General features: G+C 70.6%; 57 protein-coding genes and 6 pseudogenes (2 of these 63 running past the window's edge). 22 read left to right on the forward strand and 41 right to left on the reverse strand.

Going from position 1 to position 55,248, the window contains the following annotated elements; all coding sequences use genetic code 11:
• The 12 genes from QQK49_RS21280 to QQK49_RS21335 form a co-directional block, all read right to left on the reverse strand.
• Positions 1 to 230 carry the start of a cytochrome c biogenesis ResB family protein gene (locus tag QQK49_RS21280; RefSeq protein WP_284305751.1) on the reverse strand. It extends 694 nt beyond the left edge of the window, so 230 of the gene's 924 nt are visible here — the first part of the coding sequence; it begins with the start codon at positions 228 to 230; its stop codon lies beyond the left edge, outside the window.
• Positions 173 to 844, reverse strand: coding sequence for a cytochrome c biogenesis ResB family protein (locus tag QQK49_RS21285; protein ID WP_284305752.1), 672 nt, complete (start codon positions 842 to 844; stop codon positions 173 to 175). The genes QQK49_RS21280 and QQK49_RS21285 overlap by 58 nt, the downstream gene beginning before the upstream one ends.
• A gap of 11 nt (positions 845 to 855) precedes the next feature.
• Positions 856 to 1,092: a sulfite exporter TauE/SafE family protein gene (locus tag QQK49_RS23575; protein ID WP_284305753.1), complete on the reverse strand. Its 237-nt coding sequence runs from the start codon at positions 1,090 to 1,092 to the stop codon at positions 856 to 858.
• A complete protein-coding gene (locus tag QQK49_RS21295) occupies positions 1,089 to 1,595 on the reverse strand; it encodes a cytochrome c biogenesis CcdA family protein (RefSeq protein ID WP_284305754.1) in 507 nt (168 codons plus the stop codon). Before QQK49_RS21295 ends, QQK49_RS23575 begins: the two co-directional genes overlap by 4 nt.
• A 3-nt stretch (positions 1,596 to 1,598) precedes the next feature.
• Positions 1,599 to 2,504 (reverse strand): tetratricopeptide repeat protein, encoded by a 906-nt coding sequence (locus QQK49_RS21300; RefSeq protein ID WP_284305755.1) that lies wholly within the window; start codon positions 2,502 to 2,504, stop codon positions 1,599 to 1,601.
• Positions 2,505 to 2,917: 413 nt separating this feature from the next.
• A complete protein-coding gene (locus QQK49_RS21305) occupies positions 2,918 to 4,390 on the reverse strand; it encodes an ammonia-forming cytochrome c nitrite reductase subunit c552 (RefSeq protein ID WP_284305756.1) in 1,473 nt (490 codons plus the stop codon).
• 4 nt (positions 4,391 to 4,394) lie between these two features.
• The gene (gene nrfH, locus QQK49_RS21310; protein ID WP_284305757.1) at positions 4,395 to 4,895 is read right to left on the reverse strand and encodes a cytochrome c nitrite reductase small subunit; all 501 of its coding nucleotides are present in this window, start codon (positions 4,893 to 4,895) and stop codon (positions 4,395 to 4,397) included.
• Positions 4,896 to 5,229: 334 nt separating this feature from the next.
• Positions 5,230 to 5,922 (reverse strand): response regulator, encoded by a 693-nt coding sequence (locus QQK49_RS21315; protein WP_284305758.1) that lies wholly within the window; start codon positions 5,920 to 5,922, stop codon positions 5,230 to 5,232.
• Positions 5,919 to 6,221: a sensor histidine kinase gene (locus tag QQK49_RS21320; RefSeq protein WP_284305759.1), complete on the reverse strand. Its 303-nt coding sequence runs from the start codon at positions 6,219 to 6,221 to the stop codon at positions 5,919 to 5,921. Before QQK49_RS21320 ends, QQK49_RS21315 begins: the two co-directional genes overlap by 4 nt.
• Positions 6,218 to 7,246 carry a sensor histidine kinase gene (locus tag QQK49_RS21325; RefSeq protein WP_284305760.1) on the reverse strand — a complete coding sequence of 343 codons (1,029 nt, stop codon included), beginning with the start codon at positions 7,244 to 7,246 and terminating at the stop codon, positions 6,218 to 6,220. The genes QQK49_RS21320 and QQK49_RS21325 overlap by 4 nt, the downstream gene beginning before the upstream one ends.
• Positions 7,247 to 7,431: 185 nt before the next feature.
• Complete coding sequence (locus tag QQK49_RS21330) at positions 7,432 to 9,024, reverse strand: FAD/NAD(P)-binding protein (RefSeq protein WP_284305761.1); 1,593 nt, start codon at positions 9,022 to 9,024, stop codon at positions 7,432 to 7,434.
• Between the two features lie 37 nt (positions 9,025 to 9,061).
• Positions 9,062 to 11,566, reverse strand: coding sequence for a glycogen/starch/alpha-glucan phosphorylase (locus QQK49_RS21335; protein ID WP_284305974.1), 2,505 nt, complete (start codon positions 11,564 to 11,566; stop codon positions 9,062 to 9,064).
• 383 nt (positions 11,567 to 11,949) lie between these two features.
• Between QQK49_RS21335 and QQK49_RS21340 the strand changes: the two genes are divergently transcribed.
• Both QQK49_RS21340 and QQK49_RS21345 read left to right on the forward strand, forming a co-directional pair.
• Positions 11,950 to 12,633, forward strand: coding sequence for a CueP family metal-binding protein (locus QQK49_RS21340; RefSeq protein WP_284305762.1), 684 nt, complete (start codon positions 11,950 to 11,952; stop codon positions 12,631 to 12,633).
• 78 nt (positions 12,634 to 12,711) lie between these two features.
• Entirely contained in the window at positions 12,712 to 13,290 is a 579-nt protein-coding gene (locus QQK49_RS21345; protein WP_284305763.1) for an NUDIX hydrolase, read from the forward strand.
• On the opposite strand, the gene QQK49_RS21350 is transcribed toward QQK49_RS21345, so the two are convergent.
• Together QQK49_RS21350 and QQK49_RS23580 are read right to left on the reverse strand one after the other, a co-directional pair.
• On the reverse strand, positions 13,248 to 13,550 hold the full coding sequence (locus tag QQK49_RS21350) for an NUDIX hydrolase (protein ID WP_284305764.1): 303 nt from the start codon (positions 13,548 to 13,550) through the stop codon (positions 13,248 to 13,250). The genes QQK49_RS21345 and QQK49_RS21350 overlap by 43 nt on opposite strands.
• Positions 13,523 to 13,711, reverse strand: a complete 189-nt coding sequence (locus tag QQK49_RS23580) for an NUDIX hydrolase (protein ID WP_284305765.1) — start codon at positions 13,709 to 13,711, stop codon at positions 13,523 to 13,525. Before QQK49_RS23580 ends, QQK49_RS21350 begins: the two co-directional genes overlap by 28 nt.
• Positions 13,712 to 13,955: 244 nt before the next feature.
• Between QQK49_RS23580 and QQK49_RS21360 the strand changes: the two genes are divergently transcribed.
• Positions 13,956 to 14,477, forward strand: a complete 522-nt coding sequence (locus tag QQK49_RS21360) for a hypothetical protein (RefSeq protein WP_284305766.1) — start codon at positions 13,956 to 13,958, stop codon at positions 14,475 to 14,477.
• 132 nt (positions 14,478 to 14,609) lie between these two features.
• Here the strand turns inward: QQK49_RS21360 and QQK49_RS21365 are convergent.
• The 5 genes and pseudogenes from QQK49_RS21365 to QQK49_RS21385 all read right to left on the reverse strand — a co-directional run bounded on the left by QQK49_RS21365 (position 14,610) and on the right by QQK49_RS21385 (position 18,310).
• Positions 14,610 to 16,285 (reverse strand): annotated as a pseudogene (locus QQK49_RS21365) (FAD-binding dehydrogenase).
• A gap of 10 nt (positions 16,286 to 16,295) precedes the next feature.
• Entirely contained in the window at positions 16,296 to 16,646 is a 351-nt protein-coding gene (locus tag QQK49_RS21370; RefSeq protein WP_284305767.1) for a DUF2218 domain-containing protein, read from the reverse strand.
• A gap of 64 nt (positions 16,647 to 16,710) precedes the next feature.
• Positions 16,711 to 17,277, reverse strand: a complete 567-nt coding sequence (locus QQK49_RS21375; RefSeq protein ID WP_284305768.1) for a hypothetical protein — start codon at positions 17,275 to 17,277, stop codon at positions 16,711 to 16,713.
• A complete protein-coding gene (locus QQK49_RS21380; RefSeq protein WP_284305769.1) occupies positions 17,190 to 17,660 on the reverse strand; it encodes a COX15/CtaA family protein in 471 nt (156 codons plus the stop codon). Before QQK49_RS21380 ends, QQK49_RS21375 begins: the two co-directional genes overlap by 88 nt.
• A gap of 86 nt (positions 17,661 to 17,746) precedes the next feature.
• Positions 17,747 to 18,310: a manganese efflux pump MntP gene (locus tag QQK49_RS21385; protein ID WP_284305770.1), complete on the reverse strand. Its 564-nt coding sequence runs from the start codon at positions 18,308 to 18,310 to the stop codon at positions 17,747 to 17,749.
• Positions 18,311 to 18,568: 258 nt separating this feature from the next.
• Between QQK49_RS21385 and QQK49_RS21390 the strand changes: the two genes are divergently transcribed.
• The gene (locus QQK49_RS21390; RefSeq protein WP_284305771.1) at positions 18,569 to 19,447 is read left to right on the forward strand and encodes an alpha/beta fold hydrolase; all 879 of its coding nucleotides are present in this window, start codon (positions 18,569 to 18,571) and stop codon (positions 19,445 to 19,447) included.
• A 34-nt stretch (positions 19,448 to 19,481) separates the two neighbouring features.
• Positions 19,482 to 20,440, forward strand: a pseudogene (locus QQK49_RS21395) (isoaspartyl peptidase/L-asparaginase family protein).
• A gap of 48 nt (positions 20,441 to 20,488) precedes the next feature.
• Here QQK49_RS21395 and QQK49_RS21400 read toward each other — a convergent pair.
• The 3 genes from QQK49_RS21400 to pta all read right to left on the reverse strand — a co-directional run bounded on the left by QQK49_RS21400 (position 20,489) and on the right by pta (position 25,353).
• Positions 20,489 to 21,730: a hypothetical protein gene (locus QQK49_RS21400; RefSeq protein WP_284305772.1), complete on the reverse strand. Its 1,242-nt coding sequence runs from the start codon at positions 21,728 to 21,730 to the stop codon at positions 20,489 to 20,491.
• Positions 21,731 to 22,062: 332 nt separating this feature from the next.
• Positions 22,063 to 23,253 (reverse strand): acetate/propionate family kinase, encoded by a 1,191-nt coding sequence (locus QQK49_RS21405; protein ID WP_284305773.1) that lies wholly within the window; start codon positions 23,251 to 23,253, stop codon positions 22,063 to 22,065.
• A 3-nt stretch (positions 23,254 to 23,256) separates the two neighbouring features.
• A complete protein-coding gene (gene pta / locus QQK49_RS21410; protein ID WP_284305774.1) occupies positions 23,257 to 25,353 on the reverse strand; it encodes a phosphate acetyltransferase in 2,097 nt (698 codons plus the stop codon).
• Positions 25,354 to 25,469: 116 nt separating this feature from the next.
• Here pta and QQK49_RS21415 point away from each other — a divergent pair, with 116 nt between their 5' ends.
• The 4 genes from QQK49_RS21415 to QQK49_RS21430 all read left to right on the forward strand — a co-directional run bounded on the left by QQK49_RS21415 (position 25,470) and on the right by QQK49_RS21430 (position 29,572).
• Positions 25,470 to 27,047, forward strand: a complete 1,578-nt coding sequence (locus QQK49_RS21415) for a methyl-accepting chemotaxis protein (protein WP_284305775.1) — start codon at positions 25,470 to 25,472, stop codon at positions 27,045 to 27,047.
• Positions 27,048 to 27,256: 209 nt separating this feature from the next.
• Positions 27,257 to 28,264, forward strand: a complete 1,008-nt coding sequence (locus tag QQK49_RS21420; RefSeq protein ID WP_284305776.1) for an alpha/beta hydrolase — start codon at positions 27,257 to 27,259, stop codon at positions 28,262 to 28,264.
• 169 nt (positions 28,265 to 28,433) lie between these two features.
• Positions 28,434 to 28,631, forward strand: a complete 198-nt coding sequence (locus QQK49_RS21425; protein WP_284305777.1) for a hypothetical protein — start codon at positions 28,434 to 28,436, stop codon at positions 28,629 to 28,631.
• 65 nt (positions 28,632 to 28,696) lie between these two features.
• Positions 28,697 to 29,572 (forward strand): VanZ family protein, encoded by an 876-nt coding sequence (locus tag QQK49_RS21430; RefSeq protein ID WP_284305778.1) that lies wholly within the window; start codon positions 28,697 to 28,699, stop codon positions 29,570 to 29,572.
• Between the two features lie 112 nt (positions 29,573 to 29,684).
• Here QQK49_RS21430 and QQK49_RS21435 read toward each other — a convergent pair whose 3' ends face one another.
• The 4 genes from QQK49_RS21435 to QQK49_RS23485 form a co-directional block, all read right to left on the reverse strand.
• A complete protein-coding gene (locus tag QQK49_RS21435; protein ID WP_284302012.1) occupies positions 29,685 to 31,544 on the reverse strand; it encodes a calcineurin-like phosphoesterase family protein in 1,860 nt (619 codons plus the stop codon).
• Positions 31,545 to 32,256: 712 nt separating this feature from the next.
• Positions 32,257 to 33,843, reverse strand: a complete 1,587-nt coding sequence (locus tag QQK49_RS21440; protein WP_284305779.1) for an HNH endonuclease signature motif containing protein — start codon at positions 33,841 to 33,843, stop codon at positions 32,257 to 32,259.
• A gap of 256 nt (positions 33,844 to 34,099) precedes the next feature.
• A complete protein-coding gene (locus tag QQK49_RS21445) occupies positions 34,100 to 34,426 on the reverse strand; it encodes a phosphotransferase-like protein (protein ID WP_431310563.1) in 327 nt (108 codons plus the stop codon).
• On the reverse strand, positions 34,317 to 34,670 hold the full coding sequence (locus QQK49_RS23485; RefSeq protein ID WP_431310499.1) for a phosphotransferase-like protein: 354 nt from the start codon (positions 34,668 to 34,670) through the stop codon (positions 34,317 to 34,319). The genes QQK49_RS21445 and QQK49_RS23485 overlap by 110 nt, the downstream gene beginning before the upstream one ends.
• Positions 34,671 to 34,983: 313 nt before the next feature.
• Between QQK49_RS23485 and QQK49_RS21450 the strand changes: the two genes are divergently transcribed.
• From QQK49_RS21450 to QQK49_RS21460, 4 genes and pseudogenes are all read left to right on the forward strand, one after another.
• Positions 34,984 to 36,027, forward strand: a complete 1,044-nt coding sequence (locus tag QQK49_RS21450) for a S66 family peptidase (RefSeq protein WP_284302016.1) — start codon at positions 34,984 to 34,986, stop codon at positions 36,025 to 36,027.
• Between the two features lie 103 nt (positions 36,028 to 36,130).
• Positions 36,131 to 36,292 carry a hypothetical protein gene (locus QQK49_RS21455; protein ID WP_284302017.1) on the forward strand — a complete coding sequence of 54 codons (162 nt, stop codon included), beginning with the start codon at positions 36,131 to 36,133 and terminating at the stop codon, positions 36,290 to 36,292.
• Positions 36,274 to 36,336: pseudogene (locus QQK49_RS23490) on the forward strand (hypothetical protein); the annotation flags it as partial. The gene QQK49_RS21455 and the pseudogene QQK49_RS23490, both read left to right, overlap by 19 nt.
• A 218-nt stretch (positions 36,337 to 36,554) precedes the next feature.
• A complete protein-coding gene (locus QQK49_RS21460; protein WP_284305780.1) occupies positions 36,555 to 37,262 on the forward strand; it encodes a patatin-like phospholipase family protein in 708 nt (235 codons plus the stop codon).
• A gap of 16 nt (positions 37,263 to 37,278) precedes the next feature.
• Here the strand turns inward: QQK49_RS21460 and QQK49_RS21465 are convergent, their stop codons facing one another.
• From QQK49_RS21465 to QQK49_RS23495, 3 genes and pseudogenes are all read right to left on the reverse strand, one after another.
• Positions 37,279 to 38,766 carry a DUF1846 domain-containing protein gene (locus QQK49_RS21465; protein ID WP_284302018.1) on the reverse strand — a complete coding sequence of 496 codons (1,488 nt, stop codon included), beginning with the start codon at positions 38,764 to 38,766 and terminating at the stop codon, positions 37,279 to 37,281.
• A gap of 62 nt (positions 38,767 to 38,828) precedes the next feature.
• Positions 38,829 to 39,068: a hypothetical protein gene (locus tag QQK49_RS21470; protein WP_284305781.1), complete on the reverse strand. Its 240-nt coding sequence runs from the start codon at positions 39,066 to 39,068 to the stop codon at positions 38,829 to 38,831.
• Positions 39,047 to 40,132, reverse strand: a pseudogene (locus QQK49_RS23495) (MFS transporter); the annotation flags it as partial. The gene QQK49_RS21470 and the pseudogene QQK49_RS23495, both read right to left, overlap by 22 nt.
• On the opposite strand from QQK49_RS23495, the gene QQK49_RS21480 reads away from it, so the two are divergent.
• Complete coding sequence (locus tag QQK49_RS21480; RefSeq protein WP_284302020.1) at positions 40,074 to 40,529, forward strand: YdeI/OmpD-associated family protein; 456 nt, start codon at positions 40,074 to 40,076, stop codon at positions 40,527 to 40,529. The pseudogene QQK49_RS23495 and the gene QQK49_RS21480 overlap by 59 nt on opposite strands.
• Positions 40,530 to 40,590: 61 nt before the next feature.
• On the opposite strand, the gene QQK49_RS21485 is transcribed toward QQK49_RS21480, so the two are convergent.
• On the reverse strand, positions 40,591 to 41,415 hold the full coding sequence (locus QQK49_RS21485) for a peptidyl-tRNA hydrolase (protein ID WP_284302021.1): 825 nt from the start codon (positions 41,413 to 41,415) through the stop codon (positions 40,591 to 40,593).
• A gap of 179 nt (positions 41,416 to 41,594) precedes the next feature.
• Between QQK49_RS21485 and QQK49_RS21490 the strand changes: the two genes are divergently transcribed.
• Positions 41,595 to 42,452, forward strand: coding sequence for a serine hydrolase domain-containing protein (locus tag QQK49_RS21490; protein ID WP_284302024.1), 858 nt, complete (start codon positions 41,595 to 41,597; stop codon positions 42,450 to 42,452).
• A 9-nt stretch (positions 42,453 to 42,461) separates the two neighbouring features.
• Here the strand turns inward: QQK49_RS21490 and QQK49_RS21495 are convergent, their stop codons facing one another.
• The 3 genes from QQK49_RS21495 to QQK49_RS23585 form a co-directional block, all read right to left on the reverse strand.
• Complete coding sequence (locus QQK49_RS21495; protein ID WP_284302025.1) at positions 42,462 to 42,725, reverse strand: metal-sensitive transcriptional regulator; 264 nt, start codon at positions 42,723 to 42,725, stop codon at positions 42,462 to 42,464.
• Positions 42,726 to 42,751: 26 nt separating this feature from the next.
• Positions 42,752 to 43,741 (reverse strand): alpha/beta fold hydrolase, encoded by a 990-nt coding sequence (locus QQK49_RS21500; RefSeq protein ID WP_284305783.1) that lies wholly within the window; start codon positions 43,739 to 43,741, stop codon positions 42,752 to 42,754.
• 242 nt (positions 43,742 to 43,983) lie between these two features.
• Positions 43,984 to 44,199 (reverse strand): hypothetical protein, encoded by a 216-nt coding sequence (locus QQK49_RS23585; RefSeq protein WP_488803204.1) that lies wholly within the window; start codon positions 44,197 to 44,199, stop codon positions 43,984 to 43,986.
• 62 nt (positions 44,200 to 44,261) lie between these two features.
• Between QQK49_RS23585 and QQK49_RS23040 the strand changes: the two are divergent.
• The 3 genes and pseudogenes from QQK49_RS23040 to QQK49_RS21510 form a co-directional block, all read left to right on the forward strand.
• A pseudogene (locus QQK49_RS23040) lies at positions 44,262 to 45,002 on the forward strand (NAD(P)/FAD-dependent oxidoreductase); the annotation flags it as partial.
• A 169-nt stretch (positions 45,003 to 45,171) separates the two neighbouring features.
• Complete coding sequence (locus QQK49_RS23045) at positions 45,172 to 45,849, forward strand: rhodanese-like domain-containing protein (RefSeq protein ID WP_348536242.1); 678 nt, start codon at positions 45,172 to 45,174, stop codon at positions 45,847 to 45,849.
• Positions 45,850 to 45,983: 134 nt separating this feature from the next.
• Entirely contained in the window at positions 45,984 to 46,649 is a 666-nt protein-coding gene (locus QQK49_RS21510) for a class I SAM-dependent methyltransferase (RefSeq protein WP_284302034.1), read from the forward strand.
• Between the two features lie 116 nt (positions 46,650 to 46,765).
• On the opposite strand, the gene QQK49_RS21515 is transcribed toward QQK49_RS21510, so the two are convergent.
• The 8 genes and pseudogenes from QQK49_RS21515 to QQK49_RS21555 form a co-directional block, all read right to left on the reverse strand.
• A complete protein-coding gene (locus tag QQK49_RS21515) occupies positions 46,766 to 47,041 on the reverse strand; it encodes a type II toxin-antitoxin system RelE family toxin (RefSeq protein WP_284302036.1) in 276 nt (91 codons plus the stop codon).
• Entirely contained in the window at positions 47,038 to 47,517 is a 480-nt protein-coding gene (locus QQK49_RS21520) for a type II toxin-antitoxin system Phd/YefM family antitoxin (RefSeq protein ID WP_431310500.1), read from the reverse strand. Before QQK49_RS21520 ends, QQK49_RS21515 begins: the two co-directional genes overlap by 4 nt.
• 155 nt (positions 47,518 to 47,672) lie before the next feature.
• Positions 47,673 to 49,156 (reverse strand): annotated as a pseudogene (locus tag QQK49_RS21530) (tripartite tricarboxylate transporter permease).
• A gap of 19 nt (positions 49,157 to 49,175) precedes the next feature.
• A complete protein-coding gene (locus QQK49_RS23500; RefSeq protein ID WP_284302038.1) occupies positions 49,176 to 49,400 on the reverse strand; it encodes a tripartite tricarboxylate transporter TctB family protein in 225 nt (74 codons plus the stop codon).
• 349 nt (positions 49,401 to 49,749) lie between these two features.
• On the reverse strand, positions 49,750 to 50,763 hold the full coding sequence (locus QQK49_RS21540; RefSeq protein WP_284302040.1) for a tripartite tricarboxylate transporter substrate binding protein: 1,014 nt from the start codon (positions 50,761 to 50,763) through the stop codon (positions 49,750 to 49,752).
• A 94-nt stretch (positions 50,764 to 50,857) separates the two neighbouring features.
• Positions 50,858 to 51,220 carry a DUF952 domain-containing protein gene (locus QQK49_RS21545; protein WP_284302044.1) on the reverse strand — a complete coding sequence of 121 codons (363 nt, stop codon included), beginning with the start codon at positions 51,218 to 51,220 and terminating at the stop codon, positions 50,858 to 50,860.
• Positions 51,221 to 51,342: 122 nt separating this feature from the next.
• Positions 51,343 to 52,470, reverse strand: coding sequence for a methyltransferase domain-containing protein (locus QQK49_RS21550; RefSeq protein ID WP_284302047.1), 1,128 nt, complete (start codon positions 52,468 to 52,470; stop codon positions 51,343 to 51,345).
• Positions 52,471 to 52,507: 37 nt separating this feature from the next.
• Positions 52,508 to 53,014 (reverse strand): DUF4188 domain-containing protein, encoded by a 507-nt coding sequence (locus tag QQK49_RS21555; protein ID WP_284302050.1) that lies wholly within the window; start codon positions 53,012 to 53,014, stop codon positions 52,508 to 52,510.
• Positions 53,015 to 53,090: 76 nt separating this feature from the next.
• Between QQK49_RS21555 and QQK49_RS21560 the strand changes: the two genes are divergently transcribed.
• The 4 genes in view from QQK49_RS21560 to QQK49_RS21575 are tightly spaced (at most 58 nt apart) and all read left to right on the forward strand, a layout consistent with a single transcriptional unit that may run on beyond the window.
• Entirely contained in the window at positions 53,091 to 53,720 is a 630-nt protein-coding gene (locus QQK49_RS21560; protein WP_284302053.1) for a MerR family transcriptional regulator, read from the forward strand.
• 58 nt (positions 53,721 to 53,778) lie between these two features.
• On the forward strand, positions 53,779 to 54,099 hold the full coding sequence (locus QQK49_RS21565) for a hypothetical protein (RefSeq protein ID WP_284302056.1): 321 nt from the start codon (positions 53,779 to 53,781) through the stop codon (positions 54,097 to 54,099).
• Entirely contained in the window at positions 54,096 to 54,944 is an 849-nt protein-coding gene (locus QQK49_RS21570; RefSeq protein WP_284302059.1) for a sensor histidine kinase, read from the forward strand. The genes QQK49_RS21565 and QQK49_RS21570 overlap by 4 nt, the downstream gene beginning before the upstream one ends.
• A gap of 1 nt (position 54,945) precedes the next feature.
• On the forward strand, positions 54,946 to 55,248 hold the beginning of the coding sequence (locus QQK49_RS21575; protein ID WP_284302062.1) for a response regulator. 411 nt of this gene lie beyond the right edge of the window; the window shows 303 of its 714 coding nt (coding positions 1-303); the start codon lies at positions 54,946 to 54,948; the stop codon falls past the right edge of the window.

Below are 55,248 nucleotides of genomic sequence, written 5' to 3' on the forward strand. Positions count from 1 at the left end.
TCGCCGTCGTACAGGACGACGTCGGCGACGTAGTCCATGGCCTGGCCGGTCGCGTGGTAGGTGTCGCGGAACGACAGGGCCTCGATCGAGAGGTTCGTGCCGTGGCCGACGGGGACGCGGGTGCCGACCGTCACCGGCAGGTTCATCGAGAACCCGGTGCCGGCGGTGACCATCACGCCGATGAGCAGGATGACGAACGAGGTGTGGGCCAGCACGGTGCCGAACGGCATCCACCGGAAGCGGTCGGCGTAGAGGCTGAAGCCGTCCCCTTGGGGTCGTCCAGCACGCGGAACCGGCGACGCGCGAGGATCCGGCGCAGGTCGACGACCGCCTCCTGCGGGGAGTGCGAGACCTCGACGACCTCGTGCACCTTGGCGTGCTCGAAGAAGCCGTCGGTGACGTGCAGGTGCGGGCGGGTGGCGTTCTGCCACAGCAGCGGCATCCGGTGCAGGGTGCAGGCGATGATGCTGAGCGCCAGCAGCACCGTGACGATCTTGAACCACAGCGAGGTGAACATCGAGAAGAACCCGAGGGCCTCGAAGATCGGGGTCCAGCCACCGAAGCGCGGGCGCATCCCGGCCAGCCACTCGGCGTAGGACTGCGGGTCGTTGCGCACGTCCTGGGCGACCTGCGGAAGCAGCACCCCGATGAGCGTGAAGACCGTCATGGCGAGGATGAGGAACAGCCCGAACTTCTTGTTGTGGAAGAGGGCGAACCCGCGGTGGAAGAACGCCTCGACGGGCGTGTCCTCGCGTCGACGCCGCACGGGCGGGTCGTTCGGGCGCTGCGGGGGCTCCTCGCCCGCCGGTCCCCCGGTGGTCTCCCGGATCGTGGTGTCGGTCATGGCTACTCGATTCAGAGGAAGGTGGGGGACAGGCCGGCAAGCGTGGTGAACACGCCGGTGATCATGAGGAAGCCGGTCACGATGAGCAGGCCACCGGAGGCGAGCGCCACCGCGGTCTCGTGGCGGCGGAGCCACCGCAGGCGGGTGGTGAGCTCGGTGGCGCCGGCCGCGACGAGCACGAACGGGATGCCGAGTCCGAGGGAGAAGGCGATGAGGAGCGCGGTGCCCTCCCACACGGTTCCGCTCACCGACGCGAGGCCGATGACGGCGCCGAGGATCGGGCCGATGCAGGGGTCCAGCCGGCGCCGAACGCGACGCCGAGCAGGGCCGAACGCTTGTAGCTGGGGGTGAGCGAGGCGGTGTCGATCCCGCTCGGTCCGGCCTGCATCACCGTGCCGGCCGACACCCCGACCGTCCGCAGCAGCGCGGAGATCTGGATGAGACCGGCCACGTGCAGGCCCATGACGATGAGCACCGCGCCGCCGGCGATCCGCAGGAACTCACGGAAGTCGCCCAGGACGTACCCGATGAACCCGATGGAGGCCCACAGCGTGACGAACACGAGGGAGAACCCCGCGACGAACATCAGCGACTGCGCCACGGCCGCGCGGCGGGCGGCCGCGCTCCTCGCGGTCGCGTCCGGGGTGGCCCCCACGAGGTAGCTGAGGTACACGGGCACGATCGGGAGGAAGCACGGTGAGGCGAAGGCCACGATCCCCGCGGCGAGGGCGAGAGGGAAGGTGGCCCCCATGACTCAGCCCTGCGTCGCCGTGGCCGTGGGCACGGCCGTCGGCGAGGTCGAGCCGGATCCCCCGGCGGAGGACTTGGCGGAGGACTTGAACGAGTCGATGTGGTTGGAGACCGTCTTGGCGACGTCGGAGTTCGGGTCGAGTTCGACGACCTTCTTCCAGGCGGCCTCGGCCTTCTCGATCTGCGGCGGGTCCTGGGTGAAGTACAGGAAACCGAGGTCGTAGTAGGCCTCGACGCTCTTGGGGTCCTGCGCGAGGACGGTGTTCCACTCCTTCTCGGCCTGGGCGAAGTCACCCTTGTTGAAGTGGGCGACACCGAGCGCGAGGCGGGCGTCGGTGTTCTTGGGCTCGATGCCCACGATCTTGGCCTGCGTCTGGGAGGCCTTCTCGTAGTGCGCGGCCCGCGAGTACTCGTTGGCCAGTTCCTTCATGGCCTTGGTGTCCTTGGGGTTCGCCTCGATCTTCTTGGTGAGCTCGTCGACCTTGGCCTGGTCCAGCGGCGGGGCGCTCTGGGTGCCGCCGGCCGCGTGCATCGCGTCGGCGGGGGCCGAGGCGGTCGGGTTGGGTCCGGCGACGGCCTGGTCACCGTCGGCCGGCATGTTGTAGACGAGGACACCGATCGCGGTGGCGGCGGCGAGCAGGCCCAGCGGCACCAGCGGGGAGCGGCGGCGGCGCGTCGTCGCCCGCCCGCCCTGCGGCCGGACCGTCACGGTGCCGGTGGAGGCGGGGGTCGCCGGGGGCGTGGGGTGGATGTGCTTGGCGTCGGCCTGGCCGCGGGCCCAGCCGGCGAGCTCCGGAGGAGCGTCGGCGAGGAACTCCTCGAGGCGCGCGCGGGTCTGTTCGACCTCGACCTCGTCGGCGTCCGCGTTCAGTCCGAGCCAGGCTCGGGTTGCCTTGGGTTCGCGCGTCATCGTGAGTCCCTGTCGTCCTTCGGTGGGGGGTGATCCGTTACGTCAACGATCCCGCCGCAGGCCCGGGCCGGTCTATCCGCCTCACGACACGTTTCGGGTAGGGGCCCAGGACTTTAGGTATAGGTGCGATCCATCTCGCACGGTACAGACCGTGTTAATACGGGCCTATCCGACCCACGGGTAGGCGCCCGGCTCCCCGGCACAGATCGACCGATCTGGCGGGGGCAGAAACACGGGTCCCCCTCCCGCGCTCGCCGAAACCGCCGGTTATAGGTGGCGGTTTCGGCGGGATGGATGCCGGGCACGTGTCGGCGGAACGGTGGACGAGGCAGGCACGCGAAGAGGGAGGAGGCCCGGGGCCTCCTCCCCTCTCGGGTCGGGCGATGCGATCGGCGGGTCACCCCGCCGGGGTGTCAGTTCGTCGCGGTCGGGTTCGGCGTGCTCTCCGCCGCGGCCGGTCCTTCGGCCGGCGTGTCGGGGGTGATGACGCCGCGGAGCGCCAGCTGGCCCTTGCGTGCGGCCTCGTTCGCGTCGTTGAGGACGCGCAGCGCCTCACCGGGGGCGTGGAAGCCGTTGGAGTTCTCCGACACGATCCAGTCGATGTAGAAGCTCGCCTTGCGCTGGTAGTTACGCGCGACCTCGATGTTCTCGGGGCTGGCGGACTTCTCCTTGACGGCCTTCTCGAGGTCGGTGATGAGCTCGTCCAGAGCCTGGCTCGCCTGGTTGCGGGTGTGCAGGTGGCGGTCCTGGATCTGACCGACGCGGTCCTTCAGCTCCTGCTCGGTCGTGTTGTGGCACGTCTGGCAGGAGTTGTTGACGTTGAGCATCGGGCTGCGCACCTGGTGGTTGCTGACCTTCATGCCGCCCTCACGCTCGTACGGCATGTGGCAGTCGGCGCAGCTGACACCGGCGCGGGAGTGGACGCCCTGGCTGTACAGCTCGAACTCGGGGTGCTGGGCCTTGAGCATCTTGGCGCCGGTGAGCTCGTGGGTCCAGTCGTTCCAGCCGGTCTCGTTCCAGTAGCGCTCCTCGTCACGGACCGAGAGGCCGTACTTCCACGGGTAGGTGAGGGTCTTGCCCTCGCCCGGGAAGGCGTACTCGACGTGGCACTGGGCGCAGACGTACGTGCGCATCTCCTGCGCCGTGGCGTCCTCGTTGACGTCGAAGTCCTGGACGCCGACCGAGGCCTTGTACTGCTTGATGCCCTCGACGAACGCGGGCCGCGTGATCCGCAGTTCCATGCTCTTGGGGTCGTGGCAGTCGAGGCAGCTGATCGGGTGCTCCGCCAGCTTGGTCGCGTCGGTGTAGGACATCTTGTTGAGCTCCGCGAAGCCCTTGTTGACGTCACCCTTGCCCAGGTCGGCGTAGATCGTCGGCATGGAGGCGTGGCAGTTGAGGCACGCGCCCGGCTGCTTGAACTCGGTGACCCGGCGCGTGGTGCGCTGGTCGAGCAGCATGTAGGCGTGGCCGCGCTTCTCGCGGTAGTCCACCGAGAAGGCGTAGCCCTTCCACATCTGGACCAGACGCGGGTCGACCTCGATCTTCTGCTCGGTGACGACCGTGCGCGGGTCCTGCGCGCTGGGCTCGTGAGGCAGTGCCTCGGAGCCACCGTGCTGGGTCGTCTCCATCTGCTCCGTGCTCTTGTACGAGTCGTACTGCAGCGGGAAGTTCTGACCCCAGATGGCGGGGTCGACCGTGCGCTCGTCGATGTCGGCGACACGGAAGAACTGCTCCTCTCCTTCCTGCTGCCGCTCCATGATGTTGATCAGGAGGAGTGCGACACCGACCGTGACCAGTGCCGCGAGGAGGATCGTCAACCCGATGAGGGTCTTCGTCCTCTTGGACGGGTCTGCCGAGCGTGGGCGCTCGGTCGTTGAACTGCTCATCTCATCACCTCTTATGCCCGACTTCGCTGTGACACCTGATGCAGGAGATCTGGGAGTCCTTGCTGTGCCTGGTGGCCTGGATGCCGCTGGTCAGTTCCCCGTGGCAGTAGAGGCACGCGTCCTCGGTGATCTGCTTGTTGTGAGGCCTGATCTGGATCTTGAGCGGGTAGTCCTGGGTCGTGAACTTGAACGAGTGCCAGAAGCCGTTCTCGGCCTTGTTGATGTACTTGGCCACGAAGTTGTCGTGCGGCGCGTGACAGTCGTTGCAGCCGGCGACGTTCGTGTGACTTCCCTTGAGCCAGCCTTCGTACTGCTCGTCCATCGCGTGACACTGGGCGCACGTCTTCGGGTCGTTGCCGAAGTACGCGAACCCGTTGGCGTAGCCGAACGTGAAGACTCCCAGACCCAGCAGCGACCCCAGCAACACGGCCAGGGTCGAGTAGACGAGTCCCTTCATGCCGACCGTGCGGGCGAGGGTCCTCCACCACCCGGTTCTTCTGCTCATGCTTTCCACCTCCGGACGCACTCACGGACAGGCGGTGTCGACCCTTCGTGAGCACGCGCGACGTCCATGTCTCGATTCTCGGGTTGTTCTCAGACTTCTCCCACCCCTCGACCGGTAGAAATCGGATACAGAGAGGGGCCGGGGTGCCTACCCGCAGCTATGCCCTACGCGCGCAACCCGGCCCGATCGGGTAGACCCGCAGGTCACGACGGGATGCGCCGGCGGATGCCGGGGTGGCGTGAGGGTGCAGCGGTGACGGGCACGACGAGCCGAGCGCAGCCCTTCCGGTCTCGACGAGAGGGGGTGCGGCGCGCGTGGGTGAGGCGGGGGATCCTCAGCGTGGGGGAGTGCCGAGGCCCTGACGCACGATGTACGCGGCGGCCTGGATGCGGTTCTCCATGCCGAGCTTCTGCAGGGCGTTGTGCACGTGGTTCTTGACCGTGCCCTCGGTGATCGACAGCCGCCCGCCGATCTCCTTGTTGGACATGCCGTGGGCCACGAGGCGCAGGATCTCCAGTTCGCGCGCCGACAGCAGCACGTCGGGGCGCGACGGTTCGGGTGAGCGGGGTTTCTGCCCGCCCTGGCGCAGTTCGGCGAGCAACCGGCCCACCAGCGAGGGGGCGACAGGGGTCTCGTTGCGCATGACCGAACGGATCATGTCGAAGAGCTGCTCGGGACGCATGTCCTTGAGCAGGTAGCCGTGCACGCCCAGGCGGACGGCGCCGAGCAGGTGGTCGTCCTCCTCGCTCACCGTGAGCATGACGATCTTGACGTGCGGGAGTTGCTCACGCATGAGTCCGGCGGCCTCCACGCCGTCCATCACCGGCATCTCGACGTCCATGACGATGACGTCGGGTTGCAGCGTGTGCGCCTGCTCGAGCGCCTCGAGGCCGTTGGCGGCCTCACCGACGACGGTCATGTCGGCCTGCCGGTCGAGCACCGAGGCGATGGCGCCGCGGAACAGTCCCTGGTCGTCGACGAGGAGGACGCGGATGGGCGTCGTCGTGCGCGTGGTCGGGTTGCTCATGCCTGCACCGGGGTCGACACGGCGTGGACGCCGCGGCCGGCGGGGACTCCGAGGACGATCCGGGTGCCGTGGCCGGGGCTGGAGTCGATGGTCAGCCAGCCGTCGAGGAGTTGGGTGCGTTCGGTCATGGTGGCCAGGCCGTAGCGCTCCTCGGTGAGGTCGGCGGCGTCGAACCCGCGGCCGTCGTCCTCGACGACGAACAGCACCGAGCCGGGTTCGGACTCGATGCGGACCCGCGCCGAGCGGGCGCCGGAGTGTTTACGCACGTTGGTCAGGGCCTCCTGGACGACGCGGATCACCTGGATCTCGTGGTGGGGCGGCAGGTCCAACCCCTCCAGGGGGTGACGAGCGCGGTCGCGATGCCGGACTGCCGGCTGAACTTCTCCACATAGCTGTCGAGGGACTGCAGCAGGGTGCGGTCGGCCCGGCCCGCCTCGCGCAGACCGAGGATGGCCTCGCGGACGTCGCCGTAGGCGTCGTGACAGGTGGCGGCGAGGTCGGCCAGTTCGTGATGGACCTCGGGGCTGGACTCGACGTCGGGGTGGGTGCCGATGGCCGTGAGGCGGAAGTGCGCGGCGCCGAGCGCCTGGGCGAGGCTGTCGTGCATCTCGCGCGCGATGCGGTCGCGTTCGGCGAGGGCCGCGTCGTGGCACTCCTGCTGGAGATGCGACATATACCGGGCTCGTTGCAGGGCGCTGCCGATGGCCCGGCCGATGCCCGCGTACGCCGCAGGTGTCAACGCGGAGGTGGCGGGGTCGATGCCCTCGAGGGTGAGCGACCCGATGGCCTCGGGACCCGAGAGCAGCGGCACGGTCTCCGGGGCAGAACCCCCGCCGGAGCGCACCGGCGATTCCAGGTACCAGGTGTCGGCGGTGCGCCGCGGGTCCGTCGGGTGGGCCGCCGCGATGCGCGCCGACGCCGCGCCGGTGGTCTGCAGGATCGCCTCGAGGGACTCGTGGGCGACGGCATCCGCCGTGTAGGCCCCGCGGGCGGCGACGACCACGGCGTCGATGGCCGCGAGGTCGCGGTTCTGCTGCAGCAGGGCGCGGTAGCTGCGATCGATGAACGAGAACATGACCAGGGAGAACGCGAGTGTCCCGGCGACGAGGACCCCGTCGAGCAGGAGGTGGCCGTTCGTCGGCGACACCGTGCGCACGATCGTGCCGCGCGCGAGCAGGACCAGCAGGAGAAATGCGGCGGGGACGACGAGGGCGATGACGCGCAGTCGGCGGAGTCGTTCCTCGCCGGCGGTGTCGGCGGGACGGGGAAGCGCGCCGGAGGGGTCGATGCGACGATCCTCGGACACGGCGACGGATGCTCTCACGCTCCTCCTTCCGCCGGTTCGCCCACCGGTGTCGGTCGGGCTCGGTTGGTCGGACTCGGGTCGGCGACGGCTGTGCCTCGCGTGTATCGAAGTCTAGAGAGTTTTCCCGGACATAACGAGAAGAAGTCGCAAGGTCGGGACGATGGTCCGTACCGACAGGTACCGCCGGGGTAGGGGTGGGCGGCTCATCGGTCGCGGTCCGCGGGGGTGGGTGGGCCGCCGGGTCGTTCGCGGGCCACGAGGTCGAGCAGTTCGGCCCACGCCTCGATCTTGGTGCGGGTGCGGCCGAATCCCTCGCCCAACCCGGCCTCGGCGCTCTCGATGCGCTGCCAGTCCTCGAACGAGGTCGGGTACAGGCCGCGTTCGGCGAGGTGGGCGTCGAGGTCGAGCAGCGCTGCGGTGTGCGGTTCGTGCTCGCGGGTCGCGAGGTCTTCGAGCAGGAGGCGCACCGTCTGCACGGCGTCGGACTTGTTGGTGCCGATGACCCCGATCGGGCCGCGCTTGATCCAGCCGACGACGTACTCCCGCTCCAGGACGTGCCCGTCCTCGGTGGTCACCCGGCCCTCCTCGTTGGGGATGACGCCGTGCTCGACGTCGAACGGCACCCCCGGCAGGGGGACGCCCCGGTAGCCGATGGCGCGCAGGATGAGCTGGGTCTCCAGCGTGGACGTCTCGCCGGTGCCGACGACGCGGCCGGACGCGTCGACCTCGGTGCGTTCCACCGTGATTCCGGTGACGGCACCGTCACCTTCGACGGCGATGGGACGTCGCCAGAACAGGAAGTGCAGGCGGCAGCGGGCGTCCGGGACCTGGCGGGCGTCGGCCGCGCGCAGCGCCTCGACGTTGGCGCGGGTGCGGCGGTCGAGGTCGGCGTCGTCGATCCCGTCGAACGCGCCGGCGGAGACGCGGACCTGCACACCCTCCAACGTGCACAGTTCGCGCAGCTCCTTGGTGGTGAAGCTGGCGTGGTGGGGGCCGCGACGACCGATGATCCACATGTCGGCGACGGTGTGGGACGCGAGTGTGTCGATGACGGCCTGGGGCATGTCGGTGCGTTCGAGTTCCTCGGGGTGCCGGGTGAGGATGCGGGCCACGTCGATGGCCACGTTGCCCACGCCCACGGCGACGGCCGACTCGACACCGGTGAGGTCTTGGTCGGTTGCGTCGGGGTGGCCGCTGTACCAGGCGACGAACTCGCGGGCGGACCGACTGCCGGGCAGGGACTCACCGGGGATGTTCATCCGCAGGTCCTCGCTCGCGCCGGCCGCGTAGATCACGGCGTCGTAGGCGGCGAGCAGTTCCTCACGGGTGACGTCCTGGCCGAAGTCGATCAGCCCCCGAAAGCGCAGGCCCTCGGAGTCGAAGACCCGCGCCAACGCCTGCGCCACCGACTTGATGCTCTCGTGGTCGGGGGCCACGCCGTACCGCACCAGCCCGAACGGAGTGGGGAGCCGGTCGAAGATGTCGACCTCGACGCGCTGGTCCTCCTGCGCGAGCAACGCCTGGACCGCGAACAGGCCCGAGGGTCCGGCACCCACGATGGCCACCCGGCGGATCGCCCCCGGAGGACCCTCCGATCCGGCGATGCGATCCGATGCGGCGGTGCTGTCGGTGCCCGTCATGTCCGCAGCGTAGTGGCAGGCATTGGACGCATGCACGATCGAGCCGACGACACTCCCACCCACGACGGCCCGGTCGCGCACATGCGCGATCGGGCCGTGGGTGACGTGAGTGTCGTCGGCGCTGGTGCGCACGCTTGCGCGGGTGTCGGCCCCCATCCCCGGCGTGGTGCCGACTCCCGGTGTGGGTGTGCTCTCAGCTCCGGGCCTTCAGATCCCAGATGCGCTGGAGGTAATTGCGCATCGAGCGGTCGGAGGAGAAGAAGCCGCTGCGGGCGACGTTGAGGATCGCCGAGCGCGACCAGCGGTCCTGGTCGGCGTACGCCTCGTCGACGCGCGCCTGGGCCGCGAGGTAGGAGTCGAAGTCCGCCATGGCCATGAAGCGGTCGGTGTTGAGCCAGTCGTCGAGGACCGCGCCGACCGTGCTGCGGTCGCCACCGGTGAAGGCGCCGCTCGCGATGAGGTCGAGCGTGCGCTTGAGCTGGGGGCTCTGCTGGTAGAAGGAGCTGGGCACATACCCCTTCGCCTGCAAGGCGGCGACCTCCGGCTCGGCCATGCCGAACAGGAAGAAGTTGTCGCCGCCGACGAGCTCGCGGATCTCGACGTTGGCGCCGTCGTCGGTGCCGATGGTCAGGGCGCCGTTGAGGGCGAACTTCATGTTGCCCGTGCCCGAGGCCTCCTTGCCGGCCAGGGAGATCTGCTCGGAGAGGTCGGCCGCCGGGATGAGCGTCTCGGCGAGGGTGACGTTGTAGTTGGCGGGGAACGCCACGGCCAGGCGACCCTCGACCCGCGGGTCCTCCCCGATGGTCTTGGCGACCGCGTTGATCAGCGCGATCGTCTCCTTGGCCATGTGGTAGCCGGGGGCGGCCTTGGCGCCGAAGACGAACGTGCGCGGCGTGATGGTGGCCGGGTCGACCTCGCCGGAGATCAGCCGCTCGTACAGCGACACGATGTGCAGCAGCTTGAGGCTCTGCCGCTTGTACTCGTGCAGCCGCTTGACCATGACGTCGAGCATGTGCCCCTCGGGCAGCTCGATGCCGTCGCGGTGGTGCAGGAGCTGCCGCAGGCGGTCCTTGTTCGCGACCTTGACCGCGCGGAACCGCTCGCGGAACGCGGCGTCGTCGGCGAACGGCTCGAGCTCCCGCAGGCGCTCGAGGTCGGTCACCCACCCCTCGCCGATGGCCTCGGTGATCAGCTCGGACATGCCCGGGTTGGCCATGCGCACGAAGCGGCGGGGTGTGACGCCGTTGGTGACGTTGGTGAACTTGTCGGGCCACAGCTCGGAGAAGTCCGGCAGGACCTTGTCGCGCAGGAGCCGGCTGTGCAGTTCGGCCACGCCGTTGACCTTGGAGGCCGCGACGGTGGCGAGGTAGGCCATGCGCACCGCGCGCACGGGGTGTTCCTGCACCATCGACATGCGCCGCGCCCGCAGTTCGTCGCCGGGGAAGGCCTCGCGCACCTCGGCGAGGAAGTCCTCGTTGATGCGGTAGATGATCTCCAGGTGTCGGGGCAGCAGACGGCCGAGCAGCTCGACCGGCCAGACCTCGAGCGCCTCCGGCAGGAGCGTGTGGCAGGTGTAGTCGAAGCAGCGCCGGGTGACGTCCCAGGCCTGCTCCCACTCGAAGTCGTGCTCGTCGACGAGCAGGCGCATCAGCTCGGGGATGGCGATGACCGGGTGGGTGTCGTTGAGCTGGAACGTGATCCGCTCAGGAAGCTGGTGCAGGTCGAAGTCGGCCGGCAGCGTGTGACGGATGAAGTCCTTGAGCGAGGCGGCCACGAAGAAGTACTGCTGCTGCAGCCGCAGCTCCCGGCCCTGAGGGGTGGAGTCCTCCGGGTACAGCACCTTGGTGATGTTCTCGGCGAAGGTGCGCGCGCGCACGGCCTCGGCGTAGTCGCCCTGGTTGAACAACTGCAGGTCGAACGCGCTGGTGGCGCGGGCGCTCCACAGGCGCAGGGTGTTGACGACGCCGTTGCGGTAGCCCGGCACGAGCAGGTGGTAGGGGATGGCCTGGACGTCCCAGGAAGGAACCCAGCGCACGCGCTCGCGGCCGTCCTCACCGGTGTAGGTCTCGGTGTGGCCACCGAAGTCGATGCGGGTGGCGCGGTCGGGCTGCGGGAACTCCCACGGCGAGCCGAGCGCCAGCCAGGAGTCGGGCTCCTCGACCTGGCGACCGTCGACGAACGTCTGCTTGAAGATGCCGTACTCATACCGGATGCCGTAGCCGATGCACGAGACGTCCATCGTGGCCAGGGAGTCGACGAAGCAGGCCGCCAGGCGCCCGAGGCCGCCGTTGCCGAGGCCGGGCTCGATCTCCTGCGCGCGCAGGATGTCGAGGTCGAGACCGCAGGCGTTCATCGCCTCGCGGGCGATCTCCTGCAGGTCGCTGGCCAGCAGGGCGTTGTCCAGCTGGCGTCCGAGGAGGTATTCGGCCGACAGGTACCCGACGACGCGGTCACCGGCGTCGCGGCGACGCTTGCCGGTCTGGATCCACCCCTGCATGAGGTAGTGCCGGACGGTGTGCGCCAGCGCGAGGTACTGGTCGTTGACCGTCGAGCGGGCCAGGGAGACGCCCTGGCCGTAGTTGAGCTCGCGCATGAACTGGCGGACGAATCCGTCGACGTCGCGGCCGGGGCCCACGGCGGGAACCTTGGCGCGCTCGTGGGTGGGTTCGAAGTGCGGTCCGGTGACGTAGGTCGCCATCTCGGGCGATTCGCCGACGCTGCGCCGATCGCTGGTGGGGTCGAGTGCCACGGGTCCTCCGGTTCGGGTGGGTCGGGTGGACATCGGCCCCCCTGCCGCGCGTGACCTGAAGTCTCGACGACCGAGGAGGACGAAACGCTTAGAGGCTAGCCGATCTGGGGGACGCCTCCGGCTCCGGCTCGTATGGATGGAACGACCCGCCCGGGCCGCAGGTCGCGGGTGTCGCCGACCTGCGGTTCGACGTGAGGAACCGGGGTCGAGAAATCCGGATGAAACGGGACCTTCGTCCGCTCCCGAACTTCCGCGGACCTTGCAGAATGACACGGAAACCCCTGGAACAAACCGCCTTCGCACAGAAGGCGCCCCCGACAGAGGAGCACCGCATGAAGACCCGAGTCCTGCCCCTGGCCCTGGCCGTCGCTCTCTCGCTCGCCGCGTGTGGCTCCGGTGGCGAGACCCAGGCGGGCTCACCTGCCCCGCAGGGTGCGGCCACCTCCCAGCACGGCGGCGGATCGGGTGCCACCGGCGGTGCCGGCGGTGAGGTGATCGACACGGTGAAGACCGAGACGGCGGCCGCCCCCAAGGTGGAGAACGCGATGCTCGAGAAGTACGGCATCAGCGGTCGCAGCGTCGTCGAACTCGTCGACTTCATGGACGAGACCAACGAGCACCGCGGCTCCGGCCTCAACGGCTCCGTGCGCGCCGACCACCTGCTCCTCAAGGACGAGCAGACCGGCCAGGAGCAGGCCGTTCCCGTGCCGGACGGTCTCTTCTACGTCTCGGTCGCCCCGTACGCGGGTCGCACGCACGAGTGCTTCAACCACAGCCTCACCGGTTGCGTCGGCGAGTTCGCCGGCACGCAGATGCAGGCGAAGGTCGTCACCGACGACGGCACGGTGCTGCACGACGGGCCGGTGACGACCTTCGAGAACGGGTTCGTCGGTTTCTGGCTGCCGCGCGACGTCAAGGGCACCATGTCGTTCACCTACGACGGCAAGTCGGTCGAGGCGCCGTTCGCCACCGACGAGAAGAGCCCCACCTGCATCACCACGATGCAGCTGACGTGAGCTGACGTGAGCTGACGTGAGCTGACGCCACCCGAGTGCGGTGCGCCGGTCGGGGAGGCCGCCCGGCATGCTGACGGGGTGAGTACTCCACCGACCCTGCACGCGGACATCACCGAGGTCCTCACCCGGTGGACCGCGCCGGACATCGCACAGGACGCGCTGCGGCACACCGTCCTGGCGTTCCTCGCGGCGAGGCCCGACGCGCATCGGCGTACGTGCGCTCCCGGACACATCACGGCCTCGACCGTGGTGCTGTCCGCGGACCGGCGTCGGACGCTGTTGACGCTGCACGCGCGGGTGGGCAGGTGGTTGCAGCTCGGGGGCCATCTCGAGGACGACGCGACACTGGCCGACGCGGCCCGGCGGGAGGCGGTCGAGGAGTCGGGGTTCGAGGTCACGCTCGACCCCGACCCGGTCGACCTGCACTGCCACCCGATCGTCTGCAAGGGCTACGACGCGCCGACGCGGCATCTGGACGTGCGGTTCGTCGCCGTCGCTCCCGCCGGGGCGCGGGAGCGGATCTCGGAGGAGTCGACGGACCTGCGGTGGTTCGACGTCGAGGCGTTGCCCGATGTGCCGCCCGAGGTGGCGCTGCTCATCGGGCGGGCGGTGGCTCAGTCGGAGACGCCGTCGACGCGTCTGCCGTTCTCCAGGTAGACGCAGTGCTCGCTGCGGTAGGTCTTCTTGACGCGGCGCCGCACCGCGGGGCGCAGCAACTCGAACGCCTCGGCGGGTTCGGCCCACTTGTGTTCGCTGACCTCGTACTCCTGCAGCCTGATCGCGCTCGCCTGCTCGGGGGTGACGGTGCCGCAGTGGAACAGGAACCGCAGGCCGAGTTTCCTGCCCTTCTTGGCCGGGCGGGTGTCGACGCACACGAGGCCTCCGCTGCTCACCTCCAGGCCGGTCTCCTCGGCCACCTCGCGGCGGCACGCCTCCCAGGGGTCTCGCCGTCGGCCTCCATGACACCGCCGGGCACGGTCCACCCCGACTTGTACGTGGGCTTGAGGATGAGCAGCCGTCCGTCCTCGTCGAGGATGATGGCGCCGGCCGAGGCCGGTAGCTCCGGAAGTGTGAACACGACGCGACTCCTCGATCGACCGGCCTGGTCTTGTCGTCACGAAGGCTAGTGGACTCCGGTGGCCCTTCGGCCGGGGGTCTCGCGGGGGAGTCGGGAGCGGCATCGGAGGTGGTGAGAGGGCTCTCATGCGGGCCTCACGGCCACGTCACGGCCGCCGCCCAGAGTAGGTGGTGGGACCGGATCCCACTCGGACGTCCAGCGCCGAGCCCTCTGACCTCTGAACGTCTCGACCCAGGAGTGAACCATGACGAGCATCACCCGCCGCACCGCCGCTTCCGTCCTCTCAGCGCTCATGGTCGGCGCGGGTCTCGTCGGCGTCACCGCCGCGCCCGCCGCCGCCGACGAGATGCGGTGCAACGGCACGATCAGCAACCGCAAGCTCGACCGCGACATCGTCGTCCGTCCCGGCGCCACCTGCGTCATCACGAAGAGCACGATCGACGGCAACATCAAGGTCGGCACCAACGCGACCCTGCGCATCAGCAGCTCCCGGGTGGACGGCGACATCCAGTCCAAGCACCACCGCTGGGTCATCGCGACCAACACCGTCGTCGACGGCAACATCCAGCTCGAGCGCGGTCAGTCGGCCACCGTCAACCGCAACCGTGTCGACGGCGACATCCAGCTCTTCGGCAACCGCGGCCGTCAGGCCGTCACGAGCAACCGGGTCGACGGCAACCTGCAGTGCACGTCCAACCGCCACGCCCTCACCGGCGGCCGCAACGTCGTGGACGGCAACAAGGAAGGCCAGTGCCGTCGCCTCTGACGCACTCGAGCGCGCACTCGACGCAGGCATCGGTCGCCTGACGTCGGGCGCGTGACATCGGACGCACCTCGGGCGGTGCCCGGCTCCGCGGGGAGAGCCGGGCACCGCCCGATGTGTTGTGTCTCGCTGTGCTCAGAGCGCCCGCGCCAGCGACTGTCCCACGGTGCGGCAGGTGAACAGGCAACCGCCGAGGAACGTGCCCTCGAGCGCGTTGTAGCCGTGCATCCCGCCGCCTCCGAAGCCGGCCGCCTCGCCCGCGGCGTACAGGCCCGGCATGGGAGTGCCGTCCGCGCGCAGGGCCCGCCCATCGAGGTCGGTCTGGATGCCGCCGAGGGTCTTGCGCGTGAGGATGTGCAGCTTGACCCCGACCAGCGGCCCGGCCGTGGGGTCGAGGATGCGGTGGGGTGGGGCGGTGCGCACCAGCCGGTCGCCCAGGGAGCGCCGCGCGTTGTGGATGCCCATGACCTGCGTGTCCTTGCAGAACGGGTTGTCCATCTGGGAGTCGCGCGCCTCGATCTCGCGGCGGATGGCCGCGGCGTCGAGCAGGGGGTGTCGGTGAGGCCGTTCATCTTGGCGACGAGCTCGTCCAGGGTGTCGGCGACCACGAAGTCGGCGCCGTCGTCCATGAACGCCCGCACCGGGCCGGGGACGCCGGGGGCGAGTCGGGCCCGCATCATCATCGCGCGGTCGCCGGAGGTGATGTCGGGATTCTGCTCGGAGCCCGACAGGGCGAACTCCTTCTCGATGATCGCGCGGGTGAGGATGAACCACGAGTGGTCGTGTCCGGCCAGATCGGGTGTGGTGCGCAGCATCTCGAGCGTGCCGAGGGTGTCGTAGCCGGGCAGGCCCGGTGGCTGCAGGCGGCGTCCGAGCGCGTCGAACCACATCGAACTCGGCCCGGGCAGGATCCGGATGCCGTGGCCGTTCCAGATCGGCGAGTGGTTGCGCACCCCTTCGGTGTAGTGCCACATGCGGTCCTTGTTGACCACGCGTGCCCCGGAGTCCTCGGTGATGCCGATCATGCGTCCGTCGACGTGAGCCGGGACGCCGGTGACCATGTGCTCCGGTGCCCGGCCGAGTCGCGCGGGCCAGTACCTGCGGACGAGGTCGTGGTTCGCGCCGATGCCGCCGCCGGCCACCACCACGGCCTGGGCCCGCAGCGAGAAGTCGCCGACGACCTCACGACTCGAGGCCACCCCACGCGGGGAATCATCCGGCGCGAGCAGCGATCCGGAGACGCCGACGACCGCGCCGTCCTCGACGATCAGGGAGTCGACGCGGTGGCGGTGACGGAACGTCAGCAGCCCGTGCGTCGCCGCGTCGCGGGCGCGGTCGGCCCACGGCTCGCTGACGCCGGTTCCGGTGCCCCACGGGACGTGGAAGCGGGGGACGGAGTTGCCGTGGCCGCCCGCCATGCCGTCGCCGCGCTCGGCCCAGCCGACGAGCGGGGTGAACCGCACACCGTGTTCGCGCAGCCAGGAGCGCTTCTCGCCGGCGGCGAACTCGACGTAGGCCCGACCCCACTGCACGGCCCACTCGTCCTCGGGGTGCTCACCGGCCAGCCGGTCCCACCGCGCGCTGCCCTTCCAGTCGTTCCACGCCAGCTCGATGGAGTCGCGGATGCGCAGGCGTCGCTGTTCGGGGGAGTCGATGAGGAACAGCCCGCCGAAGGACCAGTAGGCCTGGCCGCCGATGTCGTTCTCGTTCTCCTGATCGACGATGACGACGCGCTTGCCCGCGCGGATCAGTTCGTTCGCGGCGACGAGCCCGGCCAGGCCGGCTCCCACGATGATGACGTCGGTGTCCACAGCGTTCCCCTCAGCGTCGATGGGTCTCCCAAGTGACCCTGAGGTTCTCACGAGCGCCGAAACCCACGAGGTGTCGTTCGAGGACATCGCGCAGCTCGGCCGCACGGGCCTCCGGGCACACGAGCGTCATGGTCAGCGCCTCCGCGCTGACGGTGAGGACGGCGTGGGAGGCCTCGTCGAAGGTGATCGTGCCGACGCTTGATGCCTCGTCCCACACGACGCTCACCTTGCGGCCCAGGTGCGAGACGAGTTGCCGCGCATAGCGATCGCCGCGCTCGGTGGCGACGGACCCGACCGAGGTGACGCTCCGCCGCCTCACGAACAGGTGGACGAGGGCGTCGCGGACCTTGCGAAACGGCATGACGATGACCATGCCTCCAGGGTGCCTCACGCCCGAGAGGGAGCCGGCCGGTGCCCGACGTGGGTCAGCGGGAGGGCGCGAGCGCCCGGTGGTCGGCGTCGGTGGATTCACGGGCCGGGAACGCGTCGCTCGCGAGGTGCGACAACGCCCAGAGGATGCCGACGGCGGTGACGGCGTACAGGACGGCGAGGCCGGGTCCGATCCCGTTGGTCTGGCCGGCTCCCAGGCCTCGTGCACCGATGAGGAGACCGAGGCAGAGCTCCAGCGTCGTGACGGTCACCAGCGCGAGGGAGGGGATCGTCAGGTGCGGTGTGCGCAGACCGGTCAGGGCGACGCCGACGATGAGGACCAGCGCCACGACCACCAGGACCATGCGTGCCACCTGCAGCGCGACCGGCCCGTCGATGGGCACGATCTGCCACACCGGCCAACCGATGACGCGGGTGAACGAACTCGTGCCGTCGGTCGTGCGACCGGCGACGACGATGCCGAGCAGGTGCACGAGCACGAGGACTCCGAAGGCCGCGCCGGCGAGCCGACCTGTCAGATGCGTGGAGGGAGCAGCGGGCCGGTCGTCGAGCGCCCGGGCTCCCAGGGTGATGAGCAGCAGCGCGACCAGGGCGCCACCCACATCGACGAGGGCGAGGGGAGCGGCAGCGTGAAGAGGACGGTCATCATGCCGAACACGGCCGCGCCGACCGCGAACGCCAGGGCGATCCAGGGAAAGACGCGCAGCCGCACGTCCCGGTGTCGCCGCCCCCGCCATCCCGCCACGCCCAGCAGGATCAGACAGAGGCCGCTGATGACGCGGTGCACGAACTCGATCGCGGGATTCTCGAGCCACCCGCCCTGGAGTGCGGGGCCGACGCGGTCGGCGTAGCAGAGGGGCCAGGCGGGGCAGGCGGAACTCGAGTCCGTCGCAGCGACCATCGAGCCCATGGCGACGGTGAGGAAGGTGAACAGGGCTGCGGCGCGGAAGATGTCACGTGTCGCGTCGAGCGAGCGCCCGGGCATGAGGTCTCCGAGGGTCGGCGGTGGGTCAGAACTTCGATCCTGTCCCTCGGTGAGGAGATGACCTCGGGCCCAAGGTCCTCCGACGTTCAGCCGAGCGTCCCCAGATGGTCGATCAGCGTCGTCGTGCCCAGTCCCAGGAGGATGAGGCCGCCGAGGACGCCCGCGGGAGTGCCGAGTCGGTCGCCGGCCCGGCGGCCCAGCAGCACGCCCATGTAGCTGAGCAGGAACGTGACCAGGCCGATCGTGGCGACGAGCTGGAGCACGTCGGTGCCGAGCAGCGCGGCGCCCACGCCGACGACGAGGGCGTCGACGCTCGTGGCCACCCCGAGGACGAGCAGGTTGCGGGGCGAGAGGCGGGCCTGGGACGGGGTGTCCCCACCGCGGAGGGACTCGACGATCATGTGCAGGCCGATGCCCCCGAGGAGGGCGAAGGCGACCCAATGGTCGACGGCGCTGATGTACGGCGCGAATCCGGTCCCGAGGACCCATCCGATGAGCGGCATCACCGCCTGGAAGGCGCCGAAGGTGGTGGCGATGGCGGCAGCGTCACGCCGGCGGAAGGGACGCAGGACCAGGCCTTTGCCGAGCGCCACGGCGAACGCATCGGCGGCGACGCCGACGGCGATGAGCAGCACGGCCCAGACGGACATGGGTCTCCTCATCGCGGTCTGATCGGTGGGGTGGATCCCGGGGAGGGTGTGATCGCGGTCGGCCGACGTCGCGACAGCCCATCGAAAACCGTACCCGTGGAAGGTACTCGCGTCGAAACTGCGCTGCCTCACGCGGGACGGGTTTCGCCTCCAGGGCATCCGGCGCCGCGAGGTCCCCACCGGCCGACGTCGTCGGCGCCACGGGGAGTCTGCCGAACGGCCCTCGCGAGCCCCGACCGCTGGTGCATGATCGACCCCATGCGAGACGTCCACGTCGACACACCCTCCGGGCGATACGCCGCGATCGATTTCGGGGGCGAAGGCCCCGATGTGCTTCTGCTTCATCAGATCGCGTCGAACGCGCAGGTCTGGGCCCCGCTGGGGGTCGCCCTCGCGGAGTTCGCACACCCGGTGGCGATCGACCTCTGCGGCCACGGCCGTACCCGGGTCGGCGAGGAATCGCTGGAGCGTCTGCTGCGTGACCTGCCCGCCGTGGTCGAGGCCCTCGGGCTGCACCGGCCGCTCGTCATCATCGAGAACGAGGAGCTCCTGCCGCTGGTGGGCGACGGCTTCGCGACCGTGGACGCCTGCGGCCTGCTCGTGGTGGGGCCGTCGTCCTCCAAGCGGGGTGAGGCCGCCGAGAACGAGTACCAGGAGATCCTCGGCATCGACTCCATCGACGTGTGGGACGCCCGCAACTCCATGTTCATGACGGGCACGCCCGAGGAGCGGCAGGCCTTCATCGACCGGCGCACCTCGGCGGCGGTGGCCGATTGGGTCAACGAGGGCGTGCCGCAGGAGCAGCTCCGCCGCTACATCGAACGGCAGATCCGCGACACCGAGGACGGCTGGGAGCGGGTGCCGCGCCGGCCGCTGGTCGAACAGACCCTCGAACGGGTCGGCCGTGGGCCGTTCGGGCTCGACCTGTACGACGGGATCTCGATTCCGGTGTGGGTGGCCGTCGGGGCGCAGGACGTCACCGACGCCGAGGTCGACGAGTTGTCCGCGTGGGCGGGCGAGCACGACCTCCGGCGCGCCGCGTTCCTGCCCGGGTACGGACCGCCCGACTCCTTCGAGGCCGAGCCGCTCGCGCTGTACGTGCGCGACATGCTCACGGCCACCGCCGTCGGCGCCTGATCGCGCGCGGTGGACACGGAATGAGCCGAGCAGCATGATCGAGCCCACCGCGCCCCCGGCTCCCGGCTCCGAGTTCTCAGGGCCACGCCCGCAGGTCGAGCAGATCACCGTCCCCGCCTGGGGTCCCTACGCCCTGGCCGTCCACGGTGGCGCCGGGCCGCGTCGGCGGCCGTTGACTCCCGATGAGCAGGTCGAACGCGAGCAGGGCCTGGCCCGCGCCCTGTCGGCGGGGCGGGTCGTGCTCGACGCCGGTGGTCGCGCGGAGGACGCGGTCTGTGCCGCCGTCGTCGAACTCGAGGACTGCGCCTTCTTCAACGCCGGCCGCGGGGCCGCGCTCACCACGGCGGGCCGGGCCGAGCTGGACGCCTGCGTGATGCGGGGCGACCGCGCCGCAGGGGCCGTGGCCGCCGCGGGTCGGGCCCGCAACCCGATCCGCGCCGCGATGGCGGTGATGGAGCAGACCCCGCACGTCCTCATGGCGGCGCCTCCGGAATCCCAGATCCGGCGGTGGGGGTGCGAGGTCGCGGGCCAGAAGCACTTCGTCGTGCCGCGGCAGCGGAGGCGCTGGACCGGCTGCTCGACGAACGCACCCACGGCACGGTCGGGGCGGTGGCTCGCGACGCGAGTGGTCACGTGGCGGCGGCCACCTCGACCGGCGGCATCACCGGGCAACTGCCCGGCCGCGTCGGCGACACACCGCTGGTGGGAGCGGGCACGTTCGCCGACGATGGCACGGTCGCGATCTCGGGCACCGGCACCGGCGAGTTCTTCGTCCGTGGCGTCCTCGCGCACGACATCCACGCACGTCTGCGCTACGCCGGCACGGATCTGCCCACCGCCTGCCGACTGGTGTTGGACGAGCACCTCGGCGACCGCGGCGCCGACGGCGGCGTCATCGCGGTCGACCCGGCCGGAGAGATCGTCGTGGCCTGGAACTCCGGTGCCATGTACCGGGGGTGGCTCACGGCCGACGGCGTTGTCGCGCTCACGTGAAGCGTGGCCCGCACCCGTGACGGGCGCGGGCCACACCCCGATGTGACGTCAGCCCTTCCAGTTCTGCAGGGTGGTCACCGAACCCGTGCGGGTGGCCGCCCAGGCGATGTCGGTGCCGGGCTCGACGGCCATCGCCACCGTGCGGTCACCGGGATCACCGGAGATCAGGCGCTCGCCGCCGTCACGGGTGCGGATGCCGAAGGTCGCCTCGACCTTGGACTGTGCCGGGTGCTGGTAGTCCATCCCGCCGACGACGACGCGCCCGCCACGCAGGAGCGCTGCAGCGCCGGTGGCCCACTGGGAGGTGCAGCTCTTCTCACCCTCCGCCTTGGTCCACATGGTGCACGTGGGGTACCAGGGCATGTCACTGCTGCTGCTGCCCGAACCCATGACGATCTGGGTGGTCGCGTCGGGGACGAGCCACGCGCCGAGCGTCGCGTAGGAGCCTCCGCCGATGAAGTGCGTCTGGAAGAGGTTGGTCCACGTCCCACCCTCGTAGGCGAACGAGTTCTGCCACTGCGCGGCGCTGCTCGAGCGTCCCATCCAGTTGCCGAAGAGCTTGCCGTCCGCCACCCGCAGGTCGGTCGGGTGCCATGCCGGCGGGTACGGGTGGTCGCCGTCGTCCGGGCGGCCGTGGGAGATCCACCGCGATCCGCGCAGGGTGTAGACGCCCGTGGTCCGGACGTCGCCGCGCAGCCCCACGTACGCGTCGCGGCCGGCGACGTCGTACACGGCGGTCGCGGTGGTGCCGGCCGGCAGCGACACCTTCTGCCACCGACTGCCGGTGTAGTGCCACAGCGTGCCCGCGGCGACCATCCACACGTCGCCTCTGGCCGAGCCGTGCAGTTCGACGTCATCATGCGGCGAGACCTGCATCGGCATCCGGTGGGTGCGCCACCGTGCGCCGTCCTTGTGCTGCAGCACGAGCTTGTCGTCGGCGCCACGGGCGGCGATCCAGAGCTGCCCCTTGGCCGTTGACGTCATCGCCATCACGTCACCGGTGAGGGTGCGCACCGGCGTGAACCCCGCCGCGTCCGGACGGGCCGCCTTCTTCGCCGGTGCCTTCTTGGCCGGTGCCTTCTTCGTGACCTTCTTGACGGCCTTCTTCGCCGTCTTCGCGGTGACCTTCTCCGCCTTCGCCGTCGCCGACCGGCCGGTGTGTCCCGGCCCGCTCGGAGCGGCCCCTGCAGGTGTGACGGCGAGCAGGCCCGCCGTCGTCGCGATCGCCGCGGCCGAGACGACCGTGCGGTGCAGTGTGCGGGCGCGACGACGCGATCTGGATGTACTCATGATGATTCCCCTTGTTCCCCAGGTCTTCTTCCCCCGTCGGCCCCTCGCCGACATCGAATTCTTACCTGACACAAGGCTTTTCGGTATGTGATCCGCGCGACTTACCGGTTGCGCGCGGGGCAGCCCGGCCCTCGAGGTGATCGCCCGCGTCCCGGTGTACGCGCAGTGCGGGGTGGGCGCGACGCCGGTGAAAACCCGTTGATCCGTCGTGGGCCGTCCGTCAGGCTCGCGGCATGACATCGAGTGATGTGTGGGACGCCGAGACCGCGCAGCGGTACGACGACGAGGCCGCGGACATGGTGTCGGTGTGGCGCACCCGCGGCTGAGGCGCGTCAGCCTCCGGCGACGACCTCGCTCGCCTGACGGGCGATCTCCCACTCCTCGTTGGTCGGCACGACCCACGCCTGCACCGCACTGGCGTCCGTCGTGATGCGGGCCTCCTCGCCGCGCAGGCCCTCGTTGGCCGCGCGGTCGAGCTCGACGCCGAACACGCCGAGACGCTCCAGCACCGCGGCCCGCACCTCGTCGTCGTTCTCACCGACACCGGCGGTGAACACGATCGCGTCGAGCCCGCCGAGCACCGCGGCGTAGGCGCCGACGTACTTGACCAGCCGGTGCACGACGACGTCGAAGGCGAGGGCGGCGTCGGCGTCGCCGTCGGCGCGCCGCTCCATGACCTCGCGGAAGTCGGCCGAGCCGGTGAGGCCCAGCAGGCCGGACTCCTTGGACAGGGCGTGATCGATCTCGGCCTGGGTCTTGCCGTGGGCGATGAGGTGACCCGCGATGCCGGGGTCGAGATCACCCGGGCGCGTCCCCATGACCAGCCCTTCGAGGGGCGTGAGCCCCATCGACGTGTCGACCGACCGGCCGCCGTCGACCGCGGTCGCGCTCGCGCCGTTGCCGAGGTGCAGCACCACGGTCTTGAGGTCGGCCTCCGGGCGCTCCATCAGCTCCGCGACCCGCCGGGCCACGTACGCGTGCGACGTGCCGTGGAACCCGTACCGCCGGACGCGACGCTCCTCGCGCCACTCCCGCGGCACGGCGTAGGTCGACGCGGCCTCGGGCATGCTCTGGTGGAAGGCCGTATCGAAGACCGCCACCAGGGGGATGTCGGGAAAGATCCTGGTCGTGGCCGCGATCCCCTGCAGGTTGCCGGGGTTGTGCAGCGGGGCCAGCGGCACGAGTCGCTCCACGGCCGTGATCACCGAGTCGTCGATGACGACCGGGTCGGCGAAGTCCTGGCCGCCGTGCACCACGCGGTGGCCGACGGCGATGAGGTCGACCTCGGCCAGGTCCGGGCCGTGCTCGGCGAACGCCTCCTCGAGGAGTTCGATGGCCCGCACGTGATCGGGCACCTCGAGCTCGCGGACGTGCTTGTGCCCGCCCACCTCGTGCTTGATCGAGCCCTGCGGCAGGCCGATGCGGTCGACCAGCCCCTTGGCGTGGGACTCACCCGTGTCGGGGTCGACGAGCTGGTACTTGAGCGAGGAGGAACCCGCGTTGACGACGAGAACTGCGCGCATGCCTTACCCCTTGGCCTGGATGCCGGTGATGGCGACGGTGTTGATGATGTCTCGCACGGTAGCGCCGCGCGAGAGGTCGTTGACGGGCGCGTTGAGACCCTGCAGGACGGGCCCGATCGCCACGGCGGACGCGCTGCGCTGGACGGCCTTGTACGTGTTGTTCCCGGTGTTGAGGTCGGGGAACACGAGCACGGTCGCGCGACCGGCCACCGGGGAGTCCTTGAGCTTGGTGGCCGCCACGTCGGGGTCGACCGCCGCGTCGTACTGGATCGGTCCCTCGACGAGGAGTTCGGGGGCGCGTTCGTGCACGAGGGCCGTGGCCTCACGGACCTTCTCGACGTCGGCGCCGGAGCCCGAGCCGCCCGTGGAGTAGGACAGCATCGCCACCCGTGGCTCGACGCCGAACTGCGCGGCGGTCTTGGCCGAGGAGATCGCGATGTCGGTGAGCTGCTCGACGTTCGGGTCGGGGTTGATGGCGCAGTCGCCGTAGGCGAGGACCTTGTCGGCCAGGCACATGAAGAACACGCTGCTGACCACGGAGACGCCGGGAGAGGTGCGGATGATCTCCAGCGCCGGGCGGATCGTGTGGGCCGTGGTGGTGATCGATCCGGACACCATGCCGTCGGCCTCGCCGGCCTTGACCATGAGTGTGCCGAAGTAGGCGGGGTCGACCACGACGTCGTGGGCCCGGTCGAGGGTGACTCCCTTGTGGGCGCGCATCTCGGCGTAGGTGTGGGCGAACTGTTCGCGCAGCTCGCTGGTGTAGGGGTCGATGACGCGGGCGTTGCTCAGGTCGAGGCCGAGCACGATCGCGCGGTCGCGGATCTGGGCCTCGTCGCCGAGCAGCGTGAGCCTCGCCACGCGCCGCGCGAGGAGGGTGTCGGCGGCGCGCAGGATGCGGTCCTCGCCCCCTTCGGGCAGGACGATGTGCGCGTCGGCGGCGCGGGCCCGGGCCGTGAGCTGGTGCTCGAACATCAACGGCGTGACGACCCGCGGTGCCGAGGAGGGCTCGTCCTCCGGCCCGGCCGCGGGCAGCAGCGCGTCGACGTCGACGTGATCGTGCACGAGCGCGCGGGCGTGCTCGATCTTGCGGGTCGTGTGCGGCGTGATCCGCCCGGCGACCTCGTGCATGGCCATCGCGGTCTGCATCGTGTCGTCCTCGCACGTGAGCACGGGCAGCTCGACCTCCAGGCCCTCGACCAGGCGCGAGACCTGGCGAGACAAGGGGAATCCGCCGTTGAGCACGACACCGGCGAGCGCGGGGAACGTGGAGGACTTGTGCGCGAGCAGCGCCGCGATGAGCACCTCTTCGCGGTCGCCGGGACAGATGAGGACCTTGCCCTCGGTCAACCGGTCGAGCACGTGCGGCATCGTCATGCCGGCGACGACGAGGCCGGCGGTCTCGCGGTCGAGCAGGCTGTCCTCACCGGCGAGCAGGGTCGCGTCGATGGCGGTCATGAGGTCGCGCAGGGTGGGCGCGCCGAGCAGTGTGTCGTCGGGCATGGCGAACACCCGCGGGGTGCAGGTGTCGAGGTCGAGCTCGGCGAGCCGGGACTCGATCGCCTCGCGCACGACGTCGACCTGGCCGTCGGGGACGCGGTTGGTGACCACGGCGGCGACGTCGGCGTGCCGGCTGCGGGCCTCCTGGACGCTCACGACGGCCGCGGTGGCGGTGGCGTCGGCGCCGCGGTCGATGGCGGGGACGACCAGCACCATCCGCGAACCCAGGTGGGCGGCGAGGGCGGCGTTGGTGGAGAACTCCGCGGGAGCGGGGACGCCGGTGAAGTCCGATCCGACGATGAGCACCATGTCGTGGATCGCGGCGAAGGCGTGGTAGCGCTCGACGGCCGTGCTGATGGCGGCCTCGGTGTCGCGGTGGATCTCCTCGTAGGTGACGCCGACGGCCTCCTCCAGGGGCGTCTGGGAGGTGGAGAACGGGTGGAGGAGCTCGAGGATGCGGTCGGAGGAGCGGTCCTGGACGACGGGGCGGAAGACGCCGACCCGGCCGCCGCGGGCGCAGAGTTCGGCAAGGAGCCCGACCGCCAACGCGGTCTTTCCTGATCGGGATTCGACGGACGCGAGGTACAGGCTGCGAGTCACGTTTTTCACGATAACCTCCCGAGAAATAGCCGGTGACACGCCCGGTGATTCGCGAGGTGCCTCCTGTCCCTTCGGCCGCCACGGCCGACTCAGAAGTCGGACATTTCGACCGATGGGTGCCCGACGACATCAACGAGCCGGGAGAATTCGTGCGACGCCCCTTCAGAAAAGACCCGGTCATCCAGACCGCGACGACCCCGATCGAGCACGACGAGGTCTTCATCCTTCGCAAGGTCGTCAAGACCCTGGCGGGGGCGGAGGGCTACCAGGCCGCCGCACACGCCGGCATCAACCGGGTGTGCGACACCGTCGGGTGGGACCTGTCCAGCGTGTGGCGGGTCGACGAGGAGGCCGGCGGGCTCGTCCTCGACGTGTCCTGCGGACGCAACCCCGAGCTGACCGCGAGGTCGGCCGGAGTCGTCATCCCCCGCGGTGCGGGCGGGCTCGGCAAGGCCTGGCAGACCGGTGAGCTCGTCCTCGAGGAGGGCGAACTGCGCGATCTCCAGGCGATGCTCGGCCCGGATGCGCCGGTCCTGTCGACCACGCTGGCCATCCCGATCTTCTCGGGGCGTCGCGTCGAGGGGGTCCTGAGCTTCGCGTCCCTCGAGCCGTGGCCGCGCACCGAGCGCCGCATGGAACTCATGCGCTGCGTCGGCGACCTGGTGTCGCAGGCCCTGGACCGGATCCAGGCGGCCGAGTCCTCCGCCGAACGCGCTCGTGACGCGACCGCGATCAACGCGGTGCTGCGCGAGGTCACCGAGGCGGAGTCCGAAGAGGCCGCGGTGAAGATCGCGCTCGACACCATCCGGCGCGAATTCGGTTGGGCCTACGGCTCCTTCTGGGCCGTCGACCCGGAGGCGCAGGTCCTGCGCTTCTCCACCGAGTCCGGTGACGCCGGCTCGGAGTTCCGGGACGTGACGCGCGCGGCGACCTTCGCCGAGGGCGTGGGCCTGGCCGGGCGCACCTGGCAGAAGCGGGATCTCGTGTTCGAGGCCGATCTCGGCACGGTCACCGACTGCGTGCGCGCACCGGCCGCCCAGCGCGCCGGGGTGAAGTCGGGCGTGTGCGTGCCGATCACGATCGGCTCCCAGGTGGTCGGCACCATGGACTTCTTCGCCACCCGCGAGATCGTGCTGACCGACGCGCGCCGCGACGCCCTGCGCAACACGGCGTTCCTCGTCTCGCACAGTCTCGAGCGCAGCCGTGCCACCGCGCGGATCGCGCACGCCGGCCGCGAACTCATCACCTCGATCTCCGAGGTCGGCAAGAACGTCGATTCCGCGCGGGACGTCGCCGCCGAGGCGAATCGCATCACGGCCGAGGCGGGCCGGATCGTCGCCGGGCTGGACAACAGCTCCATCGAGATCGGCGCCGTCGTCAAGACCATCACGACCATCGCCGAGCAGACCAACCTCCTCGCCCTCAACGCCACGATCGAGGCGGCCCGTGCCGGCGACGCGGGCAAGGGCTTCGCCGTGGTCGCCGGAGAGGTCAAAGACCTGGCGCGCGAGACCGCGTCGGCCACGGAGGAGGTCGGCACGAAGGTCGCGAAGATCCAGTCGGATTCGACGGCGGTGCGCGGTGCGCTCGACGAGGTCTCACAGACGGTGCGCCAGATCAACGACGCTCAGGAAGTCATCGCGAGCGTCCTGCGAGAGCAGGTGGAGGTCACGCGCAGCGTCCTCGGCGGCTGAGTGTCGGGATGTCGGCGGCGACGCACACATCGCAGCGAGAGTGGCGACACCCGCCGAATCTCCTACGCCTCCTCCGGTCTCGTGCCGCCTCCGATCGGAGGCGGCCTCGAGCTCGCTGTCCTGGGCGGCTCCCGTCGAGCGATCTCCCAGGTGGGGTCGCTACCCTGCCGACTCGTGCCGGGGGGCGCGCGTGAGTACCAGGGGGGACGATGAGACGGATGCCGGTGGCCGTGACGGCTGCCCTCGCGCTGAGCCTGCTGGGTGCGTGCGCCACCACGCCCCCGCTGACGCCGGAGGAACATCGGACCATGCACCCCACGCCGTCCACCCCACCCGCCACACCCGTGCCGGAGCAGCACGTGCGTGATCAGGCGTACGTCGCCGGCGGCGACGACGCACACACGCTGGACCTCACGGTGCCGGGCGGTCACCGCGGTCCGCGTCCGGTGGTCGTGTTCATCCACGGCGGCGGCTGGGAGGGCGGCTCCCGAGCGCTGTTCGAGAGCACCGAGGGGCAGAACGTCGCGGCCCTGCGCGACGCCCTGCACCGGCGCGGCTGGGCGACCGCGAGCATCGACTACCGCCTGTCCGGGGACGCGCGGATGCCCGCGCAACTGCACGACGTCAAAGCCGCTGTGCGGTGGGTGTACTCCCACGCCGGGCGCTACGGACTCGATCGGGAGCGCATCGCCGTGGCCGGGGAGTCCGCCGGCGGGCACCTGGCGCAACTGCTCGGGACGACCCGGGGGCGGGCCGCGCACGAGGGGCGCCTGGGGCCGCTGCAGGGTGCCTCCAGTCACGTCGTCGCCGTCGTGAGCTACTACGGCGTCTCCGATCTGGCGGCGGTCGTCCCCGATCGGGTCCGGGCCGGGTGTGGTCGTGGGTCCGCCGGGCGGAGTTCACCGGAGGGGAAGCTCATCGGCGCCGACCCCGGTGCCGAGGCGGGCGCGAAGGCCGCGGCGGCGGCGAGTCCGATCACGTACGTGTCGCCCGAGTCGGCGCCGACCCTGTTCATCCACGGGCGTCAGGACTGCGTCGTCCCGCACGCCCAGTCCGAGCGTGCGGCCGAGGCGCTGCGCCGAGCCGGTGTCGCGACCGACCTCGTCCTCACCGACGGCGGGCACGCCGAATCCCGGTACTACGCAACGGAGGACATGCAGCGCAAGGCCGTCGACTTCCTCGCGACCTACCTGGATCCGCCTGCCGACGGCGGATGAACGCAGCGGTGGATCCGGGACCCGACCGGGCGGGGGAGCCCTCGGGGAGGTCCTCCTGGAGGAGGACCCGAAACCCTCCTGCAGGGTGACGCGCCGAGGGGAGGCCGGCGGGCACCGTGGTCGGTGAGAGCGCGGACCCGCGCTCGACGCGACCGTCCGAGGAGTCGACATGTTGAGCCAGGCCGTCTGGTCCGTGATCGCCGGTCTCGCCCTGTCGGGTGTGGCCTTCGTGCCCGTGCTGGTGTGGCAGTACCGCCGCTACGGTGCGCCGTCGCCCATGCGCTTGTTCGGCCTGGTCATGGCCGCGGTGTACGGGTCGGCGATCATCGCCTACACGCTGTTCCCGCTGCCCGGGCCGGGGAGCTGACCCCGGGGTTCTGCACCGCTCGCGGTCGCCCTCTCGAACTCGATCCGACCGCCTACTTCCGCGCGATGCCGCGTGAGCTCGCCGGGCTGTCGCCGATCGCGATGGCGAAGAGCTGGGTGGTCATGCAGATGGTCCTCAACGTCGCGCTCTTCGTGCCGCTCGGGGTGCTCGGGCGGCGGCTGGGGCACTGGTCGGCCGGTCGGACCGTCCTCACCGGGGCCGGGGTGTCGCTGCTGGTGGAGGCCACGCAGTACACCGGCAACTGGGGGCTCATGGCGTGCTCCTACCGGTTCGCCGACGTCAACGACCTCATCACCAACACCACCGGCACCGCGATCGGCGTGGCCGTGGCCGGGTTCGTCCCGCGGTTGTTCGCCGACCCCGACGCCCTCGTGCGGCAGCGGGAGTCCGCCCGCCCCGTCACCCGGGTGCGCCGGTGGACCGCGATGCTGCTGGACGCCTGGATCCTCGCCTGCGCCGTCGCGCTCACCTGGGTGGGGGTGTTCATCGCGTTCGGGCTGGCCGTGGGGCCGCGCCTGGAGGAGCGGGGGATGAGCGACCTCGCGCTCGAGCTGATGCGGTGGGCGGCGGTGGCCGTCACGGTCGCCCTCGCCGTGCTGCCCACCCTGCGCGGATCGCGGGCCTCCCTCGGGCAGCGGATCGTCTACCTGCGACCCGTGCCGGTCCGGCGGGACCGCCCGTTCCCGCTGGTCACGCCCGGTCTGCTGCGCGGGGTCGCCGCGGTGGGCATCTTCGCCGGACCCTTCCCCGTGGCGGCACTCGCCGTGCTGTGGCTCGTCGCCGACGTGCTGTGGGTGCTGCGCGACCCGCGAGGTCTGAGCGGGGTGGTCTCCGGGCACGACGTCGCCGATGCGCGGGCCGTGGACCGGGCGGGTTCGCACGCGGGCTCGGGAGCGACGGTGCGCGAACCCGTCGGCTGAACCGCGCGGCCGACACGGGCGGTCGTGGACGGCGAGGGTGAACCCCGCAGCCTCGGCGGCTGCGGGGTTCACCCTCATCGGGCCGTGCCCGGTCCGTTCTTCCGGTGCGGCGTCACTTCACCGGCGCGCGCTCGTCGACGACCGTGAAGCGGACCGTCTCGGTGTAGACCCGGCCGTGGCGGTCGGTGCCCTTCACGGTGGCGGTGTGGGTGCCGTTCGACAGGTTCTTCGGCAGCGTGGCGCGCCACACCGAAGAGCTGTTCTGGGGCACGTTGCCGCCGGCCGACAGCAGGTTGGCGTTGGCGACCTGGACGTCGGCGAACTCCCACCCGGTGTTGGTCTTCTCGCCCTTGCCCGGCTGCGCGAGCTCCGCCACCTGGTAGGCGCGGCCGTCGACGGACATCTCGACCGTGGCGTCGCGTGAGCCGAGCAGGAAGTTGGCCGAGATCCAGGTGCCGCCCTCGAGGTCCTCATCCGTGATGACGTTGAGGTTGCCCATGGTGGGGCGTGCACCCTTGTCGGCGGCCTTGTCCGCGCGCCACGCGAGAGCCTTGGGGGCCCAGTCACGCCACGTCGGGGAGTTCACGCCGAGGGAGAGCCGGTACTTCCAGGGCTCCTGGCGCACCTTGTAGCTCTCGACGAACCGGTTGCCCTTGAGCGACAGCGTCAGGGTGCCGGGACGGTTGCCACCGATGCCGACGGCGTAGGGCAGTCCGGACTCGTCGAGGTTGCCGGAGTACCAGTCGCCGGAGACGGCGCCCGCGACGATCTGGTGGAACGGCAGCTCGGCGATGCCCTTGGCCGCCCATTCCTCACGCTTGGTGCCCGGGAGCAGGTTCTCGATGGTGTGGGTGTGGCCACCGATCATGACGGTGTTCTCGGCGGTCCGACCGGTCGACTTCAGCACCGCGAACAGGTCGGCGGCGTTGTCGGTGCCCACGCCGCGGTAGTGCATGATCGGCGCGTGCGCGTTGATGACGACGAGCTTGTTCGCCGGCACGCTCGCGAGGTCCTTCTTCAGCCAGTCGAGCTGCTCCTGCGTGAGGGACTCCTTGTAGCCGCCGTTGTCCCACTTGCCGCCGGGCTTGGTGCCGTTGTAGCGGATGTTGTCGAGGGCGACCATGTGGGTGTTGCCGACGTCCCAGGAGAAGTAGGCCGGGCCGAACTGCGCGCGGTGGGTGTCGAGGCTGCCCTCGTCGTCCTTCGCGTCGAAGTCCATGTCGTGGTTGCCCGGCAGGGCGCGGACGGGACCCTGGAATTGGCGGTAGATGTCCTTCGTCGGGTCGTTCATGGCGAGGTCGTCGCCCACGTTGTCGCCGAGGAGCAGCACGCCGCAGCCGCCGAGGTCGGTGCGCTTGACGAGGTCGCGCACCGCACCCTGCTTGGCGTAGGCGACCTCCTTGAGGTTGTAGCCCTGTGTGTCGGAGGCGACCGCGCAGTTCTGCGAGGTCTTCGCGGTGGCCTTCGACTTCACCATCGGGAAGTTGACGGCCTTGGGCAGGGCGCCCGTGGCGGGTACGCCACCGAACCGGAGCTTGGGCGAGCCGGTCGGGAAGTGGTTGTAGGAGAACTGGGCGATGTTGTCCTCGTTCACCGGCACGGCGTAGCCCGAGGGCTGCGTGACGAAGACCGTCATGCGGTCGAACGCGGGGAGCGAGTACTCGCCGTCGGCGTTCGTGGTGACGACGTCGCGGCCGTTGGAGACGGTCACGCCGGCGATGCCCTTCTCGCCGCGGTCCTTGACGGAGTCCTTGTCCTTGTCGACGAACACCGATCCGGTGAGGACCTTCTCGTCCGCGGCCTTGCCGCGGACGACCTGCACGTGACCGGTGTAGTCGTCACGGACGACCTGGGCCTTGCGCTCGGGGTTGACGGGCGGGGTGGAAGCGGCCTGCGAGACGGTCACGGGCGCGAGGGCCAGACCGACGAGCGGGAGGATCGCCGTGGCGACGCGGCGGGATGCCTTGTTCATGAGGTGCTCCTGGGTGAGAGACGGAGGGCTGGACGGGCCCGCCGTCACGCTGTCGCGCCGGGGTGAACGCGACTCTGCCGTCGTCTGTTGGCCCGATGTACGCCACCTGACCGGACCCTGAGTAAATCCCTTGGTGCGCAACGAATTTCGGGTGACGTTCACCTGGTGTGCGCCGCCAGAGAACGTCGATCTGTTGTCGGGGTCGTCGGTCGCGCTGCGGGAGGGGTGAGGTGCGGGTGCAGGCATCGGGGTGCGGGCGGGCCGGACCCCGGCGTCCGGCGCGCCCAGCGTCGCGATCGTCGGCGTGGTCCAGGACGTAGCGCAGTTTCGACGTACTCGCGGAGGGGGTCGGGGGCAACAGTGCAGGTCAGCGGGGTGGGGTGTGGCGGGACCCCCTCCAGATGACGTCGAAACTGTGCTACGTCTCGGGTGGCATGGGCGGCGTGCCCGCTACCGAGATGGGCGCTTCGTCCTGCGTGACGCGCCGGGGTGGGGGCGGGAGGCGTCGGCCTGGTACGTCCTCGCGTTCCAGGTCGGGATTGCGGCGGGCGCGGGCCTCGGAGGTCTCGTCATCGCGCTCCGGGCGGCCCCGGGATGCTCCCACCCACGTCGTGCGTCGCGGTGGTCGCCGCGGCGGTCGTGGCGTGGGTGGCGGTGCGCGACCCTCATCGGACTGCTCGCCGGGCATGAGCGTCGTCAGGCCCGAGCCTCATCAGAAGGGTGGGGGTCCTGGGTCGGTGTCGGTCCAGGGGTCGCGTCGTGGTTCGGTGGTTCGACGCAGTCGTGTTCGTCGTGGTCGGTGGATGTGGATGGGGTCGTCGGTGAGGTCTCCGACCAGGACGGTGTCGATCGTGGTGGTGCGTCGGCAGTCGGGGCAGCGGGTGATGCGATGCACCACGCGCTCCGGCTGGGCGGGCCTCGATCCGAACGCAGTGAGCGCTCCTGGCGCGGGGTCGGCGGCGGGGTGGCCGGCAGTGCTGAGGGCCTCCAGGATCTGGTCGGGTGTGGGTGGGTCGGGGTCGCGGTAGTCCCAGGGTGTGGTGCGGTAGCGGCGTCCGGTGGGGGTGGTCCAGATGATCGTCCCGTCGGGTGCGGGTTCTCGATGGGAGTGCCAGGTGCGGTGGGTCTTGTGGTTGTGCCCGCCACGATGCTTGGCCGACACGTTCGACTCGCTGGTGGGGCCGCCGTCGGCGTAGTCGATGTCGTGGTCCATGTCGCACGCCCCGGCCGGACGGGTGCTGCCTGGCACTCGGGAGACCCGGTCGCGGGCCACGATCCGTTCGCGCAGGTCCCCGGTCACCGCGTATCCGGTGCTGGAGAGGTCGACCAGGTGCCCGCTCATCGGGTCGGTGACCAGTCGCCGCCAGGTCGATCCGGCCGCGAACGCCACATCGCGCACGATCTCCGCGCAGATCCACTCCTGTCGGCCCGCGATCGGCACCATTCCCGGATCTGCGCTCGCACCCATCAGGGAGGCCGCCGAGATCACCACATCGACCCGCGCCGCGGGCAACGCTCCGGCGAACCTCGAATACGCGGACAGGCCGGCGACGTCCAGGATGGCCGAGTCGGTGGGTAGTTCGCCCCACTGCAGCAGGTCCAGGGTGATGTCGGAGCGCAGTTGGGCCAGCGTGCGCGGATCCCCCTCGCCCCGCAGCCGGCGCGCGATCCGGTCGACGCGTTCATGGGCGCTGGCCACGCGCAGCACATGGCCTGACGCAGACAGGGTGGCCTCGCCCTCGGGCAGCACGTCGATGCGGGTGCACCGCTGCCGCATCCGCTGGGCGTGACGCTCGGAGGCGTCCACGTGCCTGGCCACGAACCGCCGCAACCGGGCGCCGAACACCTCGTGCGGCACCAAGAGTCCGCCCACTCCGTCGACCGACCGCGCCGGATAGGGCGCCACGACCCGCGTCACCAGGTCTTCGATGTGCTCGGCCGGGACTTGGGCAGCGGAGTCCATGACTCGTCGCGCGCGTTCCCAGGACAACTCGCCCCGGCCCAGCGCCGCCCTGATCGGTCCCGTCCGCGAGGCATCACCACAGGCCAGGTCCAGCCGGGCCCGGCATTCATGAACCCGCAACCCCGTCGCCAGTGCCACCTCATCGACCACACACGCATCGGCCTCGGCGACCTCCAGAGTGCGCCGCCCCGCCGGGACATCCGGTGCCAGCGCCGCGAGGGCCTCCCGCCGCCGGCCGCGCGCCATGACCTCCATGAGGACCACCGACCGCGCCACCAACGCCGCCCGCTCACGCTCGATCCGCTCCAACTCGGACAGCAACTCATCCCCGGACATGCCCGCGAACACCGCCGCCTCGACACGCTCGCCCTCGCCGTCTGAGCGCGTGAGGGGGCCGCCGGCCCGACATATTCGGTCGCTGTCGACACAACCCTCACCCCCCGATCACCCGTCTGATTCCGTCTCCTCACCCTATCGCGTTGACCGATGAAAAGGAATGCTCAAACGGGAAACAATCGAATAGGTGTACGAGTTATCCACAGCGCTGTGGATACTCCCGCGTTGTCCACATCGTCGCCAGAGCAAGCCGGGCCTACAGGAACGGGCACCGCCTGATGATCTCCGCCGCCGCATCCCCCGGGGTGGCCGTGTCGGTGTTCACCACCATGTCCCAGTCGCCGCCCTGGCCCAGGCGGTGATGCCCTCGCGCATTGCCCGACTTGCGGCCCGACATCCGCTCCCGCTCCCGTCGTTCCAGCACCTCCAACGGCGCCGTGACGTAGACCCAGCAGCTCGCCGATGCCCGGAGATCACGCCGCCAGGTAGGCATGGTGGAGGCCTCGATCGGCATTTCGTCGAGGATGACGTCGTTGCCCGTCGCGAGGAGCCCGTTGACGGCGGCCCGCATGCCGGCGAGCAGCCTCCCCCAGCGTCTCCATAGCGGATGCGGGCCAGCGGAGCGCCGTCGTCGTCGGCGGAGTCGTCGTACCAGAATCCCGGCCCCGGACCTCGCGGATGGTCCTTCCAGTGGTGGGGGAACATCGAGAAGAATGATCCACCCCGACATGCAGAAGGGGTTCGCCCAGCCGGGTCTGCAGCTCCTGCGCCACAGACGTCTTGCCTGCGCTGGAGTCTCCCGCCAACACCACTGCTCTCCCGATCACGCGCCGAGTGTCCCAGCTTCAGGAGTCCGGTCGCCGGTCGACGCGCGGTCCTCCGGTGACCTCCCTGGCCAGGGGAGCCGGTGACGCCCGTCCTCACCCACGGCCCGTTTCGATCATGCCCACGGCGTCGACGTGCTCGCCCCCCCGCTGTCCCGGCGCGTGAGAGGGGTTGCCGGCGCCACACGTTCCGTCGCGGTGGACACCGCACGTCCCCCCGATCGCCCGCCGTCCACAGCACCCGGTCGAGCCGGCTCCAGGAGCAGACACCGTGCGTGGTCAGACACACGACTCAGCCCCTCCTACCCTGGGGGTCATGTCGCTGACCTCCCCGCCCAAAGCCGTGCCCGGAGACCGGGTGGCCGTGATCTCGCCGTCGTTCGCGGCGCCTGGATTCGCGCCGGAGGTGCACGAGCAGGCGATGCGTCGCCTCGCGGAGGTCACCGGTCTCGTCCCGGTCGAGTACCCCACGACCCGGCAGCTCGGGTCGTCGGCGCAGGCTCGGGCCGACGACATCATGGCCGCGTTCGCCGACCCCTCGATCCGGGCGGTGCTGGCGACCGTCGGCGGTGAGGACCAGATCACCGTCGTGGGCCGCCTCGACCCTGACGTCGTGCGCGCCGACCCCAAGCCCTTCTGCGGCTACAGCGACAACACCAACCTGCTGAATTGGCTCTGGGCGCACGGGATCCAGGGCTTCTACGGCGGGTCGACCCAGGTCCACCTCGGGCCGGGGCCGGAGGTCGACGCCGTCCATGCGGCCTCCCTGCGCGCCGCGTTACTCACCGGTGAGCGGCTGCGGATCACCGATCCGGGGGTCTCGGAGGACGTCGGCAAGGACTGGACCGACCCGGCGGCCCTCACGCAGTTCGGCGATCGCGAACCGACCGAGCCGTGGAGTTGGGCGGGGCCGGCGCGATCCGTGACCGGCCGCACCTGGGGCGGGTGCATCGAGGTCCTGCAGTGGATCCTCACGGCGGGGCGATTCCCTGACGACGCCGGCATCCTGGGCGGCGGGATTCTCTTGCTCGAGACGTCGGAGGAAGTCATCGACGCACGCGAGTTCTCGTGGATCCTGCGGTCGATGGGGGAGCGCGGCCTCCTCGCCGCGGTCGACGCGGTGCTCGTGGCGCGTCCGCCGGTCGCGACGATGGAGCACGCCCCGCCGGCGCGGGACCGAGCCGCCCATCGGGAACGGCAGCGCGACACCGCGATCGAGATGATCGCCCGCTACAACCCCGACGCCGTCGTGGTCGTGGGAGTTCCGTTCGGGCACACCAGGCCTCAATGGATCCTGCCCTACGGCGGAGTCATGACCGTGGACGGCGCCGCCCGGGAGGTCTGGGCGGAGTACGCCTGAGGCGCCCCTGATCCGGTCGTCAGCCGGCGGCACAGGCCTCCGCCGTCTCCTCCAACCCGGGCAGCCCGACGACGCCCGCATCCACCCACGTACCGTTTCGGTCATGCCGCCGACTCCCTCGTCGTCCACCTCGCCGCAGGCGCCCGAGGCGCCGCTCGACGTCAAGCTCGACCTGGCCCTGCAAGGTGGGGGTCGCACGGCGCGTTCACCTGGGGTGTTCTCGATCGTCTGCTCGACGACGACCACATCACGATCAGCGCCGTGAGCGGGACGAGCGCGGGTGCGCTCAACGCCGTCGCTCTCGCCTCCGGTCTCGCGGACGGCGGTCGGGTGGGTGCCCAGCAACGCCTCGCGCGGGTGTGGACGGAGGTCGGCCGGATCGGCACATGGATCTCCTCGCCGCTGGAGGCAGTTCTCGCCGACACGCCGCTGCAACCCTGGGTACAGATGTCCCAGGCCTGGGCCCGCATGTGGACCGGTCCCGTCGGCGGGGCCTGGCAGCAAGCCGTCCGGATGTGGGGCGCAGCGTGGTCGGCCGGGTTCTCCCCTACGACATCAACCCCTGGGGCGTCCATCCGCTGCGGCGGATCATCCAGCGCGAGATCGACTTCGACGCGATGCGCCGCGGTGAGGTGGAGGTGTACGTCTCTGCGACGGCCGTCCGCAGCGGGCGGCTGCGGGTGTTCGACGGGTCCCGGATCGACGTGGACGTCGTCCTCGCCTCCGCCTGCCTGCCCACGTTGTTCCAGGCCGTGACGATCGACGGCGAGGAGTACTGGGACGGCGGGTACGCCGGCAACCCCTCCCTCCTGCCGCTGGTCGACCACGCCGAGGCCCGCGACCTGCTCGTCGTCCAGATCAACCCGGTCGGCCGTGACGAGGCGCCCACCACGGCCCCCGACATCCTCGACCGGATGAACGAGATCACCTTCAACGCCTCGCTGGTCAAGGAGCTGCGCATCCTCGGTCTCCTGCAGATCGTCGCGCCGGAGGCCGACCGGGCCTGCGAACAGCACCCGTTCCTCGCGCGCGTCCGGGATCTGCGCGCGCACCGCATCGACGGTGGTGACGAGCTGGCCCGGTTCAGCGCGTCCTCCAAGACCGAGGCGCCGGCCGCGCTGATCAGGAGCTTGCACGACCTGGGATGGCAGCAGGCCGACGCCTGGTTGGTCGAGCACCGCGCCGACCTCGGCCGCCGTCAGACCCTCGACCTCGCTTCGCTGGCGATCGCGTGAGTCGCGCCCGCCGCGCTCAGGACTTTCGGTACAGCTTCTTGGTCTGGTAGGCGGGTTCGCTCGTGACCTGCACACCGAGGTTGCGGAAGATCCCCTCGTCGACGGGCCCGAGGATGACGGTCGAGTGCACGTCGCACCCGCGCAGCTTGGGGAGTTCGGCGAGCGCGCGACGTGCGTTGTCGTCGTGCTGGGCGCCGACGGCCAGGGCGATGAGCACCTCGTCGGTGTGCAGGCGCGGGTTGCGGCCCCCGAGGTGGCGGGTCTTGACCTCCTGGATCGGCACGACGGTCTCGCGCGCCAGCAGCTTGACGCCGTCGTCGATCCCGGCGAGGGCCTTGAGCGCGTCGAGCAGGATCGCCGAGCAGCAGCCCAGCAGCGAGGTGGTCTTGCCGGTGATGATGCGGCCGTCGGGCAGTTCGATGGCGGCGGCCGGCCCCTTGGTGCGCTTGGCGACCTTGAGCGCGGGCTCGACGACGGGGCGGTCGGTGGCCTGGATGCCCATCCGGCCCATGAGCAGGGCGATCTTCTCCGACTGCTCGGGCTCGATCTCCTCGCGCCGTTCGTGCGCCAGGGCCTTGTAGTAGCGGCGGAGGATCTCCTGCCGGCTCGCCGCCACGCACGCGTCGTCGTCGCTGATGCAGTGCCCCACCATGTTGACGCCCATGTCGGTGGGGGAGGCGTACGGCGAGGTCTCCATGATCTGCTCGAACAGCAGGTTGAGGACGGGAAAGACCTCGACGTCGCGGTTGTAGTTGACGCAGCTCTCGCCGTAGGTGCGCAGGTGGAACGGGTCGATGAGGTTGACGTCGTCGAGGTCGACCGTGGCGGCCTCGTAGGCGACGTTGACGGGGTGGTCCAGCGGCAGGTTCCAGATGGGGAAGGTCTCGAACTTGGCGTAACCGGAGGAGATCCCGCGCTGATGGTCGTGGTAGAGCTGCGACAGGCAGGTGGCCATCTTGCCGCTGCCCGGGCCGGGCGCGGTGACGACGACGAGGTCGCGGGAGGTCTCGATGTACTCGTTGCGGCCGTACCCCTCGGGGCTGACGATGTGCGCGACGTCGTTGGGGTAGCCCTTGATCGGAAAGTGCCGGTAGACCTTGACGCCCTGCCGCTCGAGCTTGCGCTTGAAGGCGCGTGCGGCCTTGTTGTCGTCGGTGACGTGCGAGATGACCACGCTGCCGACGAACAGTCCACGGCTACGGAACTCGTCGATGAGGCGTAGGACGTCGGCGTCGTAGCCGATGCCGAGGTCGCCGCGCATCTTGTTGTCGGCGAGGTCCTGGGCGCTGATGACGATGACCATCTCGACCTCGTCGGCGAGCCGGCGCAACATGACCAGCTTGTCGTCGGGCGCGAAACCCGGCAGGACGCGGGAGGCGTGCAGGTCGTCGAAGAGCTTGCCGCCGAACTCCAGATAGAGCTTGCCGCCGAACTGCTTGCGCCGGGCGTCGATGTGCTCCGCCTGCATCTGCAGGTACTTCTCGCGGTCGAACCCGATCTCCATCTCGCCCCTTTCGACCGTCGGAGCCTACCGGGCGCCTCCGAGCGCCCCGCGCACCGCTCCGGTCACGTGCGGACGAGGACGACGAGGGCGCCGATGCCGGCGACGACCGCGGCGATGACGCAGGCCGCGACCACCGACTGCTGGTAGATCGGCAACAAGGCCGGCGCGAAAGCGGATCCGAGGAACTGGGCGGACAGCGCGAGGGCGGTGGCGGTGTTGCGGTTGGCGGGGTGCTGCGCAGCGCGAGCGTGTTGGTCATGACCCGGGCCCCGGTGCCGGCGATCCCGGCGGCGACGACGCACGCGACGAGGGCGGCGACCACGGGCGGCCAGGCGGCGGCGCCGACGGCGAGCGCGAGGGTGGCGGTCGCACCGAAGCCCATCCGGCGCATCCCGAGGCGATCGGCGAGGGCGCCCACCAGCCGCCCGGAGGCGAGCCCGGCGACACCGAACGTGGCGACGACCAGCCCGCGGGCCGCGGGGGACAGGCCGAATCGGTCGCTGGCCTCGAGCGCGGCCACCAACATGATGACGGTGGAGGCGAACTGCACGGTGAACCCGACCAGGCACGCCTGCCCGAGCCCGCGGTTGAGCAGGGGCCGCCACGGCGGGCGGGCGGCGTCGGTCCGGGTGTGGGCGGGTGCGCGGGGGGTGACGATCGCGAGAGCTCCGGCCGCCACGGCGACGACGACGAAGGCGAGCCGGTAGTCGACGGCGGCCGCCAGCCCACCGACGAAGGGCGCGAAAGCCATCCCCGCGGCCTGCATGCTCGCGTACGTCCCGAGACTGCGGCCGATCCGCGAGGCCGGCACGCGGTCGGCGATCATCGTGATGAGCAGCGGCGTCGTGAAGGCGTTGGCCATGCCCTGCAGCACGCGTCCGGCGAAGAACACTCCGAACACCGGAGCCACGACGCACACGAGCGCGGCCGCCGCGTAGACGACGTACGCGCGCCGCACCGTGCGCTCCGCACCCCACCGGGCGGCGAGCAACCCCGCCAGCGGCATGAGGGCGGCGAACGGGAACAGGTAGGCGCTCACCGCCGAACCCGCCGCCGTGACAGTCGTGTCCAGCCCACCGGCGAGCTCCGGCAGCATCGTGTTGAGGATCGCCCCACCGAACGGGCCGAGGAATCCGCCGGCGTACAACGGCCACAGCGAGCGCTCCTGGTCGCGGGGGACGTCGCCGGTTCGGTCGGACACCGGCACAGAGTACGCGTGCGCCGGTCGTGAGCATCGGCGATGATCGAGCGCGGATCGCGACACCGGGCCACGCGGATCACGGCCCCGACCCGAGGAGAGCCCACCGATGACCGAGTTGTCACTGCGAACCACGTTGGAGCCGTTCGGTCCTGCGTGCGCGATCATCCTCACCGACGACCAGGTGCGCGAGCTCGGCGGCGGCAAGCGGGCGGCGGTGCGCGTGAGCATCGACGGGCGCACGACGGCCCTGCGTCTCGCCGTGATGGGCGGCGTCAACTGCATCGGCCTCAGCAAGGCCGCACGTGCCGAGCTCGGGGTCGAGATCGGGCAGCAGGTCGACGCCGTGGTGGCGCGCGACGAGACGCCGCGAGAGGTCGAGATCCCCACCGAACTCGCCGACGCCCTGAGCCGGGACGCCGACGCCGGCCGGGGGTTCGAGGCGCTCGCCTACACCCACCGCAAGTCCTTCGCGACGTGGGTGGGCGAGGCCAAGAAGGCCGAGACGCGGCTGCGGCGGGCCGCCGAGGCGATCACGATGATCCACGAGGGCCGCATGCGCTGATCCCGGTGGTTTCACCGCTCGGGGGAGTTCCTGGGCGAGGGACTCGCTGCCGCGGCGCCGCTCAGCCCTTCTCGAGGGTGGCGACGACGGTGATCGTGCCGGGGTCGACCTCGGTGTACCCCGCGTCGCGGACGGCCAGGCGCCGATGCTCGGTCCAGGCCACCGCCGGGTCCTGCAGGCTCGCGAGGAGATCCCTCCAGCACCGCTCGTCCGCGACCTCGGCCACGGCGGGGCAGTCGGCCTCGAACCACCGGCGCAGCAGGTCGGGGTCGGTCTCGGCGGCCAACGCGGCGGCGATCATGCCCGCGTGTCCGGTCTGGGCCATGAGCTTGCCCGCCGTCATCTCGAGCGAGGCCGGGACGACGCAGCGCAGGTGAGGGCCCTCGTGCGGCGTGGTGGCCGGGTCGGCTGCCGGGGCGGGGGTGTCGTCGTCGGGGTCGACGGGCGGGATCTCCGTGCCGCCCACCTGCATCACCGACACCCGCTTGTCGAGGTCGCCGACTCGCCCTGGAACGAGGACGCGGATCTGCGTGTCGCCCTGCTCGAACGACAGTCCGGGCAGGTCGGCGCTCGCCTCCCATCGGGCTCCGCGGGCGCGGCGGGTGACCTTGCGGATGTGGCCTCGGCAGTACGCGTCGACCTCCGCATGCCAGGGCCCGCCAGGAGCGCTGCGCTCGTCGAGGCAGAGCAACGCGCACCCGGTGGCGGCCAGGGCCAGTGCCGTCGCCCGGTCGGGGGATCCGTCGCGTTCCAGGCGCAGGATGAGTTGCAGCGCGCGGACCTCCTCGGGGTCCTCGCGGCCGTCCCGTTCGACCTCGACTGCGTCCAAGCCCAGCCAGTGCGCGTATCGCTCGCGCACCGGGGTCAGCACCTCACCGATCGACATGACTCCCACGGTGCCATGGGGACGCGGATGCCCGTCGCCGCGGCCCGCCGGCGTCGGATCGGGTCGTCGTCGCCGCTCGCCGTATCTGTGGCGTGACCAGCGGTGTTCTGCGTTCCGGATGCGTTGTCGGTGGCGGCGGCTACGGTCGGCACCCACGGCGTCACGACAGAGGAGCACCGATGCCCGACACCCTCACCCCCACTCTCGATCGCCACATCGATGGCATCACGGTCCGCGACCTGCTGACCAACGGGTCGGGCTACGGCATGCAACCCGGTGGGTCGCCGTTGGCGGCGGCCTACCGCGACGCCGGCGTCGAGGCGGGGGCGGATCCGGTCGACTCGTGCGCCGACGACTGGCTGGTCGCGCTCGCCACACTGCCCCTGGCTCATCAACCGGGGGACGGGTTCCGGTACCACCACGGCTTCGGCATCCTCGGCGTGCTCCTGCAGCGGTTCGCCGGAATCCCGGTGGAGGAGTACCTGCGTCGAGTCGTGTTCGATCCACTCGGCATGCCGGACACCTCGCTGTTCGTCCCCGAGGATCAGGCCCACCGGCTCCCGGCCGCCTACCGCCACGGCGAGTCGGGCCTCGAGGAGGCCGAGCCGCTCGGCGGCGGGTTCTACGTGGGCGAGCCTCCGTTCGACACGGCGCACGGAGAACTGGTCTCGACCGCCGCCGACTATCACCGGCTGTGCCGCATGCTCGCCGACGGCGGCAGGCATGAGGGTGACCCCTTCCTCGACCCCGACCTGGTGCGCGAGATGACGCGGGATCAGGTGCCGGAGTCGGTCAAGACGCCGGACAGCTTCTTTCCCGGCTTCTGGGACGGCATCGGGTGGGGCTACGGCGGATCGGTCGCCACCGGTGGTGAGCACGAGGGGCGCTACGCCTGGTCGGGTGGCCAGGGGACCGACTTCTACATCGACCCCGACGGCACGATCTCGGTGTTCCTCACGCAGGTCGAACTCGGAGACGCGATGTGGCCGGTGCTCGGTGAGGTGCAGGCGAACGCGGCGTCGCTGCTCGAGGGGTGAGGCGCGCGCTCAGGCGAGGGAGAGGAAGAGCTTCTCCATCGCGGCGAGATCGGCCTCGCGGTCGGGGTTGTCCTCGGTCATGCACTGCTGCAGGCCGGTGGTGATGATCGAGAACCCTGCGCGATCGAGGGCGCTGCTGCAGGCGGAGAGCTGGGTGATGACGTCCTTGCAGTCGCGGCCCTCCTCGATCATGCGGATCACGGCACCCAGTTGACCGTGGGCGCGGCGCAGCCGCTTGAGGGCCGAGTCCAGGTCGGACGGGTCGAGTCGCATGGTGAGTACCTCCTGGTGACGACGAGCTACCGGACGTCGACGATGCCGGCACCGCACCCAGTGAGTCGGGGCGTGCGGTGATGTGCGGTCTCGGCGCAGGCCGAGCCCCGATCGTACATGTACCCCCAGGGGTATCGGTCGGCGCGTGCCGTGCAGCGACCTGGGAGCGCACCCCTCATCACTGTCGGCGGAGCTCGCCGGTCAGGTCGTGGGGGTCGGCGTAGGTCGGCGGGTGGCTCAGCGAAGGAAGTCGAGCAGCGTCGGTCGCAGGTCGTCGGCGAACTCGTCGAAGAAGCCGTGACGGCCGCCGTGGTGGTGGATGAGTCGGGCGTCGAGGATGGCCGAGGCGATGATCTCTGCGTTCTCGGGGGCACCATCGGGTCGTCGGTGCCGTGCAGGACGAGGGTGGGTGCGGTGATGTCGGGCAGCGCCGTCCAGGCGTCGTGGCCGGTGCTGGCGCGCAGGTGGGCGAGGGAGGCGGCGGGCGTCATCGTCGGGTCGCCGAGCAGCAGGCTGTCGGAGGGCCGGCCCGGCCAGTCGTCGGTGTAGAAGAAGCGCAGCACCCGCTGGATGCGGTTCCCGTCCTCCGGGGAGGCGAGGATGCGGCGCACCTCACGGCTGCGCTCGCGGGCCAACGGGCCGCCGGGGGAGGTGCACGCGAGGATCAACCGCTCCACCCGTGAGGCGTGCCGGGCGGCGAGGTGTTGCGCGACCCGGCCTCCCATCGACGTCCCGTAGACGCGGTAGCTCTCGAACCCGAATTCGGCCATGACGAGCGCGGCGTCCTCGGCGAAGGTCAGCGTCGTCCAGTCGCCGACGTCGGCGCAGGTGTTGCCCGTGCCGCGGTAGTCGATGGTGACGGTGCGGTAGGCCTGCTCGAAGCCGGTGCGGAGCTCCTCCCACCACCGCATCGAATTGGCCTGACCCTGCAGCAGCAACAACGGGGGCGCGGTCTTCGGCCCGGCCTGGCGGACGGCCAGCAGGGCGCCGTCGGGGGCGCGGACGTAGTCGTTCATGCCGCAGGCATGCCGAGAGCGCCGTTCATGGCCACACCCTGTCACGACGCGGGCCGATCGCCCGCGCGTCGGGCCCTCAGCGAGTCAGGCGAACGCGCGCATCACGATTCGGAAGAACGAAGCGCGAGACGCCGGCACGCGGGACGTGAAGCGCGAGACGCGACGCCGCGAGGCGCGGAACGGCGCCCCCACTCCCACCTCCGGTTCGAGGTGGTCGGCGGCGAGATGTGGGGCGGGTGCGGCTATCGACCCAGGAGCCTGCTGAGGAAGCCGGACTTCTGGCCCGCCGCCGCTCGCGGGTGGCCCTCGCACCACTGGTCGGCGGGGACGTTCTGGCGGACCGAGTCGATGTGCAGGCCACATCCGGCCCAGGTCGTCCGGCCACAGACCGTGCAAGGCACTGCTCGGCACATGGTGAAGCTCCTTCTGATGACGGGGGTCGACAACTTGACGACCATATACCCCCAGGGGTATGTATGTCCACATGAACATCGTGATCGTCGGTGGCGTCGCCGCCGGAATGTCGACCGCAGCCAGACTCCGCCGGTTGGATGAGACCGCCACCATCACCGTGGTCGAGAAGAGCGGCAACGTCTCGTTCGCCAACTGCGGTCTTCCCTACCACGTGGGCGGGGTCATCGAGGAGCGCTCGGCTCTCCTGCTGCAGACCCCCGACTCCCTGCGGGCGCGGTTCGACATCGACGTCCGCGTGCGCACCGAGGCCGTCGCCATCGCCCGCGACGCCCGAACCGTCCGGGTGCGCGATCTCGACTCGGGGCGGGAGGAGGACCTTCCGTACGACTCGCTCGTGCTCACTCCCGGCGCCGCGCCCGTGAGGCCGCCGATCCCCGGCATCGAGCGCGCTCTCGTGCTGCGCAACGTCGAGGACACCGACGCGCTGGTCGCCGCCGTCGACGGCGCGAGGTCCGCCGTCGTCATCGGTGGGGGATTCATCGGCGTCGAGATGACCGAGAACCTCCTGCACCGTGGCCTCGCGGTCACGGTGGTCGAGGCGATGCCGCAACTCATGGCGCCCATGGACCCCGAGATGATCGCCGGTGTCCACGACGCCCTGCGTGAGGCGGGGGTGGATCTGCGTCTGTCCTCCAGCGTCACCGCCATCGGTGAGGATCACGTCGAACTCGCCACGGGAGAACGGATTCCGGCAGACCTCGTCGTCGCGGCCGTCGGCGTCCGGCCGGAGTCGGCGCTCGCCGTGGACGCGGGTCTGGAGGTGGCGCCCCGCGGCGGCATCGTCGTCGACGAGCACTACCGCACCAGCGATCCGCACATCTACGCGGCCGGCGACGCCGTCGTCAAGAGGACGCGCTCGACGGCGAGGGGTCCTCGTCCCGCTGGCGAACACCGCGAACCTGCAGGGGCGTCGCATCGCCGACACCATCGCCGGACGCGCGGTCGAGGATCGCCCGGTGCTCGGAACGGCGATCGTCGGGGTGCTCGGCCACCAGGTCGCGGCAGTGGGTTGGAACGAGAAGCGCCTCGTCGCGGCAGGCCGCGCCCACCGCTTCATCCACACCCACGCGGCCTCGCACGCCGGCTACTACCCTGGCGCGGAGTCGATCTCGCTCAAGCTCCTCATCGACCCCCAGACCGACGCCATCCTCGGCGCCCAGGCCGTGGGGCGCGACGGCGCCGACAAGCGCATCGACGTCATCGCCACCGCCATGCGAGCCGGATTGCGGGCGAGCGACCTCGCCGAGCTCGAACTGGCCTACGCCCCGCAGTTCGGCTCCGCCAAGGACCCCGTGAACATGCTCGGGTTCGTCGCCGAGAACCGTGCCACCGGTCTGGAGGACAGCATCCAGTGGCACGAGGTCGCCGACGCGCAGGCCGCGGGCGAGACGGTGATCGATGTGCGCACGCCGGCGGAGTTCGCGGCCGGGGCCATCCCGGGGGCGGTCAACATCCCCGTCGACGAGCTGCGAGTTCGGGCCGATGAGGTACCCGCCGGTGACCTCGTCGTGCACTGCGCGGTCGGCATCCGTGGCCATGTCGCCGGCCGCATCTTGACTGCCTCCGGTCGTCGCGTCCGCAACCTCGACGGCGGGTATCGCACCTGGTCGGCAGGCATGTCGACCCGCGGCTGAGTCGTCGAGCCCTCCGTCCATGAGGGGAGAGGTCCGCGTGCGTCCTCGCCGGCGCGGGCGACCGCGTCTCGATCCGCCACCGCGCGCGTCCGGAGGGGAGGTGGCAGGCTCACCCATGTCGACAGGGGTGAGCCATGGTGGACTCCGGGCGGCTCGCGGAGTTCTGGGACTCCGAGGCCGCGACGTACGACCGCAAGACGTCGCTCCTCGAGCGTCGCCTCTTCGCGCCGCATCGCGCCTGGGTGGGTGAGCGGGCTCGTGGGCATGTCGTCGACGTCGCCTGCGGGACGGGCGCGAATCTCGACCACTTCCCGCCCGGGACGCGGGTGACCGGTGTCGACTTCAGTCCCGCGATGCTCACCGAGTTCGCCTCCCGCGCATCGGCGTTGCGCATCCCCGCGGAGACGAGGCAAGCCGACGCCGGCCGACTGCCGCTGGACGACGCCTCGGCCGACACGGTGCTCTGCACGCTCGGTCTGTGCTCGATCGACGGCGTCGAGGGCGCGCTGTCGGAGATGGTGCGCGTCCTGCGTCCGGGCGGTGCGCTGCTGCTGCTCGACCACGTCGTCTCGACGTCCGTCCTGGTCCGGGCAGGTCAGCGGATGCTGGAGACGGTCACGGTGAGCCGGTTCAACGAGCACTTCACCCGCCGCCCCCTCGACGTGGTCACCGCCCTCGCCGCCGAGGACGTGCTGGACGTCGTGGAGACCAGGCGGCGCCTCGCCGGCACCCTCGAGAGCGTCCACGCCACTCGTGCCGAGACCGAAGTCCTGCGCCGCGAGATGAGGGGAAGGCGATGACTGTGACGCACGACGACTCCACTGGACTGGACCGGCTCGCCTGGCACGAACACCGTGAGCGCACGAACACCTCTGAGCGACGACGCCGGCGGCATGACAGTGCGGGTCTGCGGGTCTCAGTGACGTCCGTAGGCATCGCGGCGGTGTTCGATGCGGAGGACGACGACCTCGCGGTCCTGTTCGTTGATCCGGTACAGAATCCGATAGGTGCCGCGCCGCGCAGAGTGGATATCCGCGAGTTCGCCTCTGAGAGGTTTTCCGACTCGTCGTGGGTTGTCGATCAGTGCTCCGGTGAGGAGCTCGACCACTGCTGCGGCCACGGCCTCTGGCAGACCATTCTGGATGGCTCGCGATGCCGGTGGGGTGAGGACCAGCTCGAAGGGCTCCGTCACGGGAGGAGAGCGCGGACCGCGTCGGCTCCCCGGATGACGTTGCCTTCCTGGTAAGCCACGTCGGCCTCGCGGATGTCGGCCAGCGCGGCGGGATCGCTGAGCACCGCCAAGGTCTCTTCGAGCTCGGCGAGGTCCTCGGGGCTGAGGATGACGGCGGCTGCCTTGCCGTTGCGGGTCACGGTCACTCGCTCGTGCTGGTGCTGCACTCGGTCGACCACGTCGCTGAAGTGATCGCGGACCTCACGCAAGGACTCGATGCTCATGACCACAATTGTGGCGCTTGGCAGTGCGGGGGTCAATCCTGGTCGCGAGCACCCAGCACGGCAGATGAGTGCGTTGCGATCGGCCCCGTCAGGGGAGGAGGTCGAGTACTGCCTACGCGCAGGCATGGCGTGGATGACCAGCTCATTGCCGCTCACGAAGACGAGGACGATCGTCTCGATGAGGCGGGTGTGGGTGTCGAACCCGAGTCTCATGCCGCACCCCATGCTTGAGGGCGTCATGTAGGCCGCGAGAATGTCGTTGGGCTGCCGGTCGGGGGTTCTTGCGGGCGCGGTGGTAGCGCGCCGTGGTTCGCGGGCCGGCGTGGCCGGCTGCGGGCTGGACGTCTCTGAGGTCGACGCCTGCGCGTTCAGATGTCCTGGCTGGTGCGTTGCCGCACGCGGGCGCGCAGGGTGAACAGGACGACGATGAGCAGGACGCCGTAGAGCAGCCAGGTGATGGGGCTCGCGACGAGTACCCCGTAGTCGCCCGCCGACGACAACAACGCGTCGCGAAGCGAGGTCTCCGCGAGCGGCCCGAGGACCATGCCGATCATCAGCGGCGCGAGCGGCATGTCGTGGCGGCGCATCGCGAAACCGATGAGGGCGATGAACAGCAACATGAGCAGGTCGAACGTCGAGTTCGACAGCGCGTACACGCCGAGGCCGCAGAACACCGCGATGCCGCCGTAGAGGTACGGGGCGGGGATGAGCAGCAGCTTGGCCCACAACTGCGCGAACGGCAGGTTGATGATCAACAGCACGATCATCGCGACGAAGAAGCTCGCCAGCAGCGACCACACGAGGTCGGGTGCACGGTCGAACAGCAGCGGCCCGGGCTGGAGTCCGTACTGCCGGAACGCGGCGAGCATGATCGCCGCCGTCGCCGACACGGGCAGGCCCAGGGCGAGCAGGGCGCCCATCGCGGTGCCGGTCGTGGCGTTGCCGGCGGCCTCCGGGGCGGCCAGGCCACGGATGGCGCCGCGGCCGAACCGGGGCTCCTTGCGCCGACGGTCGAGACGCCGCTCGAGGGAGTAGGCCATGAACGTCGGCACCTCCGACCCGCCGACGGGGATGACGCCGAACGGCAGACCGATCGCCGTCCCGCGGGCCCACGCGGGTGCGGCCTCCTTGAACTCGGCCGGGGACAGCCACGGCCGGCCCGTCGTCTTCATGGCCCGCACGGTGGGGTCGCGTCGGATGCGGGAGGCGACGTAGAAGACCTCCCCCAACGCGAGGATCGCGACCGTCACCGTGACGAGCGAGATCCCGTCGAACAGTTCCTGCACGCCGAGGGTGGCCCGCTCGACACCCGTGGTCGGGTCGATGCCGATGGTGGCGATGCCGAGCCCGAGGATGAGCGCGGCGATGCCCTTGACCACGGAGTCGCCGACGATCGAGGAGGTCGCGACGAACGCGAACAACGCGAGCGCGAAGTACTCGGCGGGGCCGAAGGCGGCCGCCCACTCCGCGAGCTGGGGGCGAGGAACACCACGACCACCGACGCCGTCATACCGCCGATGAACGCGCCGATCGCCGCCGTGGCCAGGGCCTGGGTGGCTCTGCCGTCCTTGGCCATGCGATGGCCCTCGAAGGTCGACGCGATCGCCGAGGCCTGGCCGGGGGTGTTCATGAGGATGGCCATGGTGGAGTCGCCGAAGAGGCCACCGAAGTAGACGCCGGCGAACATGATGAACGCCGCCGTGGGGTCGAGCGCGAACGTCATCGGCAGCAGCAGCGCCACGGCCATCGACGACCCGAGTCCGGGCATGACACCCACCGCCGTGCCCAGGAGGCACCCGAGCACGACCCACATGAGGTTCATGGGGGTCAGCGCGCCGGCGAATCCCTGCATCAACAGATCGATCGACACCTCAGATCACCCCCAGCACGCCGGAGGGGAGGCGCAGACCCAGGCCGACCGAGAACGTCAGGTAGATGACGGAGGACAGCAGCAGCGCCGCCGAGATGTCGAACAGCGGCCGCCGCGACCCGATCCCGCGGGCCACGAACCAGAACAGGAGCGCGGCGGCGAGGATCCAGCCGAGCAGTTCGAGGGTGGCGGCGAACAGCGCGAATCCACCGATGCACCACGCCACGGCCGACCAGTCGGAGAACGTGCGGTACCGCCCGCGGTCGTCCGTGACGTGCTCGGGGAGCGCACGTACTGCAGCACGAGCAGCAGCGAGAAGACGTAGCCGAGGACCACGAGGATCGTCGGGAAGAAGCGGGGACCGGGAAAGTCGGTGCCCTCGGGGACGTCCGTCGTCAGCACGCCGAAGAGGAGATAGCTGCTGAAGGCGGCGAGGATCAGCGGCAGCACCAGCCCGGAACGGCCACCCCAGAACGACCCGCCGCGCGGCTCACCGGCAGCGTCGGCATCCTCGTCGACGACGTCGACGCGGGACACCTCCGTGCCGTTCGGCTCCCGCCCGGGATCGGTCGCGTTCACAGGCCCAACTCCTTGACGAGCGCCGTGATCTGCGCGGTGTCCTCCTCGATGAACGTGTCGAGTTCAGGGCCGGTGAGGAGGACGTCGGTCCACTTGTTGCGCGCCATGGCGTCCTTCCACTCCTGGGTCTGCGCGGTCTCGGTGATGATCTGTTGCAGCTCGGAGAACTGCTCGTCGCTGATACCGGGCGGCGCGACGAATCCGCGCCAGTTGGTCATGGCCACGTCGTAGCCCTGCTCGACGAGGGTGGGCAGCTCGATGCCGTCGGCCCGTTCGGGAGCGACGATGGCCAGCCCCCGCATGCGGCCGGCGTCGATCTGGTCGGCGAACTCGTTGTAGCCCGACACCGCCGCGTCCGCCGCGCCGGAGGACAACACCTGCACGGCCTCCCCGCCTCCGGACTTGGGGATGTAGGTGATCTGCTCGGCGTCGATGCCCGCCTTGAGCGCGAGGTCCGCGACGATCAGGTGGTCGAGCCCGCCGGCCGAACCACCGGTGAACACCATGCCCTTCGGGTCCTGCTTCCAGGCGGCGACGAGGTCGTCGATGCTCTGATGGGGCGAGTCCGCCGGGACGACGATGACGTCGTACTCCTCGCTGATGCGGGCGATCGGGCGCACGTCCTTGAGCGTGTTGGGGGAGTCGTTGGTCTCGATGGCGCCGATCATCACCGTGCCCGTGACCATGAGGTTGGTGGCCTCTCCCGTCATCGTGACGAACTTGCTGAGTCCGATCGTGCCGCCGGCGCCGGGGATGTTGACGACCTGGGCGTTGTTGACGACGTTCTCGGTGCGCATCGCGGCCTGCTGTTCACGCGCGAACGTGTCCCAGCCGCCGCCCGCGCCCGCCGGGGCGATGAGCGTGAGGTTGGCGCGCAGGTCCTCACCGCTGTGGGCCGCGCGCGCCGAGACGAGCACCGCCAACCCGACGACGACGACGCACACGACGGCGTAGATCGCCATGCCCAGCCGAGGGGTCCTCCGATCACGCTGGGGGACGGGTGTGCTCATACCGGCTCCTTCGGGCGACGACGGGTCGTGGCCGGGAGGCTATCCCACCGCGAGCCGCCTCAGAAGGGCTGAGACCGGGTCGTCCGCTCCGGAGCTACCTCGGCGCGGTGAACGGGCGAGCGTCGACGACGGCGGCGGTGGGGAGATCGCCGCCGTAGATGTGCGGGAAGAGCTCGGTGTCGACGTCGGAGGTGGCGGGATCGGCCGGCTCGTAACGCACCTCGAGGCCGAACCGGGTCAGCACGGCCTCGGAGATCACGAGCACGAGCATCGGGTCGGTGACGTCGCGGTAGAACCGGCGGGCCACCCGGCGCAGCTGGTCCTCGTCGGTGCTGGCGTGCAGGAATCCGACCTCGGCGATGGTGAGGCCGCGGGTGGACATGAGATACGCGGGAGCTGCCGGATTCCAGTCGCGGGAGAAGGCGAGGTGCAGCAGCGACATGCTCGTGCCTTTCATCGGTGGTGGTTCGATCATGCCTCGTCCACACCGTGGCAGACAGGGAGACCGGACGCTCGGGTCGCCCCCGATCCGACGCGGCCCGATCGGTCCCGGCGCGTTCGCCCGGGTTCGCCGGGTTCTCAGTGCGCGTCGCGGCGCAGGAGGACGAGCACCTCGGCGTGATCGCTCTGGGGGAACATGTCGAACAGCCGGGCCCGCACGGGCCGCAGCGACGGCATCCGGTCGAGATCGGCGGCCAGGGTGACCGGGTTGCAACTCGAGTACACGACCGCGCCCACGCCCGAGTCCTCCAGCCAGGAGGCGAGGCGGGCCCGGATGCCCCGGCGGGGTGGGTTGACGACGACGAGATCCGGTGGCGTCGGCAGCGATGCGGCCCACGCGGTGGCGTCGCCGACCTCGAACCGGGCGTCGAGCCCCATCTCCGCCGCGGATCGCCGGGCGCTCGCGACCGCCTCCGTGCTGACCTCCACGCCGTGCACGGCACGACCGGTGCGTGCCGCGTGGAGTGCGAATCCGCCCACCCCGCAGTAGAGGTCGAGGACGGAGCGAGGGTCGCATTCGTCGATCCACTCCGCCGCCTGGCGGTACAGGCCGGAGGCGACGACCGAGTTCGTCTGGACGAACGCGCCCGGCATGGGATGCAGGGTCACGTCGCCGATGGTCATGGGCAGCGTCGTCTCCTCGGTGAGGAGGATCTCCTCCTCACCCTCGGGCAGCGCGACGTGCCGTGGGAGGAGGTTGACCGAGACCACGCGCAGGCCCGGCAGCGCGTCGAACAGCGCCGGCAGCGAGCGTCGGAGGCGTCCGACCTGCCCCTCCGAGCGCAGCACGAAGCGCACCATCAGCTCACCCCCCGCCGACTCCAGCACGTGGATGTTCTTGAGTTCGCCGGTGCGGGCGGGAACGTCATAGGGGCGCAGGCCGGTGTCGGTGATGAACCGCGCGAGGACGGGCATGCTCGCCGTCGTCGCCGGGCCGAGGAGGCCGCAGGCGCGCAGGTCGACGCCGTGGCCGTCGGCGTCGAGGATGCCGAGGGTCGGGGCGTTCGGGGTGCCGCCGACGACCATCTTGGCCTTGGCGCGAAAGTGTGACTCGGGCGAGCCGAAGGGCGCCGACCAGGCCAGGGCCGGCCGGTCGCCGACGATCTCGCGGACCCGCCGATCCTTGTCGGCCAGTTGCGCGTCGTAGGGCTCACCCATGCGGGTGCACGAGCGGCACACGCCGGCGTCGAAGTAGTCGCACTGCACAGGGGCGATTCTCCCCGATGCCCCGCGACGGACTCGCTCAGGCCGTCAGCGTCGAGCCGAGCCGCTCACGGGCGCTGCGCCCACGGCGCCCGACGGGGACGGTGCCTGTGGCGGCGCCGAGCCCGATCGTGGCGCCCTCGTTGTAGAACGTCTCGATGCCGTCCGCCGGCACGGCGAACGTCTCGTGCCAGATGCCGACCGCCCCGGGGTTGGCGCGGCTCGCGCGGTTGAAGGCGCGCCAGGCCGGGAGGTGTTCGAGGTCCGTGCGCTGGGCGTAGGCGTAGAGGTGCTCGATGCTGCGCCAGTACTGGACCACGAACGGGCCCTTGCCGCCGATGAGGGTCTCGGCGCCGAGAAAACCCAGGTCGGGAGCCTCGCCGCGGCGGGCCGCCTCCTTGTTGGCGTGGAGTTCGCGCAGCATCTTCGGCATCGCGACGAAGGCGGGCATCCACAGGTCGGGCCGGTGGGGCTTGCGGATCGTCATTCCGATCGTGAAGACGACGACCGGGCCGTCGTGGGCGTGGGTCGTGGCTGCTGCGGACATGGGAACCTCCAAGAACGGCGAGTGCGACTCTCTATTTATGGCGAGTGTTACTCTCCATGTCAAGAGGTGATGTGGAATGAGGATCTCCGGACTGTCCGAGCGGACCGGTCTGCCGGTCGCGACGCTGAAGTACTACCTGCGTGAAGGACTGGTCCCACCCGGGCGGGCCACCTCGCCCAACCAGGCCCGCTACGACGACACCCACGTCGAGCGGGTCCGCCTCATCCGTGCGCTCACCGAGGTCGGCGGGCTCGACCTCGCCACCGTCGACCGCGTGCTCTCCTCCATCGACGGACCGGACGTCGAGCGACTCGGCGTGCTCGGGTCGGCCCAGCGGGCTCTGCTCGGAGCGGAATTCGTCGAGTACGACCCCGCCACCGCCGACGAGCCGCCGACCTCCCGCGCCCGGGACTGGGTGACGCGGCGCGGCTGGCAGGTCGACCTGCACGACCCCGTGCTCGACGCGCTCGATCGGGCGTGGGACGCGTGCGAGGCCTCGCTCGTGGGCTTCGACGAGGGCAAGCTCGGCGTGTACGCCGACGCCGCCGAACGCATCGCGCAGATCGACGTGGAGTCGGTGCCGCCCGATCCCCACGCGGCCGTGCGCCAGGTTGTGCTCGGCACCGTGCTCGTGGACGCGCTGCTCGTCGCGCTCCGCCGCCTCGCGCAGCAACACGTGGCGGTCTCGCGACACGGCGACGGCTGAGGGCAGGCTCCTCCCACAGGAGGAGGCCGAGGCCAGGGTGACTTTCTACGATCGAGGCGTGCCACGACCACCGCTTCCAGACCTGATCCTGTCCGGGCTCGCCCTGGCGCTGACGGCGCTGCTCGGGCTGAATGAGGCGGAGCGCGGCCTCACCTGGGACGGCGTGCTCTACGTCCTCCTCCACCTGGGCCTGGCGGCCACGCTGGCGCTGCGGACCACCCGACGCCGGGGGTCCTTCGTCGCCACCTATGTGCTCCTCGCGGCGATGGCCCTGCTCGTGTGGTTCGCGCCCGTCAATCACGGCGTCAGCCCGGTCATCCTCTGCGCGCCGGCGGCCCTCTACAAGGTCGCCCGGCACGATCCACCCGCCTGGGGGTGACCGGACTGCTGCTCGGCGTCGCCGGGGCGTTCGTCAGCCCGGTCAACCGGCTCGCCGGGGGACCCACGACCGCGCTGGTCGCGGTGATGATCCTCGGCATGGTCGGCACCTACCTGTGGGCGAGCGGTCGGCGTCGCACCGAGGTGGCCTACCGCGAGCAACTCGAGCGAGAACGGGACGAGCACGAACGCGAGGCGGCCCGCCGGGTCCTCACCGCACAGACCGACGAACGCGCCCGCATCGCCCGCGAGATCCACGACATCGTGGCGCACAGCCTGGCCGTGGTGAACGTGCAGGCGAGCACCGCTCTGGCCGTCGGCGGTGAGGCCCAGATGCGCGAATCACTCACGGGGGTGCGCGACGCCAGCAAGAGTGCGCTCGGCGAACTCCGTTCTCTGGTCAGCGTGCTCCGCGACCAGGTCACCGACCACGAGGTCTCCGGCGACCTGCTGCGACTGCCCGCCCTCGCGACGGAGACCACCGCGGCGGGAGTCCGGCTCGAGACCGCGCTGCCCGAGGAGGAGACGCTGCGCCGGTGGCAGGAATCCTGGTCCGCCCCGGCGCGGTTGGCGGTCGTCCGCGTCGTCCAGGAGGCGCTGAGCAACGTCATCAAGCACGGCGGGGTCCGGCCGGTGGCGAACCTGTCCGTCACCGAACGCGACGGCGCCTGCCTCGTGTCGGTGACCAACGAGGGCCGTGGGCAGGGTGACTCGCTCGGGTACGGTCTGCTCGGCCTGCGGGAGCGGGTCACCCTGACCGGTGGGGACATCACCGCCGGCCCCGAGGGTGCGGGCTTCGCGGTCCACGCGCGCATCCCGACGAGGAACCCGACTGAAGGGGAGTGAGATGACGGGCGAACCGATCAAGGTCGTGGTCGTCGACGACCAGCCGCTGCTGGTGTCGGCGTTCTCCGCGCTCATCGGCAACCAGCCGGACATGACGGTCGTCGCGACCGCCGCCGACGGCGTCGAAGCCGTCGAGCGCACCCTGGCCCACGCCGTCGACGTCGTGCTCATGGACATCCGGATGCCGCGCCTCGACGGGGTCGAGGCGACGCGGCGGATCCTGGCGCGCGAGAAGGCTCCTCGAGTCCTCGTGCTCACCACGTTCAACGTCGACGAGCTCGTCCTCGCGGCGGTGGGCGCCGGG

The organism is Mobilicoccus caccae (assembly GCF_030161635.1).
GTDB lineage: Bacteria > Actinomycetota > Actinomycetes > Actinomycetales > Dermatophilaceae > Mobilicoccus > Mobilicoccus caccae.

Coding starts and splice junctions, on each gene's coding strand:
- nrfH (WP_284305757.1), bottom strand. CDS start 4,895: ATGAGCAGAAGAACCGGGTGGTGGAGGACCCTCGCCCGCACGGTCGGC.
- QQK49_RS21560 (WP_284302053.1), top strand. CDS start 53,091: ATGAGGATCTCCGGACTGTCCGAGCGGACCGGTCTGCCGGTCGCGACG.
- QQK49_RS21380 (WP_284305769.1), bottom strand. CDS start 17,660: ATGCCCGGGCGCTCGCTCGACGCGACACGTGACATCTTCCGCGCCGCA.
- QQK49_RS21480 (WP_284302020.1), top strand. CDS start 40,074: ATGACCGAGTTGTCACTGCGAACCACGTTGGAGCCGTTCGGTCCTGCG.
- QQK49_RS21540 (WP_284302040.1), bottom strand. CDS start 50,763: ATGAGCACACCCGTCCCCCAGCGTGATCGGAGGACCCCTCGGCTGGGC.
- QQK49_RS21300 (WP_284305755.1), bottom strand. CDS start 2,504: ATGACGCGCGAACCCAAGGCAACCCGAGCCTGGCTCGGACTGAACGCG.
- QQK49_RS21545 (WP_284302044.1), bottom strand. CDS start 51,220: ATGAAAGGCACGAGCATGTCGCTGCTGCACCTCGCCTTCTCCCGCGAC.
- QQK49_RS21440 (WP_284305779.1), bottom strand. CDS start 33,843: ATGTCCGGGGATGAGTTGCTGTCCGAGTTGGAGCGGATCGAGCGTGAG.
- QQK49_RS21405 (WP_284305773.1), bottom strand. CDS start 23,253: ATGCGCGCAGTTCTCGTCGTCAACGCGGGTTCCTCCTCGCTCAAGTAC.
- QQK49_RS21285 (WP_284305752.1), bottom strand. CDS start 844: ATGACCGACACCACGATCCGGGAGACCACCGGGGGACCGGCGGGCGAG.
- QQK49_RS21390 (WP_284305771.1), top strand. CDS start 18,569: ATGCGAGACGTCCACGTCGACACACCCTCCGGGCGATACGCCGCGATC.
- QQK49_RS21455 (WP_284302017.1), top strand. CDS start 36,131: ATGCCGCCGACTCCCTCGTCGTCCACCTCGCCGCAGGCGCCCGAGGCG.
- QQK49_RS21330 (WP_284305761.1), bottom strand. CDS start 9,024: ATGGGGGCCGACACCCGCGCAAGCGTGCGCACCAGCGCCGACGACACT.
- QQK49_RS21520 (WP_431310500.1), bottom strand. CDS start 47,517: ATGAGACTCGGGTTCGACACCCACACCCGCCTCATCGAGACGATCGTC.
- QQK49_RS21450 (WP_284302016.1), top strand. CDS start 34,984: ATGTCGCTGACCTCCCCGCCCAAAGCCGTGCCCGGAGACCGGGTGGCC.
- QQK49_RS21295 (WP_284305754.1), bottom strand. CDS start 1,595: ATGGGGGCCACCTTCCCTCTCGCCCTCGCCGCGGGGATCGTGGCCTTC.
- QQK49_RS21465 (WP_284302018.1), bottom strand. CDS start 38,766: ATGGAGATCGGGTTCGACCGCGAGAAGTACCTGCAGATGCAGGCGGAG.
- QQK49_RS21485 (WP_284302021.1), bottom strand. CDS start 41,415: ATGTCGATCGGTGAGGTGCTGACCCCGGTGCGCGAGCGATACGCGCAC.
- QQK49_RS21360 (WP_284305766.1), top strand. CDS start 13,956: ATGACGAGCATCACCCGCCGCACCGCCGCTTCCGTCCTCTCAGCGCTC.
- QQK49_RS21495 (WP_284302025.1), bottom strand. CDS start 42,725: ATGCGACTCGACCCGTCCGACCTGGACTCGGCCCTCAAGCGGCTGCGC.
- QQK49_RS21370 (WP_284305767.1), bottom strand. CDS start 16,646: ATGCCGTTTCGCAAGGTCCGCGACGCCCTCGTCCACCTGTTCGTGAGG.
- QQK49_RS21400 (WP_284305772.1), bottom strand. CDS start 21,730: ATGAGTACATCCAGATCGCGTCGTCGCGCCCGCACACTGCACCGCACG.
- QQK49_RS21335 (WP_284305974.1), bottom strand. CDS start 11,566: ATGGCGACCTACGTCACCGGACCGCACTTCGAACCCACCCACGAGCGC.
- QQK49_RS21340 (WP_284305762.1), top strand. CDS start 11,950: ATGAAGACCCGAGTCCTGCCCCTGGCCCTGGCCGTCGCTCTCTCGCTC.
- QQK49_RS21315 (WP_284305758.1), bottom strand. CDS start 5,922: ATGAGCAACCCGACCACGCGCACGACGACGCCCATCCGCGTCCTCCTC.
- QQK49_RS21305 (WP_284305756.1), bottom strand. CDS start 4,390: ATGAGCAGTTCAACGACCGAGCGCCCACGCTCGGCAGACCCGTCCAAG.
- QQK49_RS21425 (WP_284305777.1), top strand. CDS start 28,434: ATGTTGAGCCAGGCCGTCTGGTCCGTGATCGCCGGTCTCGCCCTGTCG.
- QQK49_RS21500 (WP_284305783.1), bottom strand. CDS start 43,741: ATGAACGACTACGTCCGCGCCCCCGACGGCGCCCTGCTGGCCGTCCGC.
- QQK49_RS21435 (WP_284302012.1), bottom strand. CDS start 31,544: ATGAACAAGGCATCCCGCCGCGTCGCCACGGCGATCCTCCCGCTCGTC.
- QQK49_RS21430 (WP_284305778.1), top strand. CDS start 28,697: ATGCCGCGTGAGCTCGCCGGGCTGTCGCCGATCGCGATGGCGAAGAGC.
- QQK49_RS21555 (WP_284302050.1), bottom strand. CDS start 53,014: ATGTCCGCAGCAGCCACGACCCACGCCCACGACGGCCCGGTCGTCGTC.
- QQK49_RS21510 (WP_284302034.1), top strand. CDS start 45,984: ATGGTGGACTCCGGGCGGCTCGCGGAGTTCTGGGACTCCGAGGCCGCG.
- QQK49_RS21420 (WP_284305776.1), top strand. CDS start 27,257: ATGAGACGGATGCCGGTGGCCGTGACGGCTGCCCTCGCGCTGAGCCTG.
- QQK49_RS21490 (WP_284302024.1), top strand. CDS start 41,595: ATGCCCGACACCCTCACCCCCACTCTCGATCGCCACATCGATGGCATC.
- QQK49_RS21385 (WP_284305770.1), bottom strand. CDS start 18,310: ATGTCCGTCTGGGCCGTGCTGCTCATCGCCGTCGGCGTCGCCGCCGAT.
- QQK49_RS23585 (WP_488803204.1), bottom strand. CDS start 44,199: ATGGTCGTCAAGTTGTCGACCCCCGTCATCAGAAGGAGCTTCACCATG.